At 66.1% G+C, this 45273-nt stretch carries 41 protein-coding genes; 10 read left to right on the top strand and 31 right to left on the bottom strand.

Annotated elements, in window-relative coordinates; genetic code table 11:
• Positions 1-64: 64 nt before the first annotated feature.
• The 4 genes from ACTU6U_RS15055 to ACTU6U_RS15040 are packed head-to-tail and all read right to left on the bottom strand — an operon-like array spanning position 65 to position 4992.
• Positions 65-1351, bottom strand: a complete 1287-nt coding sequence (locus ACTU6U_RS15055; protein WP_443469926.1) for a substrate-binding domain-containing protein — start codon at positions 1349-1351, stop codon at positions 65-67.
• A gap of 40 nt (positions 1352-1391) precedes the next feature.
• On the bottom strand, positions 1392-2432 hold the full coding sequence (locus ACTU6U_RS15050) for an ABC transporter permease (RefSeq protein WP_443469925.1): 1041 nt from the start codon (positions 2430-2432) through the stop codon (positions 1392-1394).
• The gene (locus ACTU6U_RS15045; protein ID WP_443469924.1) at positions 2429-3427 is read right to left on the bottom strand and encodes an ABC transporter permease; all 999 of its coding nucleotides are present in this window, start codon (positions 3425-3427) and stop codon (positions 2429-2431) included. Before ACTU6U_RS15045 ends, ACTU6U_RS15050 begins: the two co-directional genes overlap by 4 nt.
• The gene (locus ACTU6U_RS15040) at positions 3424-4992 is read right to left on the bottom strand and encodes a sugar ABC transporter ATP-binding protein (RefSeq protein ID WP_443469923.1); all 1569 of its coding nucleotides are present in this window, start codon (positions 4990-4992) and stop codon (positions 3424-3426) included. The genes ACTU6U_RS15045 and ACTU6U_RS15040 overlap by 4 nt, the downstream gene beginning before the upstream one ends.
• A 261-nt stretch (positions 4993-5253) precedes the next feature.
• Between ACTU6U_RS15040 and ACTU6U_RS15035 the strand changes: the two genes are divergently transcribed.
• Positions 5254-6786, top strand: a complete 1533-nt coding sequence (locus tag ACTU6U_RS15035; protein WP_443469922.1) for a class I adenylate-forming enzyme family protein — start codon at positions 5254-5256, stop codon at positions 6784-6786.
• On the opposite strand, the gene ACTU6U_RS15030 is transcribed toward ACTU6U_RS15035, so the two are convergent.
• The 10 genes from ACTU6U_RS15030 to ACTU6U_RS14985 form a co-directional block, all read right to left on the bottom strand.
• The gene (locus tag ACTU6U_RS15030; protein WP_443469921.1) at positions 6775-7689 is read right to left on the bottom strand and encodes a hydroxyquinol 1,2-dioxygenase; all 915 of its coding nucleotides are present in this window, start codon (positions 7687-7689) and stop codon (positions 6775-6777) included. The two genes, ACTU6U_RS15035 and ACTU6U_RS15030, sit on opposite strands and share 12 nt — an antisense overlap.
• A gap of 14 nt (positions 7690-7703) precedes the next feature.
• A complete protein-coding gene (locus ACTU6U_RS15025) occupies positions 7704-8765 on the bottom strand; it encodes a maleylacetate reductase (protein ID WP_443469920.1) in 1062 nt (353 codons plus the stop codon).
• 17 nt (positions 8766-8782) lie between these two features.
• Positions 8783-9628 (bottom strand): SDR family oxidoreductase, encoded by an 846-nt coding sequence (locus ACTU6U_RS15020; protein WP_443469919.1) that lies wholly within the window; start codon positions 9626-9628, stop codon positions 8783-8785.
• Positions 9629-9653: 25 nt separating this feature from the next.
• Positions 9654-10178 carry a flavin reductase family protein gene (locus ACTU6U_RS15015; protein WP_443469918.1) on the bottom strand — a complete coding sequence of 175 codons (525 nt, stop codon included), beginning with the start codon at positions 10176-10178 and terminating at the stop codon, positions 9654-9656.
• A complete protein-coding gene (locus ACTU6U_RS15010) occupies positions 10168-10920 on the bottom strand; it encodes an SDR family NAD(P)-dependent oxidoreductase (protein ID WP_443469917.1) in 753 nt (250 codons plus the stop codon). The genes ACTU6U_RS15015 and ACTU6U_RS15010 overlap by 11 nt, the downstream gene beginning before the upstream one ends.
• A 29-nt stretch (positions 10921-10949) precedes the next feature.
• Positions 10950-12179: an acyl-CoA dehydrogenase family protein gene (locus ACTU6U_RS15005; protein ID WP_443469916.1), complete on the bottom strand. Its 1230-nt coding sequence runs from the start codon at positions 12177-12179 to the stop codon at positions 10950-10952.
• Positions 12180-12345: 166 nt separating this feature from the next.
• Positions 12346-13485: a zinc-binding dehydrogenase gene (locus ACTU6U_RS15000; RefSeq protein WP_443469915.1), complete on the bottom strand. Its 1140-nt coding sequence runs from the start codon at positions 13483-13485 to the stop codon at positions 12346-12348.
• Between the two features lie 25 nt (positions 13486-13510).
• Complete coding sequence (locus ACTU6U_RS14995) at positions 13511-14374, bottom strand: fumarylacetoacetate hydrolase family protein (RefSeq protein ID WP_443469914.1); 864 nt, start codon at positions 14372-14374, stop codon at positions 13511-13513.
• Complete coding sequence (locus ACTU6U_RS14990) at positions 14371-15612, bottom strand: FAD-dependent oxidoreductase (protein ID WP_443469913.1); 1242 nt, start codon at positions 15610-15612, stop codon at positions 14371-14373. Before ACTU6U_RS14990 ends, ACTU6U_RS14995 begins: the two co-directional genes overlap by 4 nt.
• A gap of 1 nt (position 15613) precedes the next feature.
• Entirely contained in the window at positions 15614-16660 is a 1047-nt protein-coding gene (locus ACTU6U_RS14985; RefSeq protein WP_443469912.1) for a cupin domain-containing protein, read from the bottom strand.
• 192 nt (positions 16661-16852) lie between these two features.
• Between ACTU6U_RS14985 and ACTU6U_RS14980 the strand changes: the two genes are divergently transcribed.
• On the top strand, positions 16853-18094 hold the full coding sequence (locus tag ACTU6U_RS14980; RefSeq protein WP_443469911.1) for a multidrug effflux MFS transporter: 1242 nt from the start codon (positions 16853-16855) through the stop codon (positions 18092-18094).
• Between the two features lie 11 nt (positions 18095-18105).
• Here ACTU6U_RS14980 and ACTU6U_RS14975 read toward each other — a convergent pair whose 3' ends face one another.
• The gene (locus ACTU6U_RS14975; RefSeq protein WP_443469910.1) at positions 18106-19647 is read right to left on the bottom strand and encodes an MFS transporter; all 1542 of its coding nucleotides are present in this window, start codon (positions 19645-19647) and stop codon (positions 18106-18108) included.
• 212 nt (positions 19648-19859) lie between these two features.
• Between ACTU6U_RS14975 and ACTU6U_RS14970 the strand changes: the two genes are divergently transcribed.
• A complete protein-coding gene (locus ACTU6U_RS14970) occupies positions 19860-21062 on the top strand; it encodes an MFS transporter (protein WP_443469909.1) in 1203 nt (400 codons plus the stop codon).
• A 78-nt stretch (positions 21063-21140) separates the two neighbouring features.
• On the opposite strand, the gene ACTU6U_RS14965 is transcribed toward ACTU6U_RS14970, so the two are convergent.
• The 13 genes from ACTU6U_RS14965 to ACTU6U_RS14905 all read right to left on the bottom strand — a co-directional run bounded on the left by ACTU6U_RS14965 (position 21141) and on the right by ACTU6U_RS14905 (position 34793).
• Entirely contained in the window at positions 21141-22853 is a 1713-nt protein-coding gene (locus ACTU6U_RS14965) for an AMP-binding protein (RefSeq protein ID WP_443469908.1), read from the bottom strand.
• Positions 22854-22878: 25 nt separating this feature from the next.
• Complete coding sequence (locus ACTU6U_RS14960) at positions 22879-23664, bottom strand: IclR family transcriptional regulator domain-containing protein (protein ID WP_443469930.1); 786 nt, start codon at positions 23662-23664, stop codon at positions 22879-22881.
• Positions 23665-23825: 161 nt separating this feature from the next.
• Complete coding sequence (locus ACTU6U_RS14955) at positions 23826-24992, bottom strand: thiolase family protein (protein ID WP_443469907.1); 1167 nt, start codon at positions 24990-24992, stop codon at positions 23826-23828.
• On the bottom strand, positions 24989-25624 hold the full coding sequence (locus tag ACTU6U_RS14950; RefSeq protein ID WP_443469906.1) for a 3-oxoacid CoA-transferase subunit B: 636 nt from the start codon (positions 25622-25624) through the stop codon (positions 24989-24991). Before ACTU6U_RS14950 ends, ACTU6U_RS14955 begins: the two co-directional genes overlap by 4 nt.
• The gene (locus ACTU6U_RS14945; RefSeq protein WP_443469905.1) at positions 25621-26373 is read right to left on the bottom strand and encodes a 3-oxoacid CoA-transferase subunit A; all 753 of its coding nucleotides are present in this window, start codon (positions 26371-26373) and stop codon (positions 25621-25623) included. The genes ACTU6U_RS14950 and ACTU6U_RS14945 overlap by 4 nt, the downstream gene beginning before the upstream one ends.
• Positions 26374-26517: 144 nt before the next feature.
• A complete protein-coding gene (locus ACTU6U_RS14940) occupies positions 26518-27924 on the bottom strand; it encodes an LLM class flavin-dependent oxidoreductase (protein ID WP_443469904.1) in 1407 nt (468 codons plus the stop codon).
• Between the two features lie 167 nt (positions 27925-28091).
• The gene (locus ACTU6U_RS14935; RefSeq protein ID WP_443469903.1) at positions 28092-28784 is read right to left on the bottom strand and encodes a substrate-binding domain-containing protein; all 693 of its coding nucleotides are present in this window, start codon (positions 28782-28784) and stop codon (positions 28092-28094) included.
• Entirely contained in the window at positions 28781-29740 is a 960-nt protein-coding gene (locus ACTU6U_RS14930) for an aldo/keto reductase (RefSeq protein ID WP_443469929.1), read from the bottom strand. The genes ACTU6U_RS14935 and ACTU6U_RS14930 overlap by 4 nt, the downstream gene beginning before the upstream one ends.
• Before the next feature lie 80 nt (positions 29741-29820).
• On the bottom strand, positions 29821-30774 hold the full coding sequence (locus tag ACTU6U_RS14925) for a Gfo/Idh/MocA family oxidoreductase (RefSeq protein WP_443469902.1): 954 nt from the start codon (positions 30772-30774) through the stop codon (positions 29821-29823).
• 24 nt (positions 30775-30798) lie between these two features.
• On the bottom strand, positions 30799-32109 hold the full coding sequence (locus tag ACTU6U_RS14920; RefSeq protein ID WP_443469901.1) for a protocatechuate 4,5-dioxygenase subunit alpha/beta: 1311 nt from the start codon (positions 32107-32109) through the stop codon (positions 30799-30801).
• Positions 32110-32120: 11 nt separating this feature from the next.
• On the bottom strand, positions 32121-33050 hold the full coding sequence (locus ACTU6U_RS14915; protein ID WP_443469900.1) for an amidohydrolase family protein: 930 nt from the start codon (positions 33048-33050) through the stop codon (positions 32121-32123).
• Position 33051: 1 nt separating this feature from the next.
• Complete coding sequence (ligK, locus tag ACTU6U_RS14910; protein ID WP_443469899.1) at positions 33052-33744, bottom strand: 4-carboxy-4-hydroxy-2-oxoadipate aldolase/oxaloacetate decarboxylase; 693 nt, start codon at positions 33742-33744, stop codon at positions 33052-33054.
• Positions 33745-33755: 11 nt separating this feature from the next.
• Complete coding sequence (locus ACTU6U_RS14905) at positions 33756-34793, bottom strand: amidohydrolase family protein (protein ID WP_443469898.1); 1038 nt, start codon at positions 34791-34793, stop codon at positions 33756-33758.
• Positions 34794-34906: 113 nt separating this feature from the next.
• On the opposite strand from ACTU6U_RS14905, the gene ACTU6U_RS14900 reads away from it, so the two are divergent.
• Positions 34907-35821 carry a LysR family transcriptional regulator gene (locus ACTU6U_RS14900; protein WP_417509372.1) on the top strand — a complete coding sequence of 305 codons (915 nt, stop codon included), beginning with the start codon at positions 34907-34909 and terminating at the stop codon, positions 35819-35821.
• A 10-nt stretch (positions 35822-35831) separates the two neighbouring features.
• Here the strand turns inward: ACTU6U_RS14900 and ACTU6U_RS14895 are convergent, their stop codons facing one another.
• A complete protein-coding gene (locus ACTU6U_RS14895) occupies positions 35832-36584 on the bottom strand; it encodes an IclR family transcriptional regulator (RefSeq protein WP_443469928.1) in 753 nt (250 codons plus the stop codon).
• A 113-nt stretch (positions 36585-36697) separates the two neighbouring features.
• On the opposite strand from ACTU6U_RS14895, the gene ACTU6U_RS14890 reads away from it, so the two are divergent.
• Genes ACTU6U_RS14890 through ACTU6U_RS14865 form a run of 6 tightly spaced genes read left to right on the top strand, consistent with a single transcriptional unit; the run spans position 36698 to position 43923 of the window.
• Positions 36698-37423 (top strand): SDR family NAD(P)-dependent oxidoreductase, encoded by a 726-nt coding sequence (locus ACTU6U_RS14890; RefSeq protein ID WP_443469897.1) that lies wholly within the window; start codon positions 36698-36700, stop codon positions 37421-37423.
• An 8-nt stretch (positions 37424-37431) separates the two neighbouring features.
• Entirely contained in the window at positions 37432-38223 is a 792-nt protein-coding gene (locus ACTU6U_RS14885; protein ID WP_443469896.1) for an SDR family NAD(P)-dependent oxidoreductase, read from the top strand.
• 45 nt (positions 38224-38268) lie between these two features.
• Positions 38269-39618, top strand: a complete 1350-nt coding sequence (locus ACTU6U_RS14880) for an MFS transporter (RefSeq protein WP_443469895.1) — start codon at positions 38269-38271, stop codon at positions 39616-39618.
• Positions 39615-41000 (top strand): FAD-dependent oxidoreductase, encoded by a 1386-nt coding sequence (locus tag ACTU6U_RS14875; RefSeq protein WP_443469894.1) that lies wholly within the window; start codon positions 39615-39617, stop codon positions 40998-41000. Before ACTU6U_RS14880 ends, ACTU6U_RS14875 begins: the two co-directional genes overlap by 4 nt.
• Positions 40997-42355: an FAD-dependent oxidoreductase gene (locus ACTU6U_RS14870; RefSeq protein ID WP_443469893.1), complete on the top strand. Its 1359-nt coding sequence runs from the start codon at positions 40997-40999 to the stop codon at positions 42353-42355. The genes ACTU6U_RS14875 and ACTU6U_RS14870 overlap by 4 nt, the downstream gene beginning before the upstream one ends.
• On the top strand, positions 42352-43923 hold the full coding sequence (locus ACTU6U_RS14865; protein ID WP_443469892.1) for an FAD-dependent oxidoreductase: 1572 nt from the start codon (positions 42352-42354) through the stop codon (positions 43921-43923). The genes ACTU6U_RS14870 and ACTU6U_RS14865 overlap by 4 nt, the downstream gene beginning before the upstream one ends.
• Positions 43924-43978: 55 nt before the next feature.
• Here ACTU6U_RS14865 and ACTU6U_RS14860 read toward each other — a convergent pair whose 3' ends face one another.
• Together ACTU6U_RS14860 and ACTU6U_RS14855 are read right to left on the bottom strand one after the other, a co-directional pair.
• Positions 43979-44626 carry a nucleotidyltransferase domain-containing protein gene (locus ACTU6U_RS14860; RefSeq protein ID WP_443469891.1) on the bottom strand — a complete coding sequence of 216 codons (648 nt, stop codon included), beginning with the start codon at positions 44624-44626 and terminating at the stop codon, positions 43979-43981.
• A gap of 115 nt (positions 44627-44741) precedes the next feature.
• On the bottom strand, positions 44742-45197 hold the full coding sequence (locus tag ACTU6U_RS14855; RefSeq protein ID WP_443469927.1) for a MarR family winged helix-turn-helix transcriptional regulator: 456 nt from the start codon (positions 45195-45197) through the stop codon (positions 44742-44744).
• Between the last annotated feature and the right edge of the window lie 76 nt (positions 45198-45273).

The raw sequence follows: 45273 nt of genomic DNA, 5'->3' as shown, positions 1-45273 counted from the left end.
CCCCCCCCCCCCCCCCCCCCCCCCCCCCCCCCCCCCCCCCCCCCCGCCTCTTGCTCGTGTCAGGCTATTTCAGCGGGTTGATGTCCTTTGCGAAGTACTGGTCGAGAATCTCATCGGTGAAGTACGGCACGCCGGTACCGGCGAGAGCCTCTGACGAGTAGTCTCCACCGGGCTCGGCGATCTCAGCGAGGTTGTCGTTGTTGATGAGGACCGGCGGCAACGAGATGTAGTTGCTCTTGGGCGATGCGCCGGCGAGCGTACGCATCAGCGTGTCCCAGACCGCATCGGCCTGCTGCACGGGGTCGCCGACCACTCCAGCGGCCGAGTACGTGTCCTTGTTGTCGATCCAGTACGACAATGCTCCTGCCGTGGCACCGTTCATCGAGACGAGCGGCACCTCCCGACCGACCTGCTGGAAGGCGGCGATCGAACCGGTCGCCATACCGCCGAGCTGCAGAACCGCGTCGATCTCTCCAGGGTAAGAGGCGAGGAAGGTCTGCACGCCTTCCTTGGCGGACGGATCGTTGAATGCCGCGGCGACCTCACCGACGACCTCGATGTCCGGGCAGGCCTCGAGTGCGGCATCCACACCCTCGCGACCCTGCACCTGCGGGTCGACGCCTTCGATGCCGTTGACGATCAGGACCTTGCCAGTGCCGTCCGGCAGCTGACCGAGTGTGGCGGCTGCCGCGGCACCCGCATCATGGAAGAAGTTGTCATGCGCCGTGACGGCGTACGTGCTGGGCAGAGTCGCGAACGACGCGGTGACGATGCCGTCTTCTCCTGCTGCATCGACGGCCGAGGCCATCGTCTGGCCCGACATCGGCTGGATGAGGATGCCGTCGACCCCGGCTCCGACGAGCTGCTGGTAGGTCTGCAGCTGCTGGGCGGGGTTGAACTCCGACATCAGGTTGACGACGAGGTCGCCCTCGACCAGGCCCTGCTCCTTGGCTTCGTCGAATCGCTTCTGGAGCTGATCGTGGTACGCCTGGTTGATCGCGGTCGCCAGCGGAAGCATCGTCAGGCCGATCTTCCACGGTCCCTCGCTCTCGGGCAGGTCTGCCCACGCGCTCTTTCCGAGATCCATACCGACGCCCTGGAACGCTGCCTGGATGTCCTCGGGGTATCCCGCCAACAGGCCGTCGGGGTCATTGGGCAGCGGGCCGGTGAGCGAACCGCATCCGGACGCCGCGAGCTGTGCCGTGCTGACTGCGTTGACTGTGTCCTCGCCTCCTGCTGCATTGCCGTTATCGGCGGAGCAGGCGACGAGGGCGCTTCCGGCGAGCACGACTGTCAGCGCGCACAGCGATGTGCGCCGAAACCGCTGACCGGTGATGCTGTGAGTGATCATGGTGCGTTCCTTTGTTCGTTCGATAGGGATGTGATCGGGTTCAGACGCGGTCGCGAACGCGGCGCTCGCGACCATAGAGCATGACGGAGACCAGGATGACGAGGCCGAAGAGGATCTGCTGATCACCCTTGGTGAATCCGTGTCCGGCGAGCACGGTGTTGAGCACCGTGATCAGCAGCACACCGGCGGTGGATTTGATGTAATCGCCACGAGCGCCGACGACGGTTCCGCCGACGACGACCGCTGCCAGGCCTTGGAACATGTAGTGCGCACCCTGGTCGAGGCTGACACTGCCCGCAAAGCCGGCGAGGAGGATGCCGACCAGGCCCCAGCAGAGTCCCGAGATGAGGAATGTGGTGACCCAGATCCGACGAGTGGGCACGAGGGCCAGGTTCGCAGCGCGCCGGTTCGCTCCCACGGCGTAGGTGCGCTTTCCCGCGGCTGTCCAGCGCAGGAAGACGGTGACGACGATGATCACCGCGAACCAGAAGATGACGATGGGGGGCAGTGGGATGAAGCCGAAGGTCTTCGTCACGGGCGAGAGCTGCTGCGACAGCCAGGACGGCACACTGCCGGTGAGGTTGCCGGCGGCGAGCACGTACACGATGCCGAGTCCGAACGCTCCGGAGCCGAGACTGACGATCAGCGGGTTCAGATCAAACCGGTGGCAGATGTAGCCCACGCCCGCCCCGATGAGACCCGTGCCAACGAGCGTGAGAACCGCGACGATCCAGAAGTCGATGCCCAGACGTGCGGGCAGCGCCACGACCGCGAGCCCCGCGGCGGGAATGAGCGACGCGGCGGAGAGATCGATTCCGCCGATGATCATGACGAGCGTGTGTCCGAGCGCGGCGATGCCGACCAGCGACGCGAGCACGAGCATGAGCGTGATACCGCCGACGTTCAGCAGCCCCGGCAGAGTGGCACTGCCCACAGCGAGGATGATGATGATCGCGATGACCTGCAGGACCGGGTACTCCTGCTGCACCTGCACAGCCCGATGCCACGCTTTGCGCCGCGGCGTCTGCTCGGTGCGAATCGTGACGGTGGGTTCTATCGTGGAGTCCTTCGTGAGAGTCATTTCGTGCCTCCTGCAGCACTCAGCTGGCGGCTGAAGATTATGGCGCCGACGAGAGCGGCGCCGTAGACGATCTGCATCCAGGACTGCCCGATGCCGGCGACGCCGAGCGCGCTCTGCAGCAGGTAGATGAACGCGACACCGGCCAGCGGCCCGACGATGCCGCCGCGGCCGCCCTCGATCGCGGTTCCGCCGAGCGCGATGGCGACCAGGCCCGGGATCAGATAGCTCTGAGCAGTGGACGCGTCCACCGCCCCTGACACTGCGACGAGAGCGAATCCGCCGATGCCGGCGACCAGACCGCCCATCGCGTAGGCGCTCAGGCGCACGCGATCGACGTTCACACCGCTCGAGAACGCCGCGGCGTCATTGCTGCCGGTCGCGAGCATCGTACGGATGAAGGGGGTCTGGCGAACGATCAGCCACAGAGCGATCGGTACGAGGATGAACAGCAGACCGATGGGGAAAGCCGACGAGCGGGCGCCGAGATCCGCCACCCAACCGGTCTTCGCGAACGCCGGCACCGGAGCGATCTTCAGGCACAGCCCGATCAGCACGAAGTTCATGCTCAGAGTCGCGATGAGCGGCGAGATCCGCAGCCGCGTGACGATGAAACCGTTGAGCATGCCGAACAGTGTTCCCACCAGGAGGATGATCGGGATGGAGATGACACCACCGAGCCCGGCCGGCACCAGCCACACCACGTAGATGGCGCAGCACATCGTCATCAGCGCGGAGAGCGAGAGATCGATCCCGCCGCCTCCTGCGAGAGGAGCCATGCCACTGGCCATGGCGACGAGCGCGAACGGCGCGAAGTAGAGGATCGTGTGCGTCCAGCTCATGTTCGGCTGGAGGATCATGTTGACGACCAGCAGGATGAGCGCGAGCACGAGCGCCGGAACGAAGTAGAAGCGGGCCACTGCGGTTGCCAGTTTCGCCGCACGGCGAGCGGTCGGCGTCGCCGCCGAGGGCTTGACGTCGGGTGCGATGGTGCTCATGAGGCTTCCTCCTGCTGTCCGAAGTACGCCGAGACGAGCCGCTCGCGGTCGAGCTCGGAGTGAGAGATCTCCGCGGCGATCGCATTCTCGCGGAACACGATCACGCGGTCCATGAGGTCGAGGTGCTCATCGACCTCGGACGAGAGCATGACGATGCACATGCCCTCGGCGGCAAGCTCTGAGATCACCCGGTACAGGTCTCGCTTGGCGTTGATGTCAATGCCTCGGGTGGGATCGTTCAACAGCAGCACCTCGGGATTCGCGGCGAGCCAGCGGGCGAGGATCACCTTCTGCTGGTTTCCTCCCGACAGAGTCGTGATCGCATCGCCGGCATCGCCGTACTTGATGGACAGGGCATCGCGCCACTTCTCCAGCCGCTTCGTCGCGCGCTTGGCATTGACGAAACCCGACCGTCGGTCCTGCTCGAGTGTGGCCACGGCGAAGTTGTCATGGATAGGCATCCAGCCGAAGATCGCGTCGGCGCGACGGTCACGAGGCAGATATACGATGCCGGCTCGCCTGGCCGTGAGCGCGGTGTCGATTTCACGCCTCTGCTTCCCGAACCGCTCGACGGTCCCGGCATAGGGCGCGCGGTGACCTGCCAGCGTGAGCAGGAAGTCTTCTTGGCCCTGTCCGTCGAGGCCCGCGAGCCCGACGACCTCGCCTCGTCGCAGCGTGGCATCGAAGGGAGCAGACCCCTCTGCCAGTGACAGCCCGGTCACTCGAACGGCTTCTGCGGCATCCGCCGCGCTCCCCTTGAGGCGGGTCTCCCGGTTGCGGGCGTCGACAGCCGCCAGTCCGCTCATGTGCTGCACCAGCTCGGCCGGAGTCCATTCGCCACGTCTGAACTCGGCCGTCGTCGCACCTGTGCGCAGCACCGTGATGCGATCTCCGACGATCTCCACCTCGTCCATTCGGTGACTGATGAAGAGCACGCTCACACCGGTCTGGGTGAGCTCGCCGACGATCTCGAGCAGTCGGTCGCGCACCGCGATGTCCAGCGCCGACGTCGACTCATCCAGGATCAGCAGGCGAGGACGGGAGACCAGTGCGCGGGCGATCACGCAGGCCTGCCGTTCGCTCAGGGACAGTGCCCCGATCGGAGTGTCAAGGTCGGGCACATAGCCGAGGAGGCGGTTCAGGCGCTCGCTCGCGAGCACTCGCTTGCGGTCTCGCGGGACCTGCCCGGTCAGCAGTCCCTCGACACCGAGCCAGACGTTCTCGAGCACGCTGCGAGCATCAGCGGTGAGCACCTCCTGGAAGACGGTGATGATGCCCGCCCCGCGTGCGGCCGCTGGATTCGCGAAGCCGGTCGTCTCCACACCGTCGATCGTGATCGTGCCCGAATCGGGGCGCTGCACACCGCTGAGGATCTTGACGAGGGTGCTCTTCCCGGAGCCGTTTTCTCCCATGAGCACGTGCACCTGGCCGGGGGCGATCTCCAGTGTGCACTCGCGAATGGCGCGGACGGGTCCGAACGCCTTTGCGATGCCCTGGACGCGGACTCCATCGGCCAGGGGCTCGCCACCGAAGTCTGCGCGTTCTCGCTGAGCAGATGTTGACATGAGCGGGGCTCCTCACGGCTGTCGACGGCGATGTCGAAGGTGACGACATCGGTGTCTCGGGTGTCGACGTCCTCGTCGAACTGGGTACGTGAATGCAACGCTACGGAAGCGGCGGCGAGACGGCCAAGACGAGAGAACCAAGGATTCATCCATGCACTGATATGGATCGTGCACTGATTCGTCCTTCTCTCCATGCACTCTCGGCATCAATCTGGTAAGTCAGGGTCGCGGTGTCGCGATCAAGCCATCAGGAGGTAACGCGTGGACTCTGGCCAGATCATCCGAAAGCTCGCAGAGACCAGCCCGGATCATGTCGCCGTCATCTTCGAGGACCGGTCATTGACGGCGTCCGAGCTGCTCGATCGCTCTTTCCGGCTCGCCAACGCTCTGCGAGCCTCGGGTCTTGAACCAGGCGACCGCATCGCGACACTCGGTGGCAATGCGCTGCGCAGCATCGAAGAGCTCGTCGGTCTCGCGATCGGAGGGTTCGTGCGAGTCCCCCTGCATCAAGGCAACTCTGCCGACCGCCACCGGCACATGATCGAGCACAGCGGAGCCCGCGCGCTGATCGTCGACGCCGGCGGTCTCCACGAGATCGGTGAGACGACATCGACGGCGGGACTGTCTGCTGTTCTCGTCGACGATGAGCAGGGCGCTTACGAGCAGGCGCTCGCCGAAGCATCCTCTGCCGACCCGCGCGTGGCGATCCGCCCTGGTGACTCGATCCAGATCGGTTATACGGGCGGAACGACCGGTCTACCCAAGGGCGCCATCCAGAGCCACCGTGGTTGGTTCGACGTCACGGTCGAGAACCTGCTCCTCATGGGGCCGCCCGACCCCGAGCACGATGTCTACCTGGCGGCAGGCCCGATCTCCGGCGCTGCCGGGTCCTACGTCTTCTCAGCTCTCGCCCGTGCCATGCCGATTGTGATCGCTCCCGATCGCACGGCTGCCACGGCAGCTCGGCTGGCTGTCGCCCACGGAGCGACCGTCATGCTCGCCCTGCCGCCGCTGATCGAGGAGCTCGCCGGCTCGGAGTCCTTCGACGCCGACGACTTCGAAGGGATGCGCATGGTCATCTCGGCCGGCGCACCCCTTCGCAGCCGCACTATCCGTGAGTTCATCACCCGTTTCGGGCCCATTCTCACTTTCGTCTATGGCCAGAGCGAGTGCCTGCCGATCGCCGCGCTGACGCCAGCCCTGATCCGTCGGGCACTCGCGGGCGAGCCGGAGCTGCTGCAGAGCTGCGGCCTGCCGACCCTGCGCTCGCGCATCGTCATCGTGGATGCCGATGGCCGGGAGGTGCCTCGCGGCGAGGTCGGCGAGATCGCCGCCGACGCCGCAGGCGCGATGGTCGCCTATTGGGCGAATCCAGACGCAACGCGGAAGAAGTTCACGGCCGACGGCCTGGTTCGCACCGGCGACATCGGCCTGTTACGCCACGACGGCGTCCTCGTACTCAGCGATCGCGTCGAGGACGTTCTGACCGTCGACGGTCACGCGGTCTACCCCTCCGCCGTCGAGGATGCGCTCTTCGATCACGCAGCGGTGCGCGAAGTCGTCGTGATCGGACAGGATGATGACGATCTCGGCCAGTTGCCCCGTGCGATCGTGACGCTCAGAGAGGCGGATGCCACGGACGCCGATGAACTGCGGACCTGGTGGCGCAGTGACAGCCGGCTGGCCGTGCTGCCGCTGCAGATCGAAGTCGTCGACGGCGACCTGCCGCGGACTCCAGCGGGGAAGCTCTCGCGCGCGCTGATCCGCGAAGCGTTCAGCGCATCACGCGCCTGAGACGCGCATGCCCTGGCTCTCGCCGGGAGCGAGCACGATGTCGAAGCGCACATCCGCCCAGCATTGGCCCCCGACATCGCGTCCGTCCGGGGTCGCGACGGCACCCTCGTGGTGCGCGAAATCCATGATGAGCGATTCTTTGACACCGAAGACGCTGTCGCCGATCTCCAGTTGCTCGTCGCCGCGCACGAAGATGTGGGTGACGAGAGTGCGATAGCCGGGCGCGGTGACCATGAAGTGCAGGTGCGATGCCCGCACCGGTGAGCGCCCGGTCGCCGCGAGCATCTTGCCGACGGGTCCGTCATACGGAATCGGATAGGGAGTCGGAAACAGCCCCCAGAAGTTGTAGTCGCCGCGCGTGTCGGAGAAGAGATGGGCTCGAGCGGCAGTGCGGCCGTCGTCATACTGCACGTCGTAGAAGCCGTCTTCATCGGCCTCCCAGACCTCGATGCGAGCGCCCGGGATGGGATCTCCGTCGGTGTCGCGCACCGAACCGGTCACGAAGCAGGGTTCACCTGCGGCGCCGAACGACATGTCTCCGCCGAGAGGGATCTCCGGCGCATCCTCGACGAAGAAGGGCCCGAAGACGGTCGCCTCGGTGGCATCGCCTTGAGCCTCGTTGTTCATCGCCACGACCTGCATGGAGATGCCCAGGGTGTCCGACAGGAGCACGAATTCCTGACGGTTCTCCGAGGTGATGTGCCCGGAAGCGGTGAGAAACGCGATGGCGGCGTTCCATTCCGCTTCCGTGAGCCGGACATCGCGGACGAAGGCGTGCAGATGCTTCACGAGTGACTGCATGACCTCCTTGAGACGCGGGTCCTCGGTCTTCTCGAACGATGCGACGACGGTGTCGATGAGATCCTGTTCACGCCGCTGCTGCTCTGCGCTGATCTGAGCCATACTCTGCTCCGCTTCTATTGGACTTCTTCACCGGCCCAGGCTGCGCGCAGGAGGCGTTCGACATCTGCAGCCGTGACCGGTCGGGGGTTGGATGCCGGGATCGCCTTCGCCGAGAGTTCAGCGGCCTCGGGGAGGTCGGACTCCTTCAGCCCGATCTCGGCGAGCGATCCCGCGATGCCCGATTCGCGACGCAGCTCGAACAGTCCGCGGGCCGCTGAGGTTCCGCCCACCGCGGAGAGGATGCGGTCCGCGGCAGCGGGAGCAGCGGGACTGTTGAACGCCGTCACGTACGGCAGCACGATCGCGTGCATCTCAGAATGCGAGAGGCCGTAGGCACCGCCGAGCACGTGACAGATCTTGTGGTGCATTCCGCTGCCGGCGCTCGCGAATGCGACCGCTGCAAGGTATGCACCGTAGAGTGTCTTCTCGCGCGCTTCGAGATCTGCCGCGTCGGCACTCAATCCGCGAAGTCCGGCGACGAGAGTACGCAGGCTCTCCGCACCCATGGCGGTATTGATCGGGTCCGCGCGCGGTGCCCAGAGTCCATCGACGGCGTGCGCCATGGCGTTCATCGCACTGGCTGCGGCAAGGTGCGCGGGCAGCGTCGCTGAAAGGGATGCGTCGTAGACGATGGCCGCCGGCAGCACCTTCGGGTCGACTCCGGTCACTTTGCGATCGTCTTCGGTCAGCCCCCACACATCGGTCGCCTCGCTGCCCGCGAAAGTGGTGGGCACGGCGATGATCGGCAGCCCAGTGTCGCGTGCGACGATCTTTGCGAGCCCCGTCGAAGACCCTCCGCCGACCGAGATCACGGCATCCGCTGCTGTGCTCCCCGCGAGCTCGACCGCCTGTCGGGCGTTCTCGGCCGGAACGTGCTGCACGACGTCGTCGATGCGAGCCGCGACGGAGACGCGGTCAACGATCTCATCAGTCAACGCCACGGTGAAGGCATCCCCGATGAGCAGGACTCGTTGGAAGCCGTGTTCCTCGACAACGCGCTCGAGAAGCTCGACGGCCTGGCCCGTGCCGAACAGCACGCGCTGTGGCAGTGTCGTGTGATCGAATGCGATCGTCATCTTCCGCTCCTGGTCGATCAGCCGGCGAGCGCTGTGCGCGCGGCCTGCACGAGAGAGGTCGGGCGTCGGCCGATCAGCTGCTCGAGTGCGGTCGAGTCGGTGTCGAGCACTCCCTTGGCGATCTCGGCGTCTGCCGAAGCCGTCCACTGCGCGAATCCTTCCGGTGCCCCCGTGGCGACGATCGCGGCGATGAGCTCATCGCCGTCATGATCGCGGTATTCGACGGGCTTGCCTGAGACCTCGGCGAGAGCCGAGGCGAATTCTTGGAGCGTGACCCCCTCGCCGCCGAGCTCGAACGTCTCGCCCGGCTTCGGTTCGAGCAGCACGACCGCCGCCGCATCCGCGTAGTCCTTGCGTGTCGCCGCCGCGATGCGGGCTCCGCCTGCACCGCCCAGCAGCATTCCCTGCGCCACCGTGCCTGCGGCACCGGCGGTGTAGTTCTCGGTGTACCAGCCGTTGCGGAGCACCGTGTACGGAAGACCCGAGCCCGCCAGCGCCGCCTCGGTCGCGCGGTGTTCATCAGCGAGGATGAGCGTCGACGAGTCGGCGTTGATGAGGCTGGTGTAGCCGATGAACGAGACACCGGCTCGCTTGGCGGCGTCGATGACGTTGCTGTGCTGTGCGAAGCGCTGACCGATCTCGCTTCCCGAGACGAGCAGCAGTCTCTCGACGCCGTCCAATGCGGTGTCCAGAGATGAGGGATCGTCGTAGTCCGCCTGACGAATGGCGACGCCCTCTGCTGCGACCTTCTGCGGGGTGCGAGCGATGGCGACGATGTCTGCCGCGGCGACACCGCGCTCCAGGAGAGACTCGATGATGAGGGCGCCCAGCTGGCCGCTGGCTCCCGTGACGGCGATCTTCATTTCCGCATTCCTCCGAGGTTCGCGTTCAGGGTGTGGGGATCTTCTTGAAACGGCTGTGATGGAACACGAGTGGCGAGACGTCTCGTGCCTCCTCGACGCTGTGGACACGCAGGACCACGAGTGTGTGATCGCCGACGACCTGCTCCAGCTCGACGGAGCATTCGAACGTCGCCGATGCGTCATCGAGCAGGATGGCCCCCGAAGGGGTCAGCCGCCATTCGAGACCGGCGAACCGATCCGGCACCTTCACTGCTAGCTGACGGGCCGCCACGCTGTGCTCCTCGCTCAGCACGCTGATGCCGATGCGCGCTGCGCGCCGAAGGTGCGCCCATGTCGAGGAGCCCTCGAGGATGTAGACCGAGACCAGCGGCGGGTCGATCGACACTGATGTGAAGGAGCTGCAGATCATCCCATGCGGCTGCGCGCCGGGAACTCCATCCGGATCGGTGGCGCACATCGCGACCACACCGCTGGGGAAGCACGAGAACACGCTGCGCAGAGACGCGGCATCCAGAGTCACCTGAGGCGACTCTACGACTTCAGCCAACACGAACCGTTCCTCCATCCACATGCATGACCTGAGCAGTCATCAACTCGGCTTCGTTCGAGACGAGATACGCCAGCGTGCCGACGAGATGCTCGGGAAGCATCTTCGTCTGCACGCTCTGCGTGGTGGCGACAGCGCCGAAGACCTCCTCATCGACGAAGCTCAGGAGGCCGTCGGTGCGGACCATGCTCGGTGCGATCGCATTCACGGTGATCCCGAACTGACCGAACTCGGTCGCCAGCGCACGGGTGAGTCCGACGACGGCCGACTTCGACGTGCCGTAGTGCGATCCGTTCGGCACCGCGACCCATGCCGAAGAAGAGCTCATGTTGACGATGCGCCCCCACCCCGTCTTGGTCATCGCCGGCGCCAACGCCCGGGTGACGAGGAACATCGAGTCGAGGTTGATCGTCATCATGCGGCGCCACTGGTCGAACGTCATCTCCAGGAACGGGATCGGCGGGTCGGGGTGGATCGCGGCGTTGTTCACCAGGATCTGCACGGGCCCGAACTCGCGCTCGACGGTCGCGGCGGCGGCGGATACGGCTTCAGGATCGGAGATGTCGACCTTGACGGCGAGCGCGCGACCGCCGGCGGCGGTGATCGCGTCGACCGTTTCGGCGCCGTCGCCGAGGTCGAGAATGGCGACGGCGGCGCCGTCTGCTGCGAGCCGCTCCGCGAAGGCCCGGCCGATGCCGCGCGCTCCGCCGGTGACGACCGCGGTCTTTCCATTGAGATCTGACATCTCGTTACTCCTCTGCGGTTCTGCGCTGCTCAGTAGACGGACTCGGCTTCGCCGAGATGGATCATGCCGATGCGCTGCATCAGCTGGCCGTACTGCGAGACGTTGTGCGAGCGATACATCTGCACGTCGCGCTGGTAGCGCTGCATGCGCTGCCCCTTCTTCGCGGCGCTCGCACCGGCCGAGCGGTAGAGCATCTCGACGACCTCGCACGCCATATCTCCGGCCTGGATGAGCTGGCCGAATCCTTCGACGTCCATCGCGCGGGTGTACGGGCTGCCGGTCTCCGCCGTGATGCGGCTGCGCTCTTCGAAAACCTCGTTCACATGGATGAGGATCGATTCGGCCGAGTCGGTCTTGACGATAGCCGTGCCGAACTCGCGCTGGTGCTGGGGATCCTTGGACCGCTGCTGCTGCGGGGGCAGCAGCGTCGTGCGTGAGGTGATGATCTCGCGGTATTCGTCGATCGCGGCACGCGCCGTGCCCACCATGACCGAGACGAGCTCGGTCATCAGGAAGGTCTGCGGAATCCCGAGGTAGATCGGGTTGCCGTGGTACTCGAGCCCGGGTGATGTCGAGATCGTCGGCACGGTGAGCCAATCGCCGTCGACGACCCAGCTCTCCGGAACGAACTGGCTCTCGACGAGGATGCTGTTCGATCCGCTCGCACGCATGCCGAGGATCTTGTCGCCGCCCCAGTCGTCGATGCGCGAGAACTGCTCGGCAGAGACCATGGCGTTCAGGAACTTCTTCGGCGCCCCATCGGGCTGCCCCTCGAGCATCACACGGACGATGGCGTGCGTCGCATAGGGGTTGCCCGACTGGTAGGGCGAGCGGGCGTTGATGATGTAGCCGCCGTCGACCTTCTTCGCGGTGCCGGCGGGCGGCATCGACTGCGAAGAGCGGAAGTAGCCCGTGTCGTTGTTGAACACCTGCTCCTGTGCCTCGATCGGCCACCACGAGGCGACCGACAGCGCGTGCCCGTGTCCGAGTGAGTAGCACCAGCCGCTGCCCGGGTCGCCCTGCGCGATCTCCATGACCGTGCGGGCGAAAGCGGTGGGACCCAGCTCGAGGCCACCGAAGCGCTTGGGTGTGAGCAGGTGGTAGAGGCCGAGGTCGACCATCTGCTGGTGGACTTCTTCGGTGTAGTAGCCGAGTTCTTCTGCCGTATCCTGCTGCTCGCGGAGCAGGCCGCGCAGTGAACGTGCAGCTTCGACGATCTCATCGGCGGTGGCCGTGCGGTCGACTGTCGTGATGGTCATCATGCTCCTTCGCAGCTTTTCGATGGGGCACTGCCTCGTGCGCCTTTCTACATAGTAGACGCTATCGTCTCGTAAAGACAACTCCGACATTCTGAGCGATTCCAATGAAAACGGGACAGAGCTGTGAACTACGGCACAGCCCTGTCCCGTAAATGGGTCAGCGGTCTCAGCGACCCGGGTAGAGCGTCGCTCCGATCACACGGCGCTCGGCGACTGCATCCAGCATCGCTGCGATCCCCGAAAGATCCGTTTCGGAGTCAAGGATCGCCCCGAAGTCGAGCGCACCGGACTCGAGCAGGTCGATCGCAGCCGGAGTGTCGCGACGGATGCCGAAGCCACCCTGCTGGCTGCCGTGCACGGTCTTGCCCTGGCAGGCCAGGGGCGTGGCCGGGAACTCCACAGACGCACCCATGTTCAGGGGCACACTGGAGAGCACGACAGTGCCCCCGGCCGGAGCCATCGCCCATGCCTGCTGCATCCCCTCGGTCGAAGCGGAAGCCTCGAAGACCATATCGGCACCCCGGCCCAGCGGTCCGCCGCGATCGGGACCCGCAGCCTGCACAGCGGCGACAGGGTCGACGTCGGTGGGGTCGATGACGAGGTCAGCACCGGTGGCCGCCGCCACCTCGCGGCGAGCGGCGACAGGGTCGATGCCGATGACGGTGCGGGCTCCGGCGAGCTTGGCCGCCTGCACGTAGCTGAGCCCGCAGGGCCCGAGGCCCACCACGGCGACTGTGTCAGTCGGCTTGATTGCCGCGATGCGGAGCGCCGGGCCGATACCGGAACTGCCACTGATCGTCAGGAACGACAGCACGTCGTCGCCGAGTTCCGTGTCGACGGCGACCAGCTGAGACTGGGGCACGATCGCCGCTTCGGCGAACGAACCGACAGCGCTCGATGCGTGCACGCCGAGGCCGTCCTTTGTACGTGCGATCGCCGGACCATCGAACTGGATCTGTGCGCACCAGTCCGGTCGGCCATTGCGGCAGTACCAGCAGTCATCGCACTGGGGCGTGCCATAGATCAGCACACGATCGCCGATCTTGACGGCGGTCACCGCGTCGCCGATGCGCTCGACGATGCCCACGCCGCCGTGACCGAGCACCCGCGGCAGCGGACCGGGGCCGCCCTGGTTTTCGTCCCGGATGAAGAGCTGGTCCGATATCGATACGTTCGATGCGGTCACCCGCACCTCCACATACTGGGGATCGAGTTCCTCGAGATGCTCGAGCTCCTCGACGCCGAACTGCACGGTGCCGTCCTCGGCCCGCCCCCGCAGAACTGCGGCTCTGAATGCACGGGTCATGGTGTTCCTCTCACTCGGTGGCTCATCACGCGCGCGTGAGCGCGACGCTGGGTCCTGGGCGGTCGACATAGGCGATGGCCCGCCTGCCGCTGACAGTCACGGACAGTTCGCCGATGCCGTCGATCCGCAGCGTCACCACGTCACCATCGACGATCGGACCGACCCCTGCCGGAGTCCCTGTCGCGATCACATCGCCTGGCTCCAATGTCATCACAGAACTGGCATAGGCGATGACCGCGGGCACGCTGTAGATCAGCTTGGCCGTCGTGCTGTCCTGCTTGAGCTCGCCGTTCACCTCAAGGCGCAACGCGACATCGCCGGGATCGCCGAACTCGTCGGCCGTGACGACCACCGGGCCGAGAGGGGTGAAGGTGTCGAATGACTTGCGAGTGGAGCGGTCCTCGGTGGATCGCACGGTGATATCCAGCACGCCGGTGTATCCGTAGACATGATCGAGCGCCTCATCCAGAGGGATGTCTCGGCCACCGCGCCCGATCACGACGGCGAGCTCGCCCTCGTAGTCGGTGCGCTTGTCGGTGTATGGCAACTCGATGACTCCACCGGGTCCGGTGACCGAAGTGCTGGCTTTCAGGAACACCCCCCAATCCAGGATCGTGTTCGAGTCGGGCATCTCGTCGACATGCTCGTAGTAGTTCGCCGGCGCCCCAAGGATCTTCCCCGGTCGCAGCAGCGGAGCGTCCCACGCGACGTCGGCGATCGGCACGCTCGGCGCAGACGCCAGCATCCCTTCATCGATGCGGATGCCACGACGGATGACCTCGTGAAGCGGTCCCTGCGGAGCATCCGATCCGACGAGGTCCGTGACGTCTCGGACCACCGGCTCCTGCACGACGCCGAGTCGGCCACCGTTGAACAGACCGATCCTCATGACAGCACCCGCTCGGACTCGAGTGGTTCATAGACGTCGCGATGCGGCGGGATCACCGGCAGCGGAACGTCGCCGGAGGTCGTGTAGATCCAGTCGATGAAGCGTCGATCATCCGGTGCGATCGTGCGCAGCAGCGCATCGCGCTGATCGGCCTCGCTGCCCGCGACATGGCTGAGCTCTCCCCAGAAGCGCGAACCGCGCTGCACCGCCGATGAGCGGTCGAAGCGGCGCCTCTCGAACTCGTTCCACGCAGCCGGGATGTCGTCGGGAAACTCAGTGAGGACTGCGGCGAGCGCCACTGCATCCTCCATCGCCTGACCTGCACCCTGCGCGAGGTACTGGTGCGTCGGGTGAGCCGCGTCGCCGGTGAGTACGACCCGGCCTTTCGACCAGCCGGCCTGCGGGGCACGGTCGAACTGCACCCACTTGTGCGAACGATCTATCTTCGAGAGAAGACCCCTCACGAACGGACTCGCGGCCGCGAAGGCCTCGTCGAGTTCTTCCTCGGTGCCCCAGCCTTCCGAGCCCACCGGGGCACGGTCGCTGCGGAACGAGACGACGACGTTGACCTCGCTGCCGCCGCGAATCGGATAGTGCATCACGTGGTGATGCGGGCCAGTGCGCAGGGTCACGGCGTTCTCGACGTCATCCGTGCGCGCGATCGTGCCGCGGTAGATGACGTACTGCGATGCCAGCGGGACCTGGTCGTCGATGACGTGTCGGCGAACACGCGAGCGGATGCCGTCGGCGCCGATCACCGCGCGACCCTCATGGACCGCGCCTTCGGCGGTGGTCACGCGAACCCGGTCGCCCAGATCCTCGATGCCGTCGATCGTCTGCCCCGGGATGATCGTGACGTTCCCGGTCGACTCGGCCGCCTTCATGAGGCCCGAGAGCAGATCGCCGCGGTGCATCACTGCGTACGGCTCCTCGTAGAGCGCGCGGAACTCATCGTCGAACTCGAAGGCGACGACCTCCTCATCGGTGTTCACGTCTCGCATGACGGCACGACCGGGCAGCACTTCCTTCTGTGCGAGATGCTCACGCACTCCGAGGTCGCGGAGGATGCGCATCGCGTTGGGGCCGACCTGAAGACCGGCGCCGACCTCGGCGATGACGGCCGCACGCTCAAGGAGTCTTACAGGGATCCCGGCTCGCCCGAGAGCGAGCGCGGCGGTGGCGCCGCCGATGCCGCAGCCGACGATGAGGACTTCGTCACTTCGTTCTTCCTGTGCCATGTCACTTCTCCGGTGCAGCGTCGGCGCTCTGCTCGCGCAGCAGGCCGAAGGGCTCGTAGATCGGACGGTCGGTCATCTCGAAGAGGACGACGTCACTGCCCTCTTCAGCGAAGTGCTGGTACCAGTTCCAGGAAGGGACGACGAAGAAGTCGTCTTCTTCCCAGTCGAAGCGCTCGCCGTTGATGATGCTGTGACCGCGACCCTCGAGTACGCAGAACACTTTGCTCGGGGTGTGTCGACGCGCGAGGCCGTGGCTGCCCGCGGGCACCATGCTCAGCGAGCAGCCGATCGTTGCGATGACCGGGCCACCCGTGAGCGGGTTGACGTAGTCGATCGATGCCCCCTCAGCCGGTGATCCCTCGACTTCGTGCAGCGCGAAGAGGGTCTTGCGCGCCCGGTCGTACGGATACTTGTTGATCGGCGAGTAGGTCTTCTTCCAGGTCTCCTTGACACCTGAGGGAACCAGACCCGCACCATAGCGGGCGACGCTGGCGTCTTCGGGCTGGTTGAGGGGCTGGAGCCCGTCTTCGTGCTCCTCCGCGAACTGGGCGTGCTGACCTCGCACGAATGGGACGTCGAGTCCGTCCAGCCAGATCATCGGCTCATCGGCCTGCAGGCGATGATCGTGCCACGCGTACTGCGGGGTGAGCACGAGGTCGCCTCGATGCATGAGCACCGGCTCGCCGTCGACCGTGGTGTGGCCGCTGCCGTGCAGCAGCAGGCGGATCGCACTGGGCGAATGACGATGCGCGCCGGTCTCCTCACCCGGGAGCACGAGCTGATAGCCGGCGACGATGTTGTGGCTCGTGCCGAAGACGCGCTTCGGGTTCGACGCGTTGAGCGCCCGACGATCGTAGTCGTCATCCTCCGTCATGACATCCGCTGATTCGTGCAGCAGCGGGTAGATGTCCTTCGCCCGCCAGACGTACGGAACCTCGTCGAGCGTCGGCTCGGTTGCCATCGTGCCGGGGATGGTCCAGAGCGCGGCCACGTTGGCCTGCTTGAGCCGCTCGTAGTAATCGGTCTTGACTGCTTTGTCGATCGCCATGACGTCGCCTCCATTGAAACGTCAACGGATAGTCCGTTGACTGACTATTTCGACCACCGTATCCAGATGGCTCGAAGTGTGTCAATGCGTAGCGCGGTCATCATGGGGGTTCGTATCAATCGGCGCCGGACCCGTATCAATAGGGCACATGATTCGACCTCAAAGTCATCCGTCGACGGAATAATCGATCAGATGGGCATCATGGAAGACTCGCGCCGCGTTCCCGCCGCGCTGCTGCTCGTGCTCGGCACGCTGACCGCGATCAGTACTCTGGCGACCGATATCTACCTACCGGCGATGCCGGTCATGGCGGCCGATCTGCAGACCGACGCTTTATGGATCCAGACGACGCTGAGCGCATTCATCCTCGGCATGGCCGCGGGGCAACTCTGCTTGGGCCCGCTCTCCGACGCGGTCGGTCGCCGATGGCTACTCATCGGCGGATCAGCCATCGCTCTCATCGCAACAGTGCTCGTCGCGCTCGCGCCGAACGTCGAGATGCTCATCATCTGGCGGGTGCTCCAGGGAATCGGTTCAGCCGCAGGCGTCGTGATCGGCCGGGCCATCGTATCCGACCTCGCCGATGAGGAGAATACCGCACGCGCTTTCTCGATCCTCGGCCTGATCGGCGGCGTCGGGCCCATCATCGGCCCTCCAGTGGGCGGCCTGATCCTCGGCTGGGCCGCGTGGCCGGTCATCTTCTGGATTCTCGCCGCGCTCTGCCTCATCGCGCTTCTCGGTGTCATCCTGCTCGTGCCCGAGACTCTGCCGGCGCAGAACCGCGTCAGCGGTGGACTGCCGGCCTTCTTCCGCTCGACGGCCGGCCTGCTCAACGACCGCACGTTCCTCTCCGCGACCCTGATGATGTGCTTCGCCGTCGGCGCGACTTTCGCTTATATCGCAGCATCCCCCTTCGTCATCCAGACGATTCTCGGCTTCGACGCCATGTCCTACACGATCATCTTCGCGATCAACGGGATCGGTCTGACCCTCAGCGGCGCCATCGCCGCGAAGACCGTCGGTCGGGTCAGCGAGACCACGCTCTGCCGCTTCGGACTCTCCGCTCTGACGCTCGGCGGCACCATCCTGCTGCTTGCGACCGTGTTCGACGCATTCACGGCGTGGCTCGTGCTCCCCGCTCTGTTTCTCATTCCGACAGGTATGGGCGCCGTCTTCGGACCGGGAACGGCGCTCGTCATCCGCAACGCCCGGCGCACGGCGGGTACCGCCATGGCGCTACTCGGCTGCGGACAGTTCATCTTTGGCAGCATCGCCGCACCGCTCGGCGGTGTGGGCGGCGCCACCGAGAGCCTGCCCGTCGCACTGGTGATTGTGATCAGCGGGGCCATCGCACTCGGTCTAGTGCAATGGCTCACCGCCACCCGCTCGCTCGATTCGAGGAACACGGCGGAAGTAGCTTCCGCCGAGCGATGAATGCCGCCTCGCTACACCGGCTCGGCCTGCTTCCCGGACGCCTCGGGATCGGCATCCCCGCCGACGGTGCCCTCGACGACGGGAAGGATGATGCCCAGCGGCATGGTGCTGGTGTCGAGCAGCTCGTTGTCCTCCTGCCCCTCGACGAGCTCTTTCGCCTCCGCCTTCGTCTCCACCGTCGGGAAGGAACCGAGCAGCGGGCGCTTTGCCGTCTCCTTCATCGTCAGCATCGCGATTCCCCCGAGAGCCGCGAAGAACATGATGTAGAACGCGGGCATGTAGGTGTTGTCGGTGAGATCGATCAGCGCCTGACTGAACAGCGGCGTCGTGCCGCCGAACAGCGACACGGCAAGGTTGTAGGCGACCGCCATCGCGCCGAAACGGGATGCCGTCGGGAACAGCGCAGGCAGAGCGGATGCAGAGATCGCGACGTAGAACGCGACAGGGATCGCGACCATCGCCAGCGCGATGAACACCGCCCATTCCTGGCCGATCTGCATGATCGAGAACGCCGGCACCATCAGGATGATCGTCGCGCCGACCGCGATGCCGTACACGGGCTTGCGTCCGATGCGGTCAGAGAGCTTGCCTATCAACGGCAGACACGCACTCATCACGATGAGCACGGGCACGGTCGCGATGGCGGCCATGAGGTTCGACACCCCGACTTCGGTCTCGAGGTAGGTCGGCATGTAACTGGTCAGCGCGTACCCCGCCGTGTTGGTCGCCGACACCAGCGCGATGCCGATGAGCACCTCGCGCCAGTGATGACGGAAGATGCCCGGGATGCCGTGGCGTCCGAGCGGGTCGTCCTCCTGCCCGGCGCGAGCGTCCTCTGCTTCTGCTTCGAAGGCCGGAGTCTCGGGGATCTTCAATCGGAACCAGATCGCCACAGCCCCCAGCGGGATCGCGACGAGGAATGGGATGCGCCATCCGTAATCGACCATGGCGCCGTCGCCGGAGATCCCCTCGACGATCCACGTGGTCACCGCGACCGTCGAGGCACCGGCGGCGAAGCCGATGTACGAGCCGACGTCGAGGAACGATGACCAGTACCCGCGTGAGCGGTCGGGCGAGAACTCCGAGACGTAGGTCGTGGCACCGGCGTACTCGCCGCCAGTGGAGAAGCCCTGGATCATCTTCAGCAGATACAGCGGCACGATCGCCCAGAGGCCGATCGCCTCTGATGTGGGAAGAAGACCGATGAGGGCGGTCGCCGTGGCCATCATCGCCATGGTGACGAACAGCACCTTCTGCCGGCCGATCCGATCCCCCAGCGGTCCGAGGATGAAGCCACCCAGAGGCCGCACAAGGAACGAGATCGCGAAACCGAAGAGTGTCAGCAGCAGACCGAGGCCGCCCGATGCATCACTGGTGAACACGGCGGTCAGCGTCACCGCCAGGTAGCCGTAGATGCCGAAGTCGAACCACTCCATGAAATTTCCGACGACGGTGCCGGTGATCGCTGTTCTCAGCTTCGACTTCTTGACGACGAGGACATCGTCGACTTCGAGACGCCTGGGGCGCGTGATCGCTTTCTTTCGGCTGGGCATCGGGTTCTCCTTCTGGGCCGATTGAATGGCATCCAAGCTACGCCGACGCGCGCCATTGAGCCACAGCATCGGCGGCGTTGCCGCAACTTTCCCGCGTGCTGCGCGGATTCGGGTCGCGATTCGTGGAAGTGCGCCAATCACATCTACGGTGAGATCCAGCGCACTAAGCACAACGCCGGTGTGCACCTGGACCCAGCGCGAAAGGACCGTGCATGACCCCGCGCAGCCGTCGCCCCGTGATCTTCGCGATCATCGCGCTGTGCCTGGTCGCCACCCTGATGCGGCCGGCGATCACCGCGGTCGGGCCGGTCATCGACCGCATGTCGCAGGACACCGGCATCCCGCTCGCGCTGCTCGGATCACTCTCGACGATCGTACTCATCACCTGGGCGATCGTCTCCCCGTTCGCCCACGGTTTCGGCCGTCGGTTCGGACTCGGCGGGGCCGTGCTCGCGGCGATGGGGCTGCTCGCCGTCGGCGTGATTGTGCGCTCGCTGCCTGGTTCGACGGCCTGGCTGTGGGTCGGCACGGCGATCATCGGCGTCGCCCTCGCGATCGGCAACGTGTTGCTTCCGGCTGTGATCAAACGCGACTTCCCGCTGCGCGTGCCGATGATGATGGGCGTCTACTCCGCGCTGCTCGGCGGCGCGGGAGCCGTGGCATCCGGCCTCGCCGTGCCGATCGCGGATCTCAGCGGCAGCGATACCGGGGCCGGATGGCGCCTCGCGCTGCTTGTCACCGGGGCGGCCGTCGCGCCGCTCGCGCTCTTCGCGTGGTGGTTCGTCAGTCGGCGCGAGATGCGGGCGATGCGCGGAAGCACTGCGGCTCCGGCATCCCGCCTCGGCATCTGGCGCGACCCGATCGCCTGGCAGGTCGCCGCCTACATGGGCGTGCAGTCGACGACGTTCTATGTGCTGGTCACCTGGCTCGCGACGATGTCGCTCGCTACCGGCCGCAGTGACACACTCGCCGGTGTCGACGTGATGATCTACCAGATGTTCTCTCTGGTGGGAGCCCTCACGGTCGCCCTCGCCATGCGCGGCCGCGGCGCGCGCATCACTCCAGGCGCGCTGCCGTTGCTCGGCTTCGTCGGCATCATCGGCCTGATGATCTGGCCGGATGCCATCGGCATCTGGGTCGTGCCGCTCGGCGTCTTCTCCGGGCTGTCGCTCGGCGTCTCGTTGACTCTGATGGCTCAGCGTGCCCGCGATCACCACACGTCATCCGCGCTATCGGGGATGTCGCAGTCGGTCGGCTATGCCATCGCGGCCATCGGGCCGGCGCTGTTCGGAGCCGTGCACGCGATGACCGGGAACTGGACGGTTCCGCTGATCATCCTGCTGGTGACGATGACGCTGCAGGGCGTGTTCGGCGCCTTCGCCGCACGCGATCGCTACGTGCTCGAGCGCCCGTGACCCTCGTGAACCTGCAAAACCACGCCCAAAGAGCGTCGATTCGCTGCGGGCTCGGCGTGGTTTTGCGGGTTTGGGCGCTCAGTCCTCGGCGGCGCGCGTCGCCTTGCGATCGGCGATGAGCGTGTCACGCACCTTGCGGCGCAGCACCTTGCCGATGAGCGAGGTCGGCAGCTCTTCCCACACCGTGTAGGCGCTCGGGCGCTTGTACTCGGCGAGGCTGTCACGGGCGGCGGCACGCGCAGCATCCTCGTCGAAGGACGCACCCTCTTCGAGGACGACGACGGCCGTCACCACCTCGGCTCCGCTGCCGCGCGGAATGCCGATGACAGCGCAGGCCGCCACGCCAGAGACCGAGGTGATCACCTGCTCCACCTCGCTCGGCGACACGTTGAAGCCACCGGTGATGATGAGCTCCTTCTTGCGGTCGACCACGGTCACGAACCCGTCTTCGTCCTGCACGACGAGGTCGCCGGTGCGCAGCCATCCGCCATCGAGCAGCGTGGCTGCGGTCTCCTCCGGGCGCTTCCAGTACCCGTGGAACACCTGCGGACCGTGGATGAGAAGCTCGCCGACCTCGCCCAGCTCGACCTCGCGAGTGGGCTCATCCGGGTCGACGACCTTGATGTCGGTGGAGGGGAACGGCAGGCCGATCGCGCCGATGCGGCGAGCATCCGTGAAGGGGTTCGCCAGGGCGACGGGGCTCGTCTCGGTGAGACCGTACCCCTCGTTGAGCATGCTGCCAGCCTGGTCTTCCCAGCGCTTCACGATCGCAGGGGTCAGCGTCATCGCGCCAGAGATCGCGTAGACGACGCCGGTGAGATCGAGCTTTCCCTCCTTGGAAACGCGCGAGAGCCGATCGAACATCGGCGGAACGGCGGGCACGAACGTCGGCGGGAACTTCTTCGCCGCCTTCTCGACGAGCGCAGGATCGAAGGTCGGGAACAGCACCGCGCACGACCCGGTCTCGACCGAGTAGATCACCGAGAGCAGAACGCCGAAGGAGTGGAACATCGGCAGCAGCCCGTAGATGCGGCCGTCGCCGCGGGTAAAGTCCGGCATCCACGCCTTGCCCTGGCGGGCGTTGGACCACAGGTTCGAATGCGTGATGATCGCGCCCTTGGGCGTTCCGGTCGTGCCCGACGTGTACTGCAGGCAAGCGATATCGGATGCTTCAGGGCGAGGATGCGACGACGGCAGCGGCTCGCTCTTCTCGAGTTGCGCGAACGGTGTCGCCCCGGGAGCGGGAGCCGTGAGTTTCTCGCGCGATTCGCGAGCCTTTGCGATCGGCAGGCGCAGCGCAAGACGCATCCCGAACGGCATCGCGCGCGTGATGTCGACGGCGATGATGTCACGGATGCCGAGGTCGGCGGGAAGCGCCTGCAGCGTCGGCACGATCTTGTCCCAGGTGATGACGACGGTGGCGCCGTGGTCACGGAACTGTACTTCGAGCTCGTCGCGGGTGTAGAGCGGGTTGTGCTCGACGACGACGGCACCCAGGCGCAGTACGGCGTAGAACGCGATGACGTGCTGGGGCGCGTTCGGCATGATCAGCGCGACACGGTCGCCGGCCTTCACTCCTCGCTCGCGCAGAGCGTTCGCCACGCGAGAGACGCGGTCGCCGAGTTCGCGGTAGCTGACCGTGCGATCGAAGAACGCGATCGCCGGTCGGTCGTTCCATTCGGCGACGCGTTCGTCGAGCAGATCGCTGAGGGAACCGGTGACCGGCTCGATGTCGATCGGAGTGCCCGGTGCGTAGAACTTGTTCCAGGCGCGCGTCTCGTTCAGGTGCATAGCGAAAGCCTACGCGGGAGCACCGTCACACGCGGGCAGCGACCAGCTCCGCTTCGATCTCGGATACTGTGCGCTGCAGCGCAGGCAACAGTTCCGCCCGCACGTCGTCAGCCGCACCGCGGGCAGTGCTCGTCGAGACGTTGAGCGCCGCGGTCACCCCGGCGCGCGTCCGCAGCGGAACGGCGATCGAGCGCAGCCCGTCTTCGAGCTCGCCATCGACCATTGCCCAACCCTGCGCGCGGACGCGTTCGAGCTCTGCGGAAAGCTCCGCCGGATCGACGCGTGTGCGCGGGGTGTAAGCCACCAGTTCGCCTACGGTCTCGGCGGCAGCTGTCTCCGGAAGCGCCGCGAGAAGCACACGCCCCATGCTGGTCGCCGCTGCGGGCAGTCGCGTGCCGATCGTGATGCGCACGCTCATGATGCGACGGGCGGCGGCGCGCGCGACGTAGACGATCTCGTCACCGTCGAGCACAGCGACCGACACCGATTCACCGATTTGATGCGAAAGCTCATCAAGGTGCGGCTGCACGATCTCCGGCAGCGAGAGCGATGAGAGATATCCGTAGCCGAGTTCGAGAATGCGCGGGGTCAACCGGAATCTGGCGTCCGGGGTCGCCCGAACGTAGCCGAGCTGCTCGAGCGTACGCAGGAACCGGCGTGCGGCGGCGCGCGGGATGTCCGCCCGACGAGCAACCTCCGCGAGCGACAGTTCGGCTGGCTCCCCGTCGAACGTGCGGATGACGGCGAGCCCCCGCGCCAGCGACTGCACGAAGTCGGCAGATGCCGGATCGGCAGCGGGTGCGGCATCCATTTCGGTCACTCGAGAACCCTAACGCCCCTTGCCACCGTGCAGATCCGGAGGACATCTCTCGAATCGGAGGAGGCCTGACCGGAATCCATCCTCCGGATCATGAGATTTCCTCCGTTTCGCGGGAGCGCGCGGCGACGCCGCGCCGTCCCGGATGCCACGGCTCAGCGCTCGAGGACGACGGCGAGGCCCTGGCCGACACCGATGCAGATCGCCACGACCGCGACGCCGCCACCGCGGCGCGCGAGTTCATGTGCGGCATGGCCGATGATGCGTCCGCCGGATGCTCCGAGCGGATGCCCGATCGCCAGCGCCCCGCCATGGATGTTGAGCTTTGCGGGATCCAGGCCGGGCCAGCCCCGCAGGCACGCCAGCGACTGCGATGCGAACGCCTCGTTCAACTCCACGAAGTCGACGTCGGCCCAGGTGCGGCCCGCGCGGGCGAGGGCCTTGTTGGCCGCCTCGATCGGCGCGGTCGGGAACTCATCCGGGTCGACGCCGTGCGCACCACGACCGGTGATGCGCGCCAGCGGCTCGACGTCGAGCACGCCCTCGGCACCCAACAGCACCGCTGAGGCGCCGTCATTGATCGACGAGGAGTTCGCGGCTGTCACGGTGCCGTCCGCGGCGAACAGAGCACGGAGCCCGGCGAGCTTCTCGACCGTCGACCCGTCGCGGATGCCCTCATCGCGGACAAGCTCCGCACCCGGCACCTGCACGATCTCGCCGTCATAGATGCCCTCAGCCCATGCCTTGGCGGCAAGCTCGTGCGAGCGCACCGCGAAAGCATCCTGATCTTCGCGCGAGAGGCCCCAGGTGGCGGCCGTCTTCTCGGCGGCTTCGCCGTTCGAGATCGTCCAGCCCGTCGGCAGCGCCTCGTTGGTCATGCGCCAGCCGATCGCGGTGTTCCACATCGTCTGGTTGCCCGTCGCAGGGTACGGCTTGGCCGACTTCTCGACCACGAACGGCGCCCGGCTCATCGACTCCACGCCGCCCGCGAGAATGATCTCGGCATCCCCGGATTCGATCGCCCGCGCACCCTGGATGACGGCCTCGACGCTGGAGGCGCACAGCCGGTTCACCGTCGTGCCGGTCACCGTCGTCGGGAATCCGGCAAGCAGAGCACCCATTCGGGCGACGTTGCGATTGTCCTCGCCAGCCTGGTTCGCGTCGCCGAAGATCACATCATCGATGCGTGCCGCATCGAGCCCGGTGCGCAGGATCGTCGCACGCATCACTGTCGCCGCAAGATCATCGGGACGGATGCTGGCGAGCGCACCGCCCGCGCGCCCGAACGGAGTGCGGACAGCGTCGTAGATATAAGTGGTCATTGCAGCTCCAAGCCAGTCAGCTCTGAAAGGGACTTCACCGTATTCTCGCCGAACGCCTCGCGCACTTGGAAGCCATCGGGCGTCACGTCGAACACGGCGTGATCGGTGTAGACACGGCTGACGCAGCCGACACCGGTCAGCGGATACGTGCACGCCTCGACCAGCTTGGAAGAACCGTCCTTGGCGAGCAGATCGGTCATCACATAGACTTCCTTGGCGCCGATCGCGAGATCCATCGCGCCGCCGACCGCCGGAATCGCACCCGCCGCTCCGGTGGACCAGTTCGCCAGGTCGCCGTTCTGCGCGACCTGGAACGCGCCGAGCACGCACACATCGAGGTGTCCGCCGCGCATCATCGCGAAGGAGTCGGCGTGATGGAAGTACGCAGCTCCCGCGACCGCGGTGACGGCCTGCTTGCCGGCATTGATGAGGTCGGGGTCGATCTGCCCTTCCTCTGGTGCGCCGCCCATCCCGAGCAGCCCGTTCTCGGTGTGCAGGATGATCTCGAGGTCATCGGGCAGGAAGTTGGCGACCAGGGTCGGGGCGCCGATGCCGAGGTTCACGAAGGAGCCCTCGGGGATGTCAGCTGCGATGCGCGCTGCCAGGTCGTTGCGGGTGATGCGAGTGCTCATGAGGCGACCTTCTCTTCTGAAGTATCCGATGGCGCACCCTCGAGATCGACGCCGCCGACGAACTCGCCACCCTGCAGCCACCGGCGCTCGCCGACGGCGACAACGCGATTGACGAAGATTCCCGGTGTCACGACGACCTCGTGGTCGATCGCGCCGAGGTCGACGATCTCGTCGACCTGCGCGATGGTCGTGGTGGCGGCGGTCGCCATGATCGGACCGAAGTTGCGCGCGGTGCCGCGGTAGACGAGGTTGCCCCAGCGATCGCCCTTGAGCGCGCTGATCAGGGCGAAGTCGGCGGTGATCGGGTACTCGAGCACGTAGCGGCGTCCGTCGATCACGCGCTCCTCTTTGCCTTCGGCCAGCGCGGTGCCGACACCCGTCGGCGTGAAGAAGGCGCCGATGCCGGCTCCGGCGGCACGGATGCGCTCAGCAAGATTGCCCTGCGGAACGAGTTCGAGCTCGATCTTGCCCGAGCGGTACAGGTCATCGAACACCCACGAGTCGCTCTGTCGGGGGAAGGAGCACAGGATCTTGCGCACCAGTCCCTTGGCCAGGAGCGCCGCAAGTCCGACATCGCCGTTGCCGGCGTTGTTGTTGACGATCGTGAGGTCGCGGGCGCCGTGCTCGATGAGCGCGTCGATCAGCTCGACCGGCTGCCCCGCGCGCCCGAACCCGCCGATCATGACGGTCGCGCCGTCGGGGATGTCGGCGACGGCGGATGCCGCATCCGCCACGGTCTTGTCAATCACTGCGCCTCCTTGCGTGTTCGCCGTGCGAACGTACGTTCGCTTGGCGCCCATACTATCGCACCGCGCGCGCAGGGAAGAAGCCTTTCCTGCGTCCAGGCGCACCTGAAAGCGGGAAAGGCTTCTTCTATCGGACGATGCCTGCGGTTACGCCCGCGCAGCGGCCTCTGCGGCCAGCGGCTGCGCGGTGCGGTCGCTCGAGAACGCACCGCGATAGCGTGCGGCCGGGTGGCGCTCATTGAGCCGTGGCGCGCCGAACAGCTTGTCGCGCAGGGTTCCCGGCGCGTATTCGCTCTGCGCGAGGCCCCGTTCGCGGAGGACAGGAAGCACCTTGTCGGCGAACTCCTCGAAGGAACCGGGGATCACGGCGTTCACGACATTGATCCCATCGACGCCGGCGGCCTGCCAGCGTTCGAGCTCATCCGCGATGTGCTCCGGGGTTCCGACGACCAGGTTGTTGCGCGTCATCCGTGATGCGACATCCGCAACGGTCGGCTCGCGATCGGTGATCGTGCGGCGCAGCAGCTCGGTGAATCCCTTCATCGTGTTGGTATCGACGTCTTTGAGCTCGGTCTCCGGCGGGTACGTGCGACCCGTCGGGTCGACGATGGCGGCGTGCGCGAGGAAGCCCTCGTCGCTCGACCACGTCTCATACTCCTCGGCCTTCTGCTGAGCCTCGGCCTCCGTGTCGCCGATGACGAACGTCAGGCCCTGGAAGAACTTGATGTCATCGGGCTCACGCCCGTACTCGACGGCCAGCGCCCGCGTCTCGTCGATCTGCCACCTGGCGATCTCGGGGGTGGGCGCGAGAATGAACACCGCCTCCGCGTTCTGCGCGGCGAACCGGCGTCCTGATTCCGATGCTCCGGCCTGGAACAGCAGCGGTGTGCGCTGGGGCGAGGGCGCCGGCAGGTGCGGGCCCTCTACGCGGTAGCGCTCTCCCTCGTGGAAGATCTTGTGCACCTTCGTGACGTCGGCGTACACGCCGCTCCCCTTGTCCTTCAGGATCGCGCCCTCATCCCAAGAGCCCTCCCACAGCTTGTAGACGACGTCGACGTACTCCTCGGCCCAGCGGTAGCGCTCGGCGTGGTCGGTCAGCTGGGGCAAGCCGAAGTTGCGCGCCCCGTTGTCTTGCGTGCCGGTGACGATGTTCCAGGCGATCCGGCCGCGCGAGATGTGGTCGAGGGTCGAGACCTGGCGGGCGAAGTTGAACGGGTGGTTCTGGGCCACGTTCGAGGTGAGTGCGAGACCGAGATTCTCGGTCACCACCGCGAGCGCACCGAGCAGAACCGTCGGGTCATTGCTCGGGATCTGCAGCCCGTGCCGGACGTACACCTCGTAGTCGGCATCCGCGTCGCCGTAGTGACCGGCGACGTCTGCGAAGAACATCGCGTCGAACTTCGCGGCCTCGAGGGTCTTCGCGAGGTCGATCCAGACCTGCACGTCTTCGAAATCGACCTGTGCGGCCTCGGGCCTGCGCCAGTGGCCGTGCTGGATGTGCGAGTTCGTGTTCATCACGAACGCGTTGAACCGGAGGGGACGGGATTCGCTCATGACACGAGGATGCCGCGCGACAGGCCGCACGGCTCCCTCTGTGTCGAAAGATCACGACACGTTACGTCATGCGTCAGCGCCGCTTCCGTGTGCACAACTCCTGAGGAATTCTCAGAAACCGCGAAAACAGGTCACCTGAGCCGGGCAAAGCGGCAATTCTTCAGGAGTTATGCGCGGAAGCTGTGCTGCTCTTTGATCGGCCGGGCCGCGTCTGACGCCAGGAACGCCAGCACCTCAGCAGCCTTCTCGGGCGAGTCGGATGCTGTCGCCACGGCCCCGGCGAACACGGTGTCGATCGCGCAGTCAGAAGGCATGACACCGAGGATGCGCACGCCCGGCTGACCGACGAGCTCGCTGAGCTGCTGGAATCCCAGGTCGACGACACCCTTCGCAAGAGAGCGAGCGACCGGAACGCCGGGCTGCGCCTGCGCGAGCCGGTCGCCTACCTCATCGGTCAGCCCCCACCCGTCGATCATCTTCACGAGTGCAGTGCCGCTGGGTCCGGTCGAATAGCCGATCCGGTTCGCGGAGCGCAGTGCGTCGCGAAGCTCCGAAGCGTCTGCGAAGGCGGGGCCCTCCGGCCGCGTGGCCGGCTCGGACGAGCCGGAGGGCACAGCCACCGCGGTCTGCGACAGCATGAGAGGCACGACAGGGCCCGGGACGTGTGCGCTGGATGCGAGCTTGGTCAGCGCCCCCGAAGCGAGGAATACCAGATCGAACGCTTCACCGTCGGCAACGCGGGCAGCGGCATCCACTCCCCCGACCGACTCGACCTCGACGGCGGGCAGCCCCGCAGATGCGGCTGCGTCGAGAAGATCGGCGAGCACGTGCCGCGTCGCCATCGAGGAAATGGCCTTCATGCGTCTGCCTCGAAGGTCTCGGCATCCACCTCAGAGGCAGGGCCTGGCGCATAGCGTGGGCCTGCGACCGTAGCCGTGGTGATCAGCTCACCGGCACGCGTGAGCAGCGCAGCGTCCACCGAAAGCGAAAGCGCCCCGAAGTCCTCACGCAGATGCGAAACGCTGGTTGTGCCAGGGATCGGCACGACGTGATCGCCACGTGAAAGCAACCAGGCGAGAGCGAGCTGCGCCGGAGTGCACTCTGCCTCTGCGGCGAGCGCACGCCAGGCCGGCAGCAGCGCTTCATTCGCAGGCCAGTTCTGCGCCGAGAACCGCGGCATCGCCCGCCGGATGTCCTTCTCCGCGAGCTCGGCAGGGTCTCCGACCGAGTCGCTGAGGAATCCGCGTGCCACCGGCGAGAACGCGACCAGTGCAATCCCGTCGGCCGCGGTGGCCGAGAGCATCCCGAGTTCGGGGTTGCGGCTCCAGAGCGAGTACTCGTTCTGCACCGCGGCGATCGGGGCTGCCTGCTGCGCCTTGCGCAGCGTCGCCACCGACACCTCCGAGAGCCCGATCGCGCCGATCTTCCCCTGCTCCACCGCAGACGCGAGCGCACCGACGCTCTCTTCGATGGGCACCTTCTTGTCCCAGCGGTGCAGGTAGTACAGGTCGATGTGGTCGACTCCGAGGCGTGAGAGCGAAGCATCCACCTGCGCCCGCAGGGTGTCGGGCCGCCCGTCGATGACCTTCGTGCCGTCGACCATCGCCATCCCGCCCTTGCTCGCGAGCACGACCTCGTCGCGTCGCCCGCGCAGCGCCTGACCGACGAGCTCCTCGTTGCGACCGGCGCCGTAGAGCGTGGCCGTGTCGAGGTGGCTCACCCCGTCATCGAGCGCCGTGCGCAGCACCGCGAGGCCCTCTTCAGGAGAGGGCGGGATGCCGTAGGCATGGCTGAGATTCATGCAGCCGAGGCCCATGCGAGACTGCAAAACCACGCCGAGACTGCGGCGGCTCGCCGCAGTCTCGGCGTGGTTTTGCGGGTTAGGGGAAGGAATGCTCACGCCAGCTGTTCTTCCAGCTGACCGAGCACGCGGTAGCAGTCGATCACCTGACGCAGCGAGGAGTTGGGCTCGCGGCCCTCGCGAATCGCGGCGATGAACTCGCGGTCCTGCAGCTCGATGCCATTCATGCTGACCGCGACGTCGGAGACATCGATCTGCTCGTCCTTGCCGTTGAACAGATCGTCATAGCGAGCGATGTAGGTCTCGGTGTCGCCGATGTAGCGGAAGAACGTGCCGAACGGCCCGTCGTTGTTGAACGACAACGACAGCGTGCAGATCGCACCGGTCTCGCTCTTGAGCAGGATGCCCATGTCCATGGCGATGCCCAGTTCCGGGTTGATCGGCCCCTGAACGGCGTGCGCCTCGACGATCTTGCCCGCCTGGTAGGCGAACAGATCGACCGTGTGCGCGGCGTGGTGCCACAGCAGGTGGTCAGTCCAGGAACGCGCTTCGCCCTTGGCGTTCGTGTTCGTGCGGCGGAAGAAGTACGTCTGCACGTCCATCTGCTGCACGCTGAATTCGCCGGCGGAGATCTGGTTGTGCACGAGCTGGTGCGAAGGGTTGAACCGGCGGGTGTGCCCCACCATCGCCACGCGGTCGGATGCTTCGGCCGCAGCCAGTGCCGCTTCGGCATCCTCCAGCGAATCCGCCAGCGGAATCTCCACCTGCACGTGCTTGCCGGCGGCGAGCACGGCCTGCGTCTGGCCCGAGTGCAGACCGGTCGGAGTCGCGAGGATGACAGCATCCACATCGTCGCGCTCAAGCACCGCCTCGAGCCCGACGACGGCGTTCGCGACGCCATACTTTTCGGCGACAGCATCCGCCTTCTCCTGCGAGGTGGCGGCGACGACGGTCACTTCGGCATCTTCGATGAGTGCCAGGCCGTCGAGGTGCTTCATGCCGAAGGCGCCATTGGCGCCCACGACGGCGATGCGGATCTTGTCAGTCATGCGGTCTCCTTTTCGCGAGCGAGATCAGGCGGTGGGGTTGCTGAGGACGAGGTGTCCGACGGCGGTGTTGGATGCCGGCACGTGATAGAACCGGTGATCCGTCGACGGCGACTCCCCACCGAACTGGTCATCCATCGCACCACGAGCGATCAACCAGTCGACCAGCTCAATGCCCTCAGAGCCCGCCTCATCGACATACTCCATGTGCGACCACTCGGTCAGCCCCTTCGGATCAGCAATCAGGTGATCAAGGAACGCGTTGTCCCACTCCTCGTTGATGAGGCCTGCACGCGGACCCTGCAACTGGTGACTCATGCCCCCGGTGCCCCAGATCTGCACGTTCAGCTCGGGGCCGTCCCACTTGTCCAGCGCACGGCGCAGTGCCTTGCCGAGCTCATAGCAGCGGCGCCCGGACGGCACCGGGTACTGCACCACATTGACAGCGAGGGGGATGACCTTCACCGGCCACTCATCTTCCGTGCCGTGCTCACCGAACACCAGCGACAACGGCACCGTCAAACCATGATCGACGACCATCTCATTGACGAGAGTGAGATCGAAATCATCCTGGATGATCGACTGCGCAAGGTGGGCGGCAAGCTCCGGGTAACCCTCGATGCCAGGAACCGGACGCGGACCATAGCCCTCATCAGCGACGGCATACGCCGCTCCCGTGCCCAGCACGAACGTCGGGATGATCGACGCATCAAACGCGGTCGCATGGTCGTTATAGATCAGAATCACGACGTCAGGCTTGGACTCCTGCTGCCAACTGCGCGTCCACTGGTAACCATCGAAGACCTTCTTCCAATACGGCTCCTCCGTCTTACCGAGATCCATCGCCGCACCAATCGCCGGCACATGCGAGGTGAACACCGCAGAGGTGTACTTCGCCGGCGCGTTCGGACGGAACGTGTCAGCCTTCTCACCCGGCGCGGGAGGAGTCCAACCATCCAGATCCTTGAGACGATTGCCCTCCGGACGCCGCCCACCACCGACCATCATGTCGCGATACGCAGCCTCACTCATACCCGTCATAGAGCCAGCCATCTGCTGGAAGCTCAGCCCATGCGTGGCGCCGATCTTGGCCAGGAAGTAGATGTTCCCGCCCTCAGCGATCATGGTGTTCATGTCCATGTCGAGCACGGCCTGGCGCTGCCGCGCATTGAGCGGCCACTCATCGAGGTAGGCGGGCTGGTCAGCGAGGAAGCGCACCCGGTTCTCGGGCTTCATCAGCGACATCGCGAACTGGTTCAGGTGAAAACCCTTACGCGCCTGCTCGGCGTCGTAGATCGTGGTGCCCGGAATGTCCTTGTACGGCTTGTCGAGTGCCATGTCGTTCTCCTTCAGTCTTTCCAGTACAGGCGGCCGGGGTTGTCGACCAGCAGCTTCTGCTGCAGTTCGACGGTCGGCGCGATCTGCGGAATGTAGTCGACCAGCAGCCCGTCGTCGGGCATGTGGTTCTTGAGGTTGGGGTGGGGCCAGTCGGTGCCCCACAGCACGCGGTCGGGGAACTCCTCGACCACGCGGCGGGCGAACGGCACGACGTCGGTGTACGCGTGCTGCTCGCCATCGAGTGCGCGGGGACCTGTGACGCTGAGCCGCTCTGGGCACGAGACTTTGGTCCACACGTTGGGGTTCTCACGCATGAAGCGCAGGAAGAGTGCGAATTCCTCGCCGTCGACGTCCTTCGTGACGTCAGGTCGGCCCATGTGGTCGACAACGACATCGGTGGGGATGCGAGAGAAGAAGTCGTACAGCTCGGGAAGATCCTCGGCCTCGAAGTAGATGACCACGTGCCATCCGAGCGGGGCGATCTTCGCGACGATCTCGTCGAGCGAGTCGGTCGGGATGCGGTCGACGAGGCGCTTGACGAAGTTGAAGCGCACGCCGCGCACGCCCGCCTCGTGCAGCTGTGCGAGCTGCTCATCGGTCACATCGCGGCGCACCGTGGCAACACCGCGTGCGCGGCCTTCACTGCGGGTGAGCGCATCGACGAGTGCCGAGTTGTCGGCACCGTGGCAGGTGGCCTGCACGATGACGTTGCGGTCGAAGCCGAGCTGGTCGCGCAGGGCGAAGAGCTGGTCTGCCGAAGCGTCGCACGGCGTGTACTTGCGCTCCGGCGCGTACGGGAACTCCGCACCGGGGCCGAAGACGTGGCAGTGCGCGTCGACAGCGCCCGCAGGCAGCTGGAATGTCGGCTTCGTGGGGCCGTCGTACCAGTCCAGCCACCCCTCGGTCTTGGTGAAGTCGCCCGTGGTGTCGCCGTGCGCCATCTCAGTTCTCCAGGTACTCGAGGCCGGCGGCTGCCAGCGGCTCGCGCATGCCGTAGAGGTCGAGGCCGAGCACGCCGTCGCGGAACTGCTGCCGCTTGGATGCCTCGTTGTCCTCGCGCTTCTGGCTGGCATCAGCCACTACACCTGCGAGCTCGCGTGGAACCACCACGACGCCGTCGACGTCAGCGACGACGACATCGCCTGGGTTCACGAGCGCGTTCGCTGCGACGACCGGCACGTTCACCGAACCGAGAGTGGCCTTGACCGTGCCCTTGGAGTTGATGGCGCGGGAGAAGACCGGGAAGCCCATCTTCTCGAGGTCCTCGACATCGCGGACGCCGCCGTCGATCACGAGACCCTTGCAGCCGCGAGCGGTGAGGGAGGTGGCCAGCAGGTCTCCGAAGAAGCCGTCTTCGCTCTCGGTGGTGCAGCCGGCGACGATCACGTCACCCTCCTGCACCTGCTCGGCGGCGACGTGGAACATCCAGTTGTCACCGGGCTGAAGCAGCACCGTGACGGCGGGGCCGCACATCGCTGCTCCCTTGTAGACGGGACGGATGTAGGGGCGCATGAGGCCGACACGGCCCATGGCCTCGTGGATGGTCGCAACGCCGAACTTCGACAGACGCGCGACGTCGTCGGGGTCGGGGCGCTGGATGCTGGTGTGGACGATTCCGAGGTTGTTCAGTCGCATGGTGTGGCCTTTCAGAGTCCGCGGGCCTTGAGGGCACGGTCGAGGCGGGGGTAGACGTCGCGAGCGTTGCCCTCGAAGACCGCCTGACGCTGCGAGTCGCTGAGGTTCGTGGTCGCGTCGACGTACTTCTTGGTGTCGTCGAAGTAGTGACCGGTGCGCGGGTCGATGTCGCGGACGGCGCCGATCATCTCGCTCGCGAACAGGATGTTCTTTGTGGGGATGACGTCGGTCAGCAGGTCGATGCCGGGCTGGTGGTAGACACAGGTGTCGACGTAGACGTTGTCGAGCAGGTACTCCTCGAGCTCTGGCTTACCCAGTGCCATCGCGAGCCCCCGGAAGCGGCCCCAGTGGTAAGGGATCGCGCCGCCACCGTGGGGGATGATCAGCTTCAGATCGGGGAAGTCCTTGAAGAGGGTGTCGCCGCCGCGGATCAGCTGCATGAAGGCGGTGGTGTCGGCGCCCAGGTAGTGGTCGCCGGTGGTGTGCATTACCTGCGGCATACACGTGGAGCTCACATGGATCATGGCCGGCAGCTCGTACTCGACGAGCTTCTCGTAGATCGGGTACCAGGAGCGGTCAGTGATCGCAGGGGACGTCCAGCGGCCTGCCGACGGGTCGGGGTTGATGTTGACGGTGACCGCCCCGAGCTCCTCGACGGCGCGCGTGATCTCGGCGACGGTGGTCTTCGGGTCTTCGCCGGGCGACTGCGGGAGCATGGCGCCCATCATGAACCGGTCGGGGAACAGCGAGCTGACGCGTGCGACGAGATCGTTGCACATGCGTGCCCACGTCTCGCTGACCTCGAGATCGCCGATGTGGTGCGCCATGAACGACGCGCGAGGGCTGAAGACGGTGAGGTCGCTGCCACGTTCGTTCATCAGACGGAGCTGGTTCTTCTCGATGCTCTCGCGGATGTCGTCGTCGCTGACCGTGAGCGCGGCGGGGTCAGGAGCGTCGCCCTCGCCCTTGGTGAAGGCGATCTGCTGGTCGCGCCAGGCGCCGACCTGTGCCGGAGCTGTCGTGTAGTGGCCGTGGATGTCGATGATCAACGCGTGTCGTCCTTGTCACTTGTCACTCGGGTGCTGTTGATCACGACTCTAGGTCGCCGTTTCTATACAGTCCAATAGATGTTTTGAGCCCGAACCATAGATACGCTCTATACATGGCCATGGCAGATCTCAACCAGTTGCGCACCTTCGTCGTGCTCTACGAGTTGCGCAGCGTCACGGCCGCCGCCGAGCGCCTGCACGTGACGCAGCCGACGGTCAGCTACACGCTGCGGCGCCTGCGCGAGAAGTTCGGCGATGAGCTATTCCGTCGCGAGGGACACGACATGGTTCCGACCGCGAAAGCGACGGCGCTCTTCGCGCCGCTGCACGAGGCACTGGCGCAGATCGATCAGGCAGTGAGTGATCCGGATGCTTTCGAACCGGCCGGCTTCAGCGGTGAACTGGCGCTCGGTCTCACCTCGATCGGCGAGCAGACCTTCCTGCCTCCGATCATGGAGGCGCTCGCCCGCGAAGCATCCGGCCCGCATCTGCAGGTGGAGCGTCTGGATGCCGACCAGGTCGAAGACGGACTGATCCGCGGGGCGATCGATCTGGCGATGACGGTGTCGATGATCGGCAGCCCCAGGCTCTGGCGCACGCATGTGCGTGCCGTGGAGTACGTGGCACTGACGTCGGTTGCGCATCCGCTGCCCGACCCCGGGCCGGACATGTTCGTCGGCCGCCACTTCGTGCGTGTCTCGACACGCGGCGGCCACGTGTTCCCGCTTCAGGCGCTGACCGAGCACGGACTGATGCCGCAGGTATCGCTCACCGTCGAGGAGTATGCCACCGTGCCCGCTGTGCTGCAGGCCACCGATCTTGTCGTGCTGCTGCCGCGGCACGTCGCCGAGGTGTTCAGCGGATGGTTCCAGGGACTGCGGATCACCGATCTTCCGTGGCCCGCGCAGTCGACGCCCGTCTCGCTGTACACCCGGCGCGAGGCGAGCCTGTCACCGGCACAGAAGTGGTTCCGCAGCGTGGTGCTCGACGCCGTTGCCGCCGGCGAGTACCGGCGCAGGCCCGCGTGACGGACTCTTCTCAGGAACGCCGCCCGGCGACGGCGTCCGCCACCTCGATGAGATCCTGCGTCCACTTCTCGCCGAGTTCGCGGGTGAATCGGGCGATCGGCAGCGCAATACTGAAGGCCACGCGCTGACCTCCGAATTCCCCGACCGAGATCGATAGCGCGGCGACGCCCGGCTCGCTCTCTTCGAAGTTCCATGCGATCCGCGATCGGCGCACATCATCGAGCTGCTCGCGCAGTGATTCCAGATCCACGCCGATGTGCTGACCCCGAGGGCCCGTGAGCGCCATCTTGTAACGCGCGTCGACCTCTTCGTCGGTCAGATCCGCCAGCAGAACCTTTCCGCCCGACGTGACGTGCGCTGGGAGCCACACGCCTACGCGCAGGCCGAAGCGCAGAATGTGCGTGCGCGCCTCGATACCGTCCAAGTGCAGAATGCGCGTGCCGACGAGCGCGGCGACATGCACCGTCTCTCCCGTGCGCTCGAAGAGGTCTTCCAGCGCCGGACGCAGTCGATCGGTCAGCTGCGGAATCCGTGTCGAAAGGCCGGGGTTATGCAGAGCGGGCCCGACCGAGTACCGACGATCGCGCCCCTGCGCGGCAAAGCCGTCCTGCACGAGCGTCGCGAGCAGACGCTGCGCAGTCGAGGCATTGACATCGAGCGCCGCTGCCGCTTCGGTCACCCCCAGATTTCCTTCTTCAATCAGGAGTTTCAGCAGGACAAGCGCCCGGTGGACGGACTCGACTCGCGGAGCATCTTTGCGCATCACGCAATTTACCTTACTCGTTATTGCCTACTGCGCAATCTGTGCCTTACCATCGCTACAACCGGAAAAACTCCGCGCCCCAACGAACGACGAGGTTTGAGGAATCAATGTCGATGACACCGAGCACATCCCGCGGCGCTATCGTCGTCGGCGCATCGAGCGGAATGGGCGCGGCCATCGTGCGCCGACTCGTCGCAGACGGCATCGAGGTCGTCGCCCTTGACCTCGCCGCCGCGCAGTGGCCCGCTGGCCTCGGTGCGACCACCGGCTCGATAGACGTCACTGACACCGAAGGCGTCGCGCGTGCCATCACCGATGCAGCTGCACACCTCGCACACCTCGACATCGTCGTGAACTGTGCCGGCATCCTCGGCCCGGTCACCCCCACCCTCGAGACCGACCAGGAGACCTTCTCACGGATCGTCGGCCTGAACCTCGGCGGCGCGTTCGCCGTCACGCGGGCCGCACTCGCGCACCTCGTACCCCAGGGCTTTGGCCGGATCATCCACATCGCCTCGATCGCCGGCAAGGAGGGCAACCCGCAGATGGCCGCCTACTCCGCATCGAAGGCGGGAGTCATCGGCATGGTCAAGGCGATCGGCCGCGAGTATGCGGCAAGCGGGGTGACCGTCAATGCCATCGCCCCGGCATCCATCGACACCCCCCTTATCCAGGGGATGACTGCAGAGCGTCGCGAGGTGCAGAAGTCGCTCATTCCGATGGGCAGGTTCGGCACGGCCGAAGAGATCGCCGGACTCGTCGCCTACATCGCCTCTCCCGATTCCTCGTTCACCACGGGCTTCGTCTTCGACGCCTCCGGCGGCCGGGCCACCTACTAGGAGCATTTATGAACACCACCACGCGCAGCGCGATCGTCACGGGCGGAGGCGGAGGCATTGGCCGCATCGTCTCCGAGCGACTCGCCTCGGTCGGCTACCGGGTCGTCATCGCCGACGCCTCCGCCGATTCGGCCGAAGCCGTCGGAGCATCCCTCCCCACACCGAACGGCGGCCACCAAGTCGTCGCCGGGGATCTCACCAGCTCCGAAACGAACCGCGCCGCCGTCGAGGCCGCCCGCGAACTCGGGACGCTGAGCGTTCTCGTCAACGGGGTCGGAATCTCCCCCAAGGACGAAGGTCGCAAGCGCCCGTTCTACGACATCTCCCCCGACGAATGGGATCTCGTGATGGCCGTCAACGTGAAGGCGCCGCTGCTGTTGGTGCAAGAAGCCTTCCGCCATATGCCAACAGACGGATCGGCATCCATCGTCAATATCCTCTCGATCGTGTCGCGCCTCGGCACCGGCGGTCTCCCGAGCGACACATTCCCGCCCTTCCTTCCTTCGTCCATCGCGTACGCCGCCTCGAAGGGCGCTCTGCAGAACGTGACCGCCTCACTGTCGCGTGAGCTCTCGAGCTTCCGCATCCGCGTCAACGGCGTCGCCCCAGGATTCGTGCAGACCCAGATGACCGGCGGCGTTCCGTCGGACGAGGCGCAGCAGATGATCGGACAGGTTCCGATGGCACGCTTCGCCCAACCGAGCGAGATCGCCGATGCGATCGAGTTCCTCATCAGCGACAAGGCCTCCTACATCACGGGCGCCAGCCTCGACGTCAACGGCGGCATGCTCACCTGCTGAGCGCCCCGCCTCCTCTCCTCCCATACACAGAACAGGACGTTCACGATGTCAACGAAGACCGGAATTCTCTCCGAGACGGCGAGCATGCGCGCGCCGGGCAATCAGAGCAAGCGCTCCTCGCTCGCGGGCTTCATCGGCTCCGCCCTCGAGTACTACGACATGTACATCTACGCATCCGCGTCGGCGCTCGTCTTCGCGCGGATCTTCTTCCCGGATGCCGGCGCCACCGGCCTCCTCTACGCCCTCGGCCTGTACGGCGTGGCGTACATCGCGCGCCCGGTCGGCGGTTTCCTCGCGGGCCACCTGGGCGACCGCTTCGGACGACGGAACATCATGATCCTGACGCTGCTCGTCATGGGTATCGCGACGTTCCTGATCGGCTGCCTGCCCTCGTACGACAGCGTCGGCATCCTCGCCCCCACGCTGCTCATCATCCTGCGCCTATGCCAGGGCCTGTCCGTGGGCGGTGAGCTCTCCGGCGCATCCTCGTTGACCCTCGAGCACGCTCCGGCGGACCGCCGAGCGCTCTACACCTCATGGGCGATCAATGGCATCTGGGTGGGCTACATTCTCGCCACGCTGGCCTTCATCGGCGTCGCGGCTCTCCCCGAAGATCAGCTCCTCTCCTGGGGCTGGCGCGTGCCGTTCTGGCTGAGTGCGCTCATCCTCGTCGTGGGCCTCGTCATCCGCCGCACCGTGCGCGATACCGAAGCATTCACCGTCGAGAAGGAGCTGGGAACCACCGCCAAGGTGCCCCTGGGAGAAGTTCTCCGTCACCAGCCGCTCGATGTCGTGCGCGTCATCTTCGCCGCTTTCCTCGTCGTGATCAGCACCACCGTTCCGGTCTACGGACTGACGTACGCGACCAACATCGCCGGGATCGAAGCCGGCACCATGCTGTGGGTCGTGATCGTCGGCTATGTCGTCGCGCTCGTCACGCAGCCCCTGTTCGCCAGCCTCAGCGACAAGATCGGTCGCAAGCCCGTACTGATCGGCGGCAACCTCTTCGGCGCCGCGGCTGTCTGGCTGTTCTTCTGGGCAGTCGGCGAGGCGAACATCCCGATGATCTTCGTCGGCGTGCTGCTGTGCGTCTCAATCGGCTTCGCGGCGACGAACTCCGTGTACCCGGCGTACTTCAGCGAGCTGTTCAACGTGCGCTACCGCGTGACCGGTATGGCCGTCGGTCTGCAGCTGGGACTCGTGCTGACCGGATTCTCGCCCGTCATCATCCAGGCCATCTCCACCGCGAACAACGACGCCTGGTGGCCGGCCGCCGTGTTCACGAGCATCGCGTGTGTGATCTCGGCGATCGCGATCGCTTCGGGCCGCGAGACCTACAAGACGCCGCTCGACAAGCTGGGCGTCATCCAGCCGAAGGCGGGAGCGAAGCGATGACGACCCGCACCGTCGACCTCCTCGTCCTCGGCAGCGGCATCGCCGGGCAGACCGCCGCCACTGCGGCGACAGAGGCGGGACTCGAGGTCATCCTCGCGGAAAAGACCGCCGACCTCGGCGGATCGACCGTGATGAGCGGCGGATGGTTCGCCTTCAGCGGCACGGACGAGCAGCGCGAAGCCGGTGAGCAGGACTCCACCGAGCTGTTCCTCAAGGACATGCAGGAGGTCGGTGAGTTCCGCAACGATCCCGCCCTGCTGCACACGTATCTGGATCGTCAGCACGCGGCGTACCGCTGGCTCAAGGAGCACGGCGTGCAGTTCCGCGAGATCGAGATCAGCTCAGGCCAGTCGGCCAAGCGCAGCCACAACACGGCGATCGCCGAGGTGATGGGAGGACTGCACGATCAGTTCGAGGCGGCCGAGGGCACGACGCTGCGCGAACATCGCGCAGTTCGTCTGATCACCGACGCATCCGGACGCGTCACGGGTGCGACCCTTGCGTCATCTGAGGGTGAGATCGACGTGATCGCCCGCCAGGGCGTGGTCATCGCGACCGGTGGGTTCACCCGCGGCAACGAGCTGATGAAGATCTTCGCACCCGAGCAACTCGCAGCGATCCCCTTCGGCGGCAGAGGCAACACCGGAGATGGGCTGCGGATGGCGTGGAAGCTCGGCGCAGACATGGCCGACATGTCCTTCGTGAGCGGAACGTACGGCTCGCACCCCGAGACGGGCGACGTCCACGAACTGCTCACCGCCTATTACATGGGCGCGATCATCGTGAACCGGGCGGGCGAGCGCTTCACCGACGAGTCGCAGTCGTACAAGACTCTGGGCCGCGCGGTCCTCGACGAGGAAGACGGTCTCGGAGTGCAGATCTTTGACGCCGATGTCCGCGCGAAGTCGCACCCCGGCATCCCGCTGAAAGATATGGAAGCGATCGAGTCGCTCGGTCACCTGCACCACGCCGACACTCTCGAAGAGCTCGCGCAGATCGTCGGCATCGATGGCGATCAGCTGGTTCAGACGGTCGAGCGCTACAACCGCGCGGTGACCGATGGCACAGCCGACGAACTCGGCCGGGAGAGCCTCTGCAACGGAATCGGCGAGCTGCGCACGATCACGAAGGCGCCGTTCTACGCCTACCCGGCGAAGTCACTCATGACGACGACGTACTGCGGGGTGAAGGTCACCCCGGATGCCGAGGTCGTCGATGTCGAGGGCGAGATCATCCCGGGGCTTTACGCGATCGGTGAAGTCGTCGGCGGATTCCACGGTGCGGCCTACATGACCGGCACTTCGCTCGGGAAGGGCGCGATCTTCGGACTGCACGTCGCCCGTCAGGCGGCGGAGAGATTTGGCGCGGGGGCGGCCTCATGAACTCCTTCGACGTCATCGTGGTCGGCTCGGGCATCGGCGGGTCGTCCGCCGCAGCAGCGGCCGCACGCGCAGGCGCGCGAGTCGCCGTGCTGGAGAAGTCAGCGACGTTCGGTGGATCGACAGCGCTGTCGGCGGGGATGCTGTGGACTGCGCCGGACATGGACGCCTACCGTCGCCGCATCCCCCAAGGTGATGCGATTCTCGGCGAGCGCGTGGTGACGGACTTCCCGGATGCGATCGCGGAGGTACGCGCAACAGGTGCACGAGTGGCCGCCGAGCCGACGAACGACATCATGACCTTCGGGATCGGATACTCCACCGACATCCACGCGATTCTCGCAGCGTGCCGGGATGCCGTCACCGCTGCCGGCGGCGTGATCGTGGCCGACGCTCCGGTGCGCGAACTCCTCATCGACGGCGGCCGCGTGACGGGTGTCGTCGCGTCAACCGCCGGCGGCCCGGTCGAGTACCGCGCGGCGAGTGTCATACTCGCGACCGGCGGGTTCGGTCGTGACCCGGAGATGCTGACCCGCTACATCGGCCCGCAGGCCGACAACTTGCTGATGCGCTCACACGTCGGCAACGTCGGCGACGGGATACGGATGGCCCGCACGGCGGGGTCCGGTGGCAGTCGCTCCATGGCCTCCTACTACGGCCACCTCGTTCCCTGGCCGCTGACAGCTTTCGAACCAGAGCACTACCTGCCGTACTCGCAGTACTACTCAGGGTCCACCCTGTTCGTGAATCTCCGCGGCGAGCGCTTCGTCGACGAGACGCTCGGTGACGAGATCATCAATCAGGTCGTGGTCGGGCAGCCGGAAAGTCGCGGAGTACTGATCTTCGACGAGCACGTGCACCTCACCGAAGCGCGGCAGGAACCGTTCCCCGGCCTCGGCGCCACCGACAGGTTCGAGACGGCGAAGGCGGCCGGTGGACTGTGGGCGAGCGCCGACACGCTCGATGGTCTTATCGCGCAGATCGCCTCCTGGGGTGTGGATGCCACGACCCTCACTTCCACTCTTGATGCGTATCGCTACGCGGCTGATACCGGTGCTGGCTGGGTATCCGGCGTACCCGTGGCCGCGAGCGCCCGAGCTCCGCAGACCGGACCATTCCACGCGCTCATGGTGCAGCCGTCGATCACTTTCACCTTCGGGGGTGTGCCGATCTCGACGCGCGGCGAGGCGCTCGATCCGGACGGTGCGCCCATCCCCGGGCTCTACGCGGCAGGGGCAGACATCGGCGGACTGTCGAACGTCGGATACGCCGGCGGATTGGCCCCCGCCTACATCACCGGGCGGTGGGCTGGCGATGCCGCCGCGACCGCAGCCCTCTTGGAAAGGACGCACGCATGAGTGTGACGACAGACGTATTGGTCATCGGCGGCGGCGGATCAGGTCTCACGGCCGCGATCTCCGCCGCGACCAGCGGTGCGAAGAGCATCGTCCTCGAGAAATGCGCCCGGCCCGGTGGCAGCACCGGAATGTCGGTGGGCAGCTTCACCGCGGCGAACACCGCGTACCAATACCGCGCCGGCGTCAACGATTCGATCGATCTGTTCATCGAAGACATGAAGGTCGCCAACGGCAAAGACGAGGCGCGCGAGAACGTCGCACTGAGGCGCGTGCTGGCCGAGAACGCCGGGGCAACACTCGAATGGCTCTCCAGTATCGGCGTGCAGTTTCTCGGCCCGACTCCCGAGCCTCCATACGAGAAGCCCCGCATGCACAACGTGCTGCCTAACGCGGGCGCGTACGTGACGGCACTGCTGCGCGAGGCGCGCAAGCGTGGTGTGCAGGTCGTCACGAACGTCCGCGTAGACCGACTGCTGCGCAACGCCGCAGGCGAGGTCATCGGCGCGAGCGCGAACGGCGTGGAGTACTTCGGCCGTCGTGCTGTCGTGCTCGCGACCGGCGACTACTCCGGAGCGACCGATCTCAAGGCCGCCTACGTTGGAGAGGATGCCGCGCGCGTCCCCGCCGTGAACAAGACCAACACCGGTGACGGCTTTCGGCTCGGCAGCGACGTCGGCGGCGTGATGCTGCAGATGGACCGCCTCTATGAGGGGCTGCGCTTCCCGCCAGGGCGCTTCCCTGATCCGATCAAGCTGCTGCCCTCGCATCCGTCGGTCTCGCGTCTGGTGCGCCTGGTCGCCGAGCGACTGCCCAAGCGCCTCCTCGCAGTGCTCCTGCGCGGAGCGCTCACGAGCTGGGTCGGGCCGAACAACACCATGTACGCTGCCGGCGCCATCCTCGTCAACGAGCAGGGGCAGCGCGTCGCGAATGAAGACTCCGACAAGCTGCTTGCTCGCGGAGTCGCGGCAGATAGCAACCGGGGATACATGGTGTTCGACGAAGCGCTCGCAAAGCGGTTCTCAGCGTGGCCGAACCCGGTTTCGACGTTCCCCGGTGTCGCCTACGCCTACGTCGGAGACTACGCACGCTACCGTCCTGACATGTTCCACAAGGCCGACACGATCGAAGAGCTCGCGGCGAAGGCGGGGATCGACCCGGCCGCACTGCTCTCGACGATTCAGCAGGTGCGCGATTACGCGGCGGCGGGCGAGGACCCCGACTTCGGACGCGCCACCTTCGGCGCGGGGATCGGCGACGGTCCGTATTATGCGCTCGGCCCGATGCAGTCGTACATCACGCTCGCCGACGGCGGCCTCGCCGTCGACACCACACTGCGGGTGACGACGCCAGAGGGCGCGCCGATCGCCGGACTGTACGCCGCAGGCTCCACCGGACAGGGCGGGCTTCAGCTGCTCAACCACGGTCTGCACATCGGCTGGGCCATGGTCTCGGGCCGGATCGCCGGTCGCCACGCCGCTCAGGCTTCCCCTCGCACCGATCTCACCTCGGTCGGGGCGAAGGGATCCGTTCTCGAGACGCCGGTTGCGGAGTTGAACGTCATCCAGTGACCAACGCGGGGTCACGCTGCAGATAGAGCGGTGTGACCCCGCGTTGTGGGTGACCCTAGGACTTCTTCTTGTTCCAGCTGGCCTTGGCCGGCGCGAACGGACTGCGCACGTGGATTGCCCACGTCGAGTGCGGGTGGATGCGCAGCAGCGCCGTCTCATAGAACGAGACTGCCTGCTCGTCGAGCTCAGGCAGCGCAGCATCCTTGTCGATGGTGTCCTCCGGACGCGGGCGAAGCGCCTTCCAGACCAGCTGCACCTCTGGGGCTCCGGTCGGGATGCCCTCGACCTCGAGCACCGCTCGGTCCCACGGAAGCGTCAACCGTGGGTCTCGCTTGTAGACCCACGCGCGCGGTGCGCCGTCTTCAGCGTTGACCTGCAGCACCCAGGAGTTCTGGGCGTCGTCGCGCACGAGTACCGGCTGCAGGTCGGCATCCTCCGGAGCGTCCGCGAAGGGCACGATCTCGTCTTCCTCGCCCGAGGGCGCCCATGCGCTGAACCCCTCGGGCAGTGCCGCGATCAGCTCTGCGAGGTCGCCCGCCACCACACTCACGTCGATGTTCTCCCGCTCGCGGATCGGACGCCCGAGCCAACGATCGAGCGCGACTCCGCCCGAGAGCCACCAGCGCACGGATGCCGCCGAGAACAGCTCCGCGATCGCCTGCGGCTCGAGCGGCTTCCATCGGAGGTCAGCTCGTGAGGTCATGATCTGAGATTACCCTCGGTCTTCCGCTGCAGCCGCGCGGCACAACTCCTGATAGATTGCCCGTTTCGGCCACATAGGCACCGAGAACGCACGGATCTGCGAAAAGGCTCAGGAGTTATGCGCGCGAGTCGGACGAACGATCGCGTCCGGCCCCCTCAAGCATCGCCCACAACCCCTGGAAAAGCGCGGTCGACTCCGCGGCGTCGAGGTGTCCGGTGAGTTCGCGCTGCACCTCGACGACCAGTGGCGCCAGTCTCGCGCGCTCGGCCGCACCGTGCGCGGTGAGGGTGACGACGTTGCGCCTCGCGTCGCCCTCGGCGCGCCGCCGGGTGATGAGCTCTGCCTTCTCCATGCGACGCACCAAGTCCGCGATCGTCGAGCGGTCGAGGTCGACCTCATCGCACAGCTCGCGCTGGCTCGCCTCCCCCAGCCGGTCGAGAACCGCGAGGATGCTGTACTGCGCGCTCGTGATGTCTGGTGATGCCACTCGTGCCCAGGTCGCCAAGTGCAGTTGCTGCGCTCGACGGATGAGGTTTCCGACGTGCCGCTGGGGCTCGGGGAGATCAGGCATGGTCACGCAGTCCATCCTCTCAGGTCACGGCCCCTTCGACAGGCTCAGGGATCGACAGGCTCAGGGATCGACAGGC

Origin of the sequence: Microbacterium zouquanmingi (genome assembly GCF_052266695.1) — a bacterium.
In the GTDB taxonomy this organism is placed as follows: Bacteria; Actinomycetota; Actinomycetes; order Actinomycetales; family Microbacteriaceae; genus Microbacterium.
This window is presented reverse-complemented; position numbering and strand designations above follow the sequence as displayed.

What these genes read in the sequence shown, in the direction of transcription:
- ACTU6U_RS15055 (WP_443469926.1), bottom strand. Translation starts at nt 1,351, where the DNA reads ATGATCACTCACAGCATCACCGGTCAGCGGTTTCGGCGCACATCGCTG.
- ACTU6U_RS15050 (WP_443469925.1), bottom strand. Translation starts at nt 2,432, where the DNA reads ATGACTCTCACGAAGGACTCCACGATAGAACCCACCGTCACGATTCGC.
- ACTU6U_RS15045 (WP_443469924.1), bottom strand. Translation starts at nt 3,427, where the DNA reads ATGAGCACCATCGCACCCGACGTCAAGCCCTCGGCGGCGACGCCGACC.
- ACTU6U_RS15040 (WP_443469923.1), bottom strand. Translation starts at nt 4,992, where the DNA reads ATGTCAACATCTGCTCAGCGAGAACGCGCAGACTTCGGTGGCGAGCCC.
- ACTU6U_RS15030 (WP_443469921.1), bottom strand. Translation starts at nt 7,689, where the DNA reads ATGGCTCAGATCAGCGCAGAGCAGCAGCGGCGTGAACAGGATCTCATC.
- ACTU6U_RS15025 (WP_443469920.1), bottom strand. Translation starts at nt 8,765, where the DNA reads ATGACGATCGCATTCGATCACACGACACTGCCACAGCGCGTGCTGTTC.
- ACTU6U_RS15020 (WP_443469919.1), bottom strand. Translation starts at nt 9,628, where the DNA reads ATGAAGATCGCCGTCACGGGAGCCAGCGGCCAGCTGGGCGCCCTCATC.
- ACTU6U_RS15010 (WP_443469917.1), bottom strand. Translation starts at nt 10,920, where the DNA reads ATGTCAGATCTCAATGGAAAGACCGCGGTCGTCACCGGCGGAGCGCGC.
- ACTU6U_RS15005 (WP_443469916.1), bottom strand. Translation starts at nt 12,179, where the DNA reads ATGACCATCACGACAGTCGACCGCACGGCCACCGCCGATGAGATCGTC.
- ACTU6U_RS15000 (WP_443469915.1), bottom strand. Translation starts at nt 13,485, where the DNA reads ATGACCCGTGCATTCAGAGCCGCAGTTCTGCGGGGGCGGGCCGAGGAC.
- ACTU6U_RS14995 (WP_443469914.1), bottom strand. Translation starts at nt 14,374, where the DNA reads ATGAGGATCGGTCTGTTCAACGGTGGCCGACTCGGCGTCGTGCAGGAG.
- ACTU6U_RS14990 (WP_443469913.1), bottom strand. Translation starts at nt 15,612, where the DNA reads ATGGCACAGGAAGAACGAAGTGACGAAGTCCTCATCGTCGGCTGCGGC.
- ACTU6U_RS14985 (WP_443469912.1), bottom strand. Translation starts at nt 16,660, where the DNA reads ATGGCGATCGACAAAGCAGTCAAGACCGATTACTACGAGCGGCTCAAG.
- ACTU6U_RS14980 (WP_443469911.1), top strand. Translation starts at nt 16,853, where the DNA reads ATGGGCATCATGGAAGACTCGCGCCGCGTTCCCGCCGCGCTGCTGCTC.
- ACTU6U_RS14975 (WP_443469910.1), bottom strand. Translation starts at nt 19,647, where the DNA reads ATGCCCAGCCGAAAGAAAGCGATCACGCGCCCCAGGCGTCTCGAAGTC.
- ACTU6U_RS14970 (WP_443469909.1), top strand. Translation starts at nt 19,860, where the DNA reads ATGACCCCGCGCAGCCGTCGCCCCGTGATCTTCGCGATCATCGCGCTG.
- ACTU6U_RS14965 (WP_443469908.1), bottom strand. Translation starts at nt 22,853, where the DNA reads ATGCACCTGAACGAGACGCGCGCCTGGAACAAGTTCTACGCACCGGGC.
- ACTU6U_RS14960 (WP_443469930.1), bottom strand. Translation starts at nt 23,664, where the DNA reads ATGGATGCCGCACCCGCTGCCGATCCGGCATCTGCCGACTTCGTGCAG.
- ACTU6U_RS14955 (WP_443469907.1), bottom strand. Translation starts at nt 24,992, where the DNA reads ATGACCACTTATATCTACGACGCTGTCCGCACTCCGTTCGGGCGCGCG.
- ACTU6U_RS14950 (WP_443469906.1), bottom strand. Translation starts at nt 25,624, where the DNA reads ATGAGCACTCGCATCACCCGCAACGACCTGGCAGCGCGCATCGCAGCT.
- ACTU6U_RS14940 (WP_443469904.1), bottom strand. Translation starts at nt 27,924, where the DNA reads ATGAGCGAATCCCGTCCCCTCCGGTTCAACGCGTTCGTGATGAACACG.
- ACTU6U_RS14935 (WP_443469903.1), bottom strand. Translation starts at nt 28,784, where the DNA reads ATGAAGGCCATTTCCTCGATGGCGACGCGGCACGTGCTCGCCGATCTT.
- ACTU6U_RS14930 (WP_443469929.1), bottom strand. Translation starts at nt 29,740, where the DNA reads ATGGGCCTCGGCTGCATGAATCTCAGCCATGCCTACGGCATCCCGCCC.
- ACTU6U_RS14925 (WP_443469902.1), bottom strand. Translation starts at nt 30,774, where the DNA reads ATGACTGACAAGATCCGCATCGCCGTCGTGGGCGCCAATGGCGCCTTC.
- ACTU6U_RS14920 (WP_443469901.1), bottom strand. Translation starts at nt 32,109, where the DNA reads ATGGCACTCGACAAGCCGTACAAGGACATTCCGGGCACCACGATCTAC.
- ACTU6U_RS14915 (WP_443469900.1), bottom strand. Translation starts at nt 33,050, where the DNA reads ATGGCGCACGGCGACACCACGGGCGACTTCACCAAGACCGAGGGGTGG.
- ligK (WP_443469899.1), bottom strand. Translation starts at nt 33,744, where the DNA reads ATGCGACTGAACAACCTCGGAATCGTCCACACCAGCATCCAGCGCCCC.
- ACTU6U_RS14900 (WP_417509372.1), top strand. Translation starts at nt 34,907, where the DNA reads ATGGCCATGGCAGATCTCAACCAGTTGCGCACCTTCGTCGTGCTCTAC.
- ACTU6U_RS14895 (WP_443469928.1), bottom strand. Translation starts at nt 36,584, where the DNA reads ATGCGCAAAGATGCTCCGCGAGTCGAGTCCGTCCACCGGGCGCTTGTC.
- ACTU6U_RS14890 (WP_443469897.1), top strand. Translation starts at nt 36,698, where the DNA reads ATGACACCGAGCACATCCCGCGGCGCTATCGTCGTCGGCGCATCGAGC.
- ACTU6U_RS14885 (WP_443469896.1), top strand. Translation starts at nt 37,432, where the DNA reads ATGAACACCACCACGCGCAGCGCGATCGTCACGGGCGGAGGCGGAGGC.
- ACTU6U_RS14880 (WP_443469895.1), top strand. Translation starts at nt 38,269, where the DNA reads ATGTCAACGAAGACCGGAATTCTCTCCGAGACGGCGAGCATGCGCGCG.
- ACTU6U_RS14875 (WP_443469894.1), top strand. Translation starts at nt 39,615, where the DNA reads ATGACGACCCGCACCGTCGACCTCCTCGTCCTCGGCAGCGGCATCGCC.
- ACTU6U_RS14870 (WP_443469893.1), top strand. Translation starts at nt 40,997, where the DNA reads ATGAACTCCTTCGACGTCATCGTGGTCGGCTCGGGCATCGGCGGGTCG.
- ACTU6U_RS14865 (WP_443469892.1), top strand. Translation starts at nt 42,352, where the DNA reads ATGAGTGTGACGACAGACGTATTGGTCATCGGCGGCGGCGGATCAGGT.
- ACTU6U_RS14860 (WP_443469891.1), bottom strand. Translation starts at nt 44,626, where the DNA reads ATGACCTCACGAGCTGACCTCCGATGGAAGCCGCTCGAGCCGCAGGCG.
- ACTU6U_RS14855 (WP_443469927.1), bottom strand. Translation starts at nt 45,197, where the DNA reads ATGCCTGATCTCCCCGAGCCCCAGCGGCACGTCGGAAACCTCATCCGT.